Genomic DNA, 51,102 nt, shown 5'->3' on the forward strand with positions numbered 1-51,102 from the left:
CAGAAGCCATACTAAGGATGCTTAATAGAACAACGATCTCTGGAGCAACCGTAAGTAAAACGGGAAGTGCAAAAGTTGGAACAACACTTGTTCTTACGAAAAAGATGGTATCTTATGTTCCAGGTGAAGTTTCAAAATTAAATGTAGCAATTGTAACTGGATACAGCAATTATGAAAAACAGCTCTCAACATCAACGAATAGGATAAATTCCAATTCTGATCTAAATATCGTAGCTTCGTACTATACGACTTTAACGTTATCTGAGGACATTGATCTCAGTCAGATGGATATTATCTATATAGTAATGCTTACGCAGAGCGCAGAAACAGTTGAAAATACTGTACAATCTGCAATTGATAATGGAGCAGTAGTAATCGGTTCCAACACATATCTACCGGAAAGTAATTATTCAATTCCAGAAGAACATACGGATGTCGAAGCGTTTAAAAAATATCTTTCAGAATACTGGTCTGGAGGAGCTTCAGATGACGAAAATTTCGATAATTTAATTTTCTACCTGGCAAGCGAATATTACAACCGTACAGACCTTACGGTAAAAGAGCCTTCTGGTCTTCAACGGGCAATATACCATCCAAACATGACTACAACACCTACTGAATTTTTCACTGGCGATGCTGGGGAATATTTTGCATGGTATTCGAATAGAACTGAAGGTCATGCATTTGACGAAGATGCACCTACTGTGGGAATCGTATTTTATACATCCTACTATCCAAACGAAATGGATCCGATCGACAAATTAATAGCAGGATTTGAATTGAGGGGCGTAAATGTTATTGCATGTTATGGTGATGCAGATAACCAGTTAGATTATTACTTAAATTATAATAATGAAACGAAAGTAGATGCAGTAATTTCATTCCTCTATCGTGGAACGTACTTTGATTTAGAAGAACTCGGAGTACCTGTTATAGATGGAGTTTTAAATGGTTACATGAACACAAGCGAATGGATAGAAACGAGCAATCCACTACCTGTTACAAACATGCTTAGAATTTACAGACCCGAATCAGAGGGTCTTATTGACCCTATCATGATAGCTGCTACGGAGGAGGTCCTTGAAGATAATACCACCATATCAAAATATATTGGCCATGATACCCAGATAGAGTGGCTTATTAACAGGACAATCGCACAGTGCAACCTTGGAATCGAGTCTGAAAGTGAAAAAAAGGTTGCGATAATTTACTATAACCACGAAGGTGGGAAAAATAACATCGGAGCATCATATCTTGAAGTTGCACCAAGTATTGTAAACCTCTTGAATTCAATGGAATTGGACGGTTATGATATTAATGAATCTATGATCCCAAATAAAACAGAATTAGTAGATTTAATGCTCCTTCAGGGTAGAAATATAGGTAGCTGGGCTCCAGGGGAACTTGAAAGCCTTGTCGAAACAGGCGAAGTTGAACTTATCCCGGAAGAAACGTATATTTCATGGTTTAACGAGTTACCTGAAAAAAGAAGAAATGAAGTAGTAGAAACTTGGGGCGAAGCTCCGGGAGATTTAATGGTTTATGAAGATAATAACGGGTCAAAATATATCGTTATCCCTAAAATAAGCATGAGCGACAACGTAATTGTTTTACCACAACCTTCACGTGGTTGGATGGACAGTTACGATACGTTATACCACGATACAGAGTTACCACCAAATCACCAGTACATTGCATTTTATTTATGGCTCCAAAAAGAGTTTGATGCAGATGTTATGGTTAATATGGGAAGACATGGAACCGTAGAGTGGCTTCCTGGAAAAGAATTCTGCCTTTTAAGTGACGAATGGCCTGCTTTAATGGTTGGAGATATCCCTGTAGTTTATCCATATGTAATGGATGGAACAGGAGAAGGTATGCAAGCAAAAAGAAGAGGCAATGCAATTATAATTGACCACTTAATTCCCCCAGTAATTTCTGCGGGTCTTTATGGCAATTACAGTTTATTAAACAGTGAAATAGCTTCTTACTCGACATCAGTTACTGAATCAGAATCACTCAAGCAGGCCCAATTTGAAGAGATTTTAAACCTTACAATTGAATTAGGTCTTGAAAGTAGAGTAAATATGAGTCTTGCAGAAAATGAAAGTACAGTCGATGAATTTTTAGATGAATTAGATGAAGTTTTGAGGGAGTTGAGGACTCTTTCTATGCCTTACGGATTACACGTTCTTGGTGAAGCACCTGCAGGTGATGAACTTGTAGGTATGGTAAATTCAATGCTTGGTAGCAGTTATTCTGAAAAAGTAGCAATATATAATAGTTCAGACTCTGCAGCCACTGATTTGTTAACAAAAGTACTTTTAGAAAATATTTCAATAGATGATGCACAAATGCAAGTTTTAGGTAATACTTCAGAAGATATTGAATGTGATTTACAACTTGCCATTAACTATTCAGCACTGCTTTTAGAAGCAGACAATGAAATCGAACAGGTCTTAAAAGCAATGAATGGGGAATATATCGAGCCAGGTCTTGGTGGAGATCCAATCTTAAGGCCAGAAACGCTTCCATCAGGTAGTAATTTCTACGCATTTGATGAACAGCTTATTCCAACAAAACAAGCATGGGAAGAAGGTAAAGCGCTCGTAGATGAATGGCTCAGTGAATATTACGAAGAAAATGGAGAATATCCAACTAAAGTAGCATATATATTATGGGCTGGAGAATCCACACGTCACCAGGGTATAATGGAAGCGCAGATTCTTTACATGCTTGGTGTACAGCCAGTATGGAATGAAAATAACGGAAAAGTTACGGACGTTGAAATAATAAACAGTTCTGAACTTAATCGACCTCGTATCGATGTTGTCGTGCAAATATCTGGTCTTTACAGAGATTCATTCCCGATGAAAGTTCAATTGATAGATAAAGCAGTTAGACTCGCATACGAAGAAGACGAGCCTAACAATTACGTCAGAATAAATACCAATGAATTACAGAAGGCATTAAATGAAACCATACAAAATGAAACTCTTTCATTGGATATTGCACAGTTTAGAATATTTGGGCCGGCTGACGGAAATTACGGAACCGGTATGGCAAATGCAGTATCTTCAAGTGAAACATGGAATGATACAGATGCATTAGCAGAACTATACATAAGCAGAATGAGCTACATTTACGGCCAAAATATATGGGGTCAGACAATTTCTGAATATATCGAACTACAAACCGGTCAAAATGTAGAAATTGATAATGAAATCATATTTGAAAATAACATAAATGATGTAAGCGACATTTTCCACAGTAGAAGCTCAAATACTTACGGAGCGATAGATACAAACGATTTCTACCAGTATGTTGGAGGATTAATCAATGCAATAACATACGAATCAGGAGAATCTCCAGATGCTTATGTGGTAAATCTCCAGAATGCTGATGACCAAAAAGTAGTGTCATTGCAAACATATATTGAAAATGAACTCTATTCAAGATACTATAATCCTACATGGATAACCGGAATGCAGGAAAGTGGTTTTGAAGGAGCTACAGAAATGGAGAAATTCGTTGAAAATCTTTGGGGATGGGAAGCCCTCACTTCCGATATCATAACCGATGAAATGTGGAATAAAGTATACGATACATATGTGGCAAATTCAGAACTTAGTGGTTGGTTAAATGAGAACAATCCTTATGCATACCAATCAATGACAGCACGAATGATGGAAACATCACGTAAAGGATACTGGGATGCATCCGGTGAAACCCTAGAATTCCTTGCAAACGAATTCATCCAGTCAGTAATTGAATATGGCGTTACATGCTGTCACCACACCTGTGGAAACATCGAACTTAACGAATGGTCACTGGATCATTCATCACTGGATAAGGAAACATTAGAAGAATATGTAAAAATATTCGAAGAAGCTACACAAAAAGACTTGGATATTTCGGAAGATAGTACGGAAGTTCCTGAACAAAATGACGAAAGTTCAAGTTCTGAGCCAGATACATATTCAAAAGTGTATTCTGGAAATGAATCCGTAATCGAAGCAGTAAATGCAACAAATGATACAATAATCACAAACACTACTACGACTGAAGATGCAGCACTAAGTGCTGGTTCTGATGGAGGAAAAAGTAGTTCTGGAAGTTCAAGTTCAACTTCAAGTTCTGAATCCTCTTCGTCTTCAACGTCAAAAACTCAGAAAGCATACGAAGTTACAGTAGCAAATGAACCTGAACAGTCCGAAACTTCTGGAACAACAGTTATTGCAATTATTGGTGCAGTTGGAATGACGGGACTCGTTGGTGTTGGATACTTTAAACAGAACCCAGAAGTCTTTACAAATATTATAAATGCACTGAAACTTCTGAGAAGAAAATAAATATTTTCTTTTTTACATTTTTAACTGATTAAATAGAATTGAACTATTTTTAAATTTCAAAATTTCAATTTTTTTCGAAAATTCAATGCTTTAACCCTGATTAATCGTATAAAAAAGGTTTTGGGCCAGTTATCGCCCATATGACGTTATGAACAAGTTTTAGTTACATAATATACTAAAATCTATTAGAATAAATAAAAAAGGAATAGATAGGTTAAATCGCCTGAAAAAAGTTTCAAGAAAAATTTCAACATTAATTAAAAAATAACCCTATTTCAAAAGTTGGGGACGTAAATCTCTCCAAATATTAAATTGTATCGAAAATATTTAATTTCCCCAAATTAAATATATCCCCCTATAATATCCAACATTAAATCCTTCAAACAATGCCTATCTTAATAATTTGTTCAGGATCATGGAGAGAAACGTCCCCATAATATGTAGTATTGGTTGATACAATTGTCTTTCCCATTAGGATTTTAAATATAGGATGATCTGAAATCATAATACGTAATGAATGTGTAAAATAATTAATAACCCAGATATCGGACTAACCATTAATTTTTCAAGTTATATTTAAAAAGAGAAAATTATTTCAAAATTATTCATCAATCATGCATTTTGCATCAGTATACCATTTTGGAATTGTAGTATTGAAATAATCGTAATCAATAAGCGCTTTTGCAGCCTGTTCTGTCATGATATTAACTTGTTCTTCGCCAAATGGAATTGCCCAAGGTAGTGAAGAGATTGTATTAACGGATATGTAGAGGGCGAGTAACTGGAAAAACTTTTCAGGAATATTTCCATTAAAGTAACCATCTATTTTACCAACTGCAAATGCCTTACTTACTTCTACATCCCATATAATTCGGTTAAATTCTTCATATGGATCTCCAAAATCATAACGATTAAAGTCAATAATTGCAACATCGTCGTTATTTGTTAAAATCATATTTCCAATATGGTAATCCCCATGTTGCAGTGTTGATCTAATATCCTTTAATAAATGCCTATTGCGATTTATATATTCAATAAATACCTCCCCATTTTCATATTTTAATGGGCATTCTAAATATGCTTTAATTTTCATGCCTATCTTTTTATTAAATCTTTTTTCCCATGAATCCAGGTTTGAAGAGATATTTAACGAATGGATTTTTTTAAGTATTTTTCCAGATTTTATTCCAAGGTTGTACTGTTCCATTGCATTCTTTTTTAGAATGGCTGTTTCTAAGTCTTCGCCTTCAACCCAAGTAAGCAGCATGTATATCCCAGATTCACAAATTCCAAAATCAACTGGTTTTGACATTTCAAAGTCCATTTTGCTAAGTTCAAGTAGTATATCGTATTCTTTCTGTTTTCTTTCGTAGAATTTAATATCTGATATTCTAAGCAGGAGATGTTCTTTATTCTTCGTGATAATGTGGTATTTTTTATCTTCCGACCACCCCTTATTTACTTCTTCAATGATATCCCATGATTCGCTTCCATTAATCCCTTTAAACATATATTAACCCCATTTTAAGCTAGACGATTAAATCACATTTAAAATTAAGATAGTATTGTTGGCTATCGGATAAAAAATTTAAAAACTTTACCCCAAATTTACTCACAAAAACACTTTTTCTTTTTTAATTTTTAAAACAGAAAATCTTTTTCAGAAATTTAAACTAAATCATTTTAAAATTCCAAAAAATATTATTTTTTATTTAAATTAATTTTTTCAATCAATATTATTCCGAAATTGAAATATAGTTTTTTTAACATATTTTTATTAGAATCGGTTAGGGGGCGGTATTTTTGAGCGTTTACGATTTTGATATAAACCTTCAAAAAGTATTTTACAATTATTTTAAGGAATTTAAAAGCACCAATTGGAAAAACTGGTTAGATATATCCTCAATTGAAGAATACGAAGAAGCAATTTTTAAAAATTCGGGGCTTTCAAGAGATATCTTGGATGAAATTTATTTAAAAAAAACTGATCCAAAGGAGTTTTCACTAAATCCACAAGTTTTTTTAAAGGATAGTCTTGAAAAAGATGATATAATTGATTTATTTTCAAAGGACACTGCAATAATAACTCACACTTCTGGAACTTCTGGCGGAGATATTACAAAATTGAAGTGGTTTTTGATTTCTGATGATTTTTTAAAAAGAGTCTGGATTCCCGGAATGCAAGCAATATTTGAGTCGAGCGGTTTATCAAAAAATAAATCAGCGGTAATTTTTGTTCCAAGCAGGATCAAAGTTGACGGGCTTTCAAAAATCGATGATTTAAATCTTGTTCGCCTTTACACATCAGAATTTTCCCAAAGGGTAGTTTTATCACACATTAAACCTTCTTCATACTTAATTGATGAATACAAAAATGCGCTTAATATACTTACAATTTCAAAAATACTAACTCTTGATGATATTTCAGTAATTTCTGCGCCCGCTGCAACGATTATCAAATGGGCAGACATTGATAAATTAAAAGCAGGACTTGAAAAATCAATAAATTCTATTGACTGGGATTTGGTAAAAGATGAATATTTGGAAGCTTTCGAATTAAAAAAATTGTATGAAAAAATTGGGCTTGATAATTTTGCAACAGAAATTCAAAACAGGCTTTCAGAGGCACTTAAAGATTCTACGCTTATATTTAGCATAACGTCCCTCTCAAAAGACGAATGGATGAAAATTAGGAAATTTATGGGCTGGAATATTGGTGAAGAAAAGTTTACAAATCTTTATGTTGGGAGCGAAATCGGCCCATTTGCAGGCGGGATAAATAAAGAAGATAATTATCGAATGTATGTATTTCCTCTAACTTATCCTGTGATTGAAAGAAAAGGAAAAAAAGAATTTATTTCTAAAACTAAAGATAAATATGGAGTTTTACTTGTTTCGAGACCGGGATCAGATCCTTTAATAAATATTGATACTGGCGATGTAGTTACGATATTAAATCAGGATGGAATTCCAAAAATCTCAGGTGAAATTTTAAGATCTGGATTTAAATTAAAATTAGAAATGAAACTCGAAGGTTTTCCTGAAAACACCGAATTTTTTGCTGGAGATTACTTTGATATTGGTGGAATTGAAGTATTCAATCCTCGAAAGATGGTTTCTTGTATGGGACAAAGATTTGGATTGGAAAAAGATAATCCTGTGCTTTTGGTGTCCGGAGAATCTTACAAAATGGTTTTACCGCTTGAAAATAATAAAAATGTTCTCATTGATAAAATAAAAGATGAAATGCCAAACTGTTCTATTGGGCAGGATATTGAAGAAGCTTTGAAAAATGATAAAATTTCGCTTGAAATGGGAAATACAAATGTTAAAACTTCAATTGATCACGCAGAACTATTAGAAAAGGTTAAAAAGGGCGACCTTCCAAAAGGGGTTCTCAAAAAATGGCCGTTTTACATTTTAAACGTGCCTGAAAATTCAGAAATTTAAATAAATCATTTTTGTTTTAAATTTTAAACATGGAAAAGTATTTATAGAATAATCGCCCTTATTAAGTTGTTCGTGCGGAGATGGCCCAGCCTGGTACGGCGCGGGACTGCTAATCCCGTTACGCTCTGCGTAACCCGAGTTCAAATCTCGGTCTCCGCGTTTAACTTTTTTCTGAAAATATTAACTGATTTTGATTACATTTTACGCGTATTTTTTCGGTTTAACGACGGGACTAAAACCCGTATTTTTAACAGGACTCTGTCTTTACAAAATACGGGTTTAGTTTTTGGAAAAATCAAAGACATTTTTCTAAAGATTGACATTTCTAAATACAAGTTTTTAAAACTCGTGAGGTTTTCAAACACCTTCGACAATGATCCTGTAAAAAACATTATACTTTTTTGAGTAGTGAACATCGTTTCCAGACTTCAATTCATTTATGACATCTGACTCATTGATGATCCTGCCTGTTAATGATTGATTTAAATAAATTTTTTCAGAATTTAATACTTCATTTGTAGAACCTGTTAAATCTCCAATTGAGATTTTTTGAAACCTGTTAATTAAAATTTCATCATCTTCAGTACTTTCAATTTCGTCTGGTTTCTTTTCGATATTATCAGAACAAAATATTGTTCTAATCTGTCTTAATTCAGTCATTGCTTCAATTCCGCTTGCAATTCTTGCAGTTAAAACCATTTCGTATTTTTCTATTAAGTTTTTCTGTTTTTCGAGCGAATTGACGATTTTTTCTTCTAAGTCCTGCATGGTGGTTCACCTTGATAATAATTTAACTCGTGTTACTTTTTACAAACTAAAATATAATTATATTATTATTTAAAGTTATGTAAAAAATACAATCGTATTATATTTTACAATCGTATGTTAATATAATTCAAACCCAAAAATAGTAATTAAAAAAGAATGTGGGTTTAATCATGGTTTTAAAATTACTTTCAAAGAAACATGTGGAGAATATTTTAAAACTCTTAAACGAGAGTGGGGAATTGTACGTTCAGCAGATAAACGACGAAGTTAAAATTAATAAAAGTAATTTAAGCCAGCTTTTACAAGAATTGCAGGATAATGATTTTGTTTCAAAAAGAATTGATGAGGATACGGCTAAGAATTTGCCGAAAAGTTATTTTAAATTGACGGAAAAAGGTAAAAGAGCTTTAAAAATTTATGAAATGGCTGAAGAATTATAATTTGAGGGTGGGGAAATGGAAGATGTACCTGAAGAAGATAGAATTTATGCTTTTTTAAAATTTAGTGAGAAACCGTATATTGAAGAACTTTATAATGATGGAAAAATGCATTTCAGCCTTTTAAGTTCTTTTAATACAAAAGAAATGGGAACTCTTCAAGGAGATCCAAATGAATCTCTTTCCGAAATATATCCTGCGAAGGGTGATTTTAAAGTAATTATTGGAGGAGTGGACATATCTTCAAGTATAGTGGGAAGTCCGATCATTAGTGGCTACGACGATTCTGAAAATAATTTTATATGGTGTTCTTATGGAATTTTTGAAAAACAGTATGGATCATTAAAAAATAACGAAAAATTAGATTTTTCAAAAATGAAAGAACTCGGAAATTATTGTATTATTGTTTTAAACTTTAAAGAATTTAATAAACGATTAGAGGATGCATTCTATTTGGAATTTTCTAAAAATATATTGAAAAACTGGATAAATAAAACTTTTATTACGGGGGGTGCTGTAGAATACGTTCCTAACGACTATACCGGATATTTTGGCCCATTTAAAAAATATTTGGACTACGAAATTCAAAATGAATATCGTTATGTGTTAAATAGGATTATAGGCGTTCCAAATTGCGTGGAATGTACTAATGATAAAAAACTAGTGCAGATAGATGATGAAATATATTTAGCAATTAATCGAGATTTTTATGATATGTATTTAGGAAATCTTTCAGATATTTCGGTTATAGTGCCAGTGGATGAAGTGAATGATGCATTAATAATGTATTTTTCTGAAGGAAAAAGTATTTCAGAAATTCAAAAGAAATATCCAATTTAAAATAAAAAATAATCTTTTTTTAAAATTTTAAAGAAAAAAGGGCCATTTATGAAATGGTTGGGGAATTGATTTAATTTAATTAAACCCCAATTTCAAATTCTAATCTAATTTTATCATGAAATATTTTGAGAATTTCTTCTTTTTCAAAACCGATTTCTTCCATTATACAAAGTTCTAACAGTATTTCTAATTTTTTAGTTGCATGGTATATTTCAGAATGGTTTTCAGCCCGCAATGCTGCTTCATGTGATAATCCATTTCTATTATGTGCTACAAATTCAGAAAAATCATGTATTGTATTGTTTCCCCATTGCGGCAAATATTCTTTTAACAATTCTCTTAAACGGTCTGCCAAACTGGGTTCATTACCTCTAAGCTTACCATCTAACCAGCGTTTATATCTGCTATCTTTCATGCTAAATACATCTTTGATTTCTTCTACTCTTGTATTATATTCATCAATTGGTAATCTTTCGTTAATTCTAGTCTGACGATGATATGATTCAAGAGCATAACATAAACTAATGAAATTGTATGCTAAAGGCATGTTAAACTTTTTAGTTGAGAAATATAAGTTAAAAATAGGTTTTAATCGTTTTTCTATTTCAAACCATTTCGTAAATATTGATTCCATATTTTCATGGGAATTATTGAATAACATGTTATCGGAGTTTATTATCTTTTTAGGTGGTTTTTCGTGTAATTCTTCAAGATATATGTCAATATGGGCATCTTTTTCACCTTTTGGAATACTACCTATGATTTCATGAGGATAAACACGACTACCTATCGAAAAAGATAAAAATTTTTCAAAAGACTTAATAATGTCTAAATATTTTGAAAAATTTACAAGATCCCCATTTTCATGTTCAATAATTAATTTAAAATCTATATCTATTGAAAAAGAACAATTTTGAACAAATGATCCATCAAAATGCATGCCAATATAAAATTTAAAATCTTCAAACGTTCCTAAATATAATGGATCAGGTACCTCGCAACTTGCACCATACGTATTTTCAGCACGTATATACTCCAAGTACCCCACAATACAGGACCATTCCCGTAAATTGTAAAATTTTACCATGACTTTTTTAAAATTAAGTTCTTCGCGGTTAGGAAAATACTTCCCATAGTAAACTTTTGTTACATTAAATTTAGCTGTGTTATATCCTAAACCTCTATATTTTAGATTAAGGGGATAGCCTTCCACGGTTAAATATTTACCATCTTCAGTATGCCCTTTTATTAAAATAGGATCTATGATCTGTCCTGGTTGCATTATATTGCTAAAATTCCCCTCAACTTCTATTAAATCCAGAATTTTTTCTGATGAAGTATAGTTTAAAGTCCCATAAACTTCTTTTTTATCACCAGGAATAATCCATTTGCCCCTACATGTTAGTTCTTTCATAAACTCCCCTCGATAAATATAATTAAATTTAATTTAAGGCGGCTAAAATATAAAATTTCCGAAAGGGTTTTTTGTTGAAAATGTGAAAATAATTTTAAAATCTGAACTTTAATTATAAAATATCTTAGTTTTTAAGTCTGGTTGTGAATTTAAACGTCAATAACCGAACAATTCCAAAAAATATAAATACGAACTCTGCAAAGTCTATTAAGTCCTGTTTTTACATATATTGGATTTGTGTGGAAATTAAAGCTGAAAACATTTTAAAATCTATATTCAACCCCCCCTTTAAGCAGGACATGCTTTTTCAGCTTTTTATATTGCTATGTTTAAAAATTGTATTGGCGAGAAATTCGTCAATACCCCCTCATAATGCCTGAACGTAATGTGCCACGTTTGAAGACAAATATTTAGTTTTCTAAAAATTTCTTTTTTTCCATTTTTAACCCGATATATTGGTTTTGGTTACTCTAAATGTTTAAATAAAGTTAATTTCAAAAATTATATTTACCCAAGGTGGGAAAATCTTGGGAAATGGGGAGTTTCTTAGGTCGTAAAAACGGTTTCATACACCACTGAACAGTTCAATTTTTCGGGGGATTGTTGAATTGTTCTATATCCTTAACTTTTTTTAGATTTTTTTTCCAATTTATACGATTAAACGCATTATTGCGGTAAAATAGATTTTAAAAATAAAATTTGTTTATATTTTAATTTAAAAATGATAAAAAAATATCGTATAGTTTTGAAAAAACCCATGCAAATGGTTCCATAGGGGTTCCCACTAATAACGGAAGCATAGCTGATGAAATAGCACCAAGTATGACGATACAAAATATCAATACAATAACAAATTGAATTAGAGTTGTAAATGAAGTTTGGGATTCCATGCGACCACCTTCCCATGTATGTGTAATCTTTATTATTTTTTAATTTTAAGTAGTTTTTCCAATTTTATAACATACCATTTTCTAAATTTGTATGGCGTTTTTTGAAATTTGATGTCGTAACTATTAATCATTAAAACTGCTGTTGCGAACAAAAATATGCAGTAAATCCCTAAAATAGAATTAATTAATTCAGCAGGAATTTTGTCAAAATATTTCACTAAAACACCGAATAGTACCATAAGTACGCCAATACAGCCACTAAAGGCATAGTTTAGATATTCTACAAAAAGATTGTACTGTCCAACATAATTGAAATCAAAATTACTATAATTTTTTGTTTTAATTTTATCAATACATCTATTAAAATTACGCAATGTACACATTATCAGCCTTAAAAGCAAGATATTTAGGACCCAAAGGATAGTTAAAATAATGATTGCTACGTAAAAATATGACCATGTATCTGGATTAGTGCCCAAATAATAAAAATAAATTGTAATGGTACCCGTGTATATGAAAATCATGTATTTAAACTGATTTTCTATCTTTTTTTCAAAATATGTATATAAACCAAATAAACTTTCTCCTTTATTCAAAATTTCCCCTAAACCTACTTTCTTAAGATATTAAGCAGTGTTGAAATCATTCCCAAAATGATCGCCAGATATATGAGCGATGTAATTAATTGAACGAAACTATCGGTACTCATTACGTACATTCCTTCACCATGAGATTAAATGTTATATTAACTTAGACATAACAAAAATATAAAATTTCCTAAATTGATTTTTAAATAAAATCATACTTTAATCAAAACCCAGTAATAAATCATGTAACCAGACTTTCAAAAAACTGTAAAATTTACGTTAAATAACGAATAAATACAAATGTCATTACGACAGTGAAATTTCAAAAAATCTGAAAAAAAGTGGGGCTTATATGTACGGCATTAAGCTATATATCTAGCCTACATTCTTGTTTTTTGTAATTTTTTTAAAAAAATCACTAAAATATATTTAGTTCACTCTCTCTTACTTCAAAATTTGGTTACAAATTACACATTTAAAAAGGGGGAATTTAAGAGCGATAAAAGTAAAAATAGTTCCTTAAATTCCTTTAAATTTGTAACTTCTAAAAAGTTACAAGGTTACAAATTTTTGACCCTATAATAATACTAAGTATTACAAAATGTAAAAACATATACAAAAACTTTGAAAAAATAGAATTGATTTCTAAAAAAGAAATGTAACTTTGTAACTTTTAGTAATAGTTACAAAGTTACAGGGTTTATAGGGTTTATTTTGTAATTCAGGGATAATTAGCAATGTAACTTTGTAACCATGAAAAACACAATATTTTGCCTAATCAAATATTTTTTAAAAAATAAAAAAAAGATCCAGAAAAAAATCCCCTGGGAAAGTATTGAAAAATTGGTTACAAAATTAAAAAATATTTCAAAAAAGTTATTCCAGTTTTTCCTGGATTGGATATTCTATGAATTTATACATGTATTCTTTTGGTTTCACAACAATGTTTCCAACCATGTTTTCAAGTAACTCAATAGATTTTTCTGCAGGAATTCCATGAGTTAATTCTAATCTTAATGTAATATCTGATTCATGAGCTGCATCTTTTTCTTCAAGACATTCTTTCAATGTATCAACAATTAATTCCCCGATTCTTTGATCATCAGGATGTTCACTAAATTCTTCAGTTATTGGAATCCAAACAGCTTTTTGAGGTTTGTTGATTCCTGAAAATCTGGTTGTTTTTAATTCAAATCCATGTGCACCAAATTCTGCAAGGGTTTTTACTTTTATTTCATTCATTTCAATAAAATTCAATCCTTTTGCAGTTATTGCAACATAATGATTTTCAAGCCTGTCTTTTTTAATATATATCCCGTATTTTTCAAGCTGTTTTACTCCAAGAATATAATCTGCCCCTTCAGGTTCTGCAATGTAATCTAAAATGTTATGTTTTACACCAGATTCAACCCATTCTGATAATTTTAAAACTTCTTTGATTATTGTTTTCTTGATCATATCTTTTGACGTGTAAATATTGTTATTTCCGTAAACTACCTTTTTAGATGGTTCATATTCAAGTTCAAACTCTTTAAAAATAAATTTTGCAATCTCTCTTCCAATCATTATTACATTATCGTTTGCATTTTCCCTTGATGGATCAAAGTTTAAGGTGTTGACGTGTTCTTTTATTTTTTCAATATTTCTGTAAATATAAGCTCCTAATTTTGGCATTTCATCTAATAATTCATTTCCAATCTCTTCATTATTGATTAATTCATAATCATATGCACTTAACACAATAAATCTGTCAACCAATGCAGGATCAAATTCTTTAAAATGATTTGTAGACATTATAAACGGCCTTCTTAAAAGAAACGTGTAATCGTCTTTTTCCATGTCTTTATTTCCCCTTGTAATCACGGCTTCTTTCCCAGTTCCCATCTGTTTTAACATATCAACGAGTCTTTCTGGAAATTCTTTTAATTCATCAAACCACATTGGAAGATTAACATACTGTTCTTTTGCTATTTTTGAAATGCTACCTTTTAAATCATCATTTGAATACGTGTTTGTAGTATTTAGAAGTAATCTGTTGAATACGATGTTCATTCTCGCAGTTTTTCCAATTCCTTGCTTTCCAATGATTAAAAGATATGAAAATTTGTCAAGTCTTTTGGTATTCAAGAGATCATATCTAAAGAGTGATGCAAGTGAATATTCAAAAATTATTTTTGTAAAATCTTCTTTTCCAAGATAGTTCTTTAACTGCTCCAATATTGATCTAATTTCTTCTTTTTTGTATTTCATTGAAAGCATTTTTTTAAAATCTTTTGCCCTTAAACTTTCTCTTTGTGATTCCCAACCGTTTAATATTATTTTATCAGTTCCATAGTATCCAAAGGCAATTGTACGTTTAATAACCTTGTTTTTATCGTCATATCTCTTTAAAATGTAGTCAAATATTTCGCTGTATTCTTCCAGGTATTTTATGTAATTGAAATTTCCTGAAGGTTTGACTGCACCAATAAAATCATCAAAATAATTTATTTCATCTGTAAGATCCACTTCTTTATCTTTTATCAATAGTTTTTTCTGTGTTTCAAATTCTCTTCCATTAAAATATGTTACATTCTCAATTTTTGGCCTAGTGTATGCTGCAATAGGTTTTAAATCTTTTACAAATCCTGCTTCATCTTCTATTTTATAATTTATCGCATGGAGGTTTTTTATATCGCTAAATACTAAATTCCCGTCTTTACATAATTCTCTAAATATGGATTTTTCACTTATTTCAACACGTCCTGAAAGGCCCTTGAATTCAACTTTCACGCCCGGTATTTTTAGGGCCCTGTAAATTTTATCATATATTGTTGTAAGATCACTTCCTTCAGGGTAAAGTTCCAGGATCTCATCATTATCAAGTTCATATTTTTGTGAAAATTCATCTAAATCAAAGACAAATATATTGTTTTCAACCTGTTTTTCAGCAGCATACTTTTCGGAAAACTCCCATACTTTTTCTAAAAGTTCAATTCGTTTTGCCCTTCTTTCTTCCAGTTCCTGTTTTGCCTGAATTACTATCTCTTTTTTCTGAATTTCGCTTAAATCTCCCATTCCCCCACCCTATAAAATCTTTTTAATTTGTTTTAACATGTTTTCCTGTCTTTCCTTGGAGTGGGAATAGTATAGCGTAGTTTCTAAGGATTTATGTCCTAAATATTCTTTTACAATGTCAATTGGCATACCTTTATCCAGGAGATCAACTGCTCGACCATGTCTTAAAGAATGGATTACTACTCTTTTATTTTCTGGAATTCTCCCCTGGCTTTTTAGTTCTTTTACCGCATTTCTGAAAACATCGCTTACCCTGTTTCTCTGTAACGGCTCACCTTTATATGTTTGAAAAATCTTATCTTTAGGTTCTTTCCTTAGATTTGCTTTTAAACAGTAATTAACAAGTGTTAGTGTGTCATTTGAGCATGTAACAATCCTTTCTTCTTTTCCTTTGGTATTTCTTAACCTAAATTCTCCTTTTTCTAAATCAGAATCACCATATTCCAGTTTCAAAGCTTCTGAGATTCTCGCTCCGGTATCCCATAAAAACCGGATAATCATTGCATCTCTGATTTTTGTGGTGCTTCTTGTTTCCAGGATTTCAGTTAAAATCATGTTTAAAATTTCAGTGGATAATGAATCGTAGTGTTTTATTTCAAAGCTTGTGAATCTTTTTCTCTCTTCACTTTCATCTTTGAAGTCTTTGAAGTTTTCAAGTCTCATAAGCTTGTAAAACACTTTTAAATTATTGTAATACTTGTTTTGGGTATTTCTCGAAAGTTTCCTTTCTTTTTCAAGATAATTAAAGAATTTAATGAACTCTGCGTTTGTCATTTCTTCAGGATTTTTTTCAAGTCTGTTGAAAATGAAATTCAAAAACACTTTTAACCGGTTTACATCGCCCTGAATCGTAGTTTTTTTAATTCCATCAAATTCCCTTTCTGCAATGAACTTGTCAACCCATTTTTTAGATTTTGAAGTTTCTTTTATCTCTTCTTTTTTTGGTGTGAATAGTATCATATTTTTTAGATTTTGCATAATAAATCCCCGTTAGCTAATTTAAGAGTGTAGTGTTAATAATTTAGTAAGATAGCGACTGTCCCCCGTCACTATCTTCTAATACGATTAGTTTTAAATTACAAAAATTACAGATGATTTCATATTTTGCCCCGTAAGGCCACTTTTCAATTTCAGATCCTTCATGTTCTATTGGATTTCCACATTCTGGACACTTGATCATGTTACCACTTTTTATCCAATTAAACCTGCTTTTTCAAGCATTTTCCAAGCTGTATCCAATGCTTCAAGCATTTTGTGTAGTTTTATAGTATCTTCATCAAGTGAAGCATAAGCAACAATTACGGCATCTCTTATCCCTACTTCATAAATTTCTTCTGTAATGCCGTTATCTATCGTTATAAGGCCGTTATCATCTTTAACATAAAATCCGGCACCTTCTAAATGCTTGATAATGGATTTTTTCAATTCTTCAGGCATTTCTCCACCATTACAAAATTTTAAAACATCTTTCTTCTGGTTCGTAAATTTCCCCTTCTTCCAGTAATGATCTTAAAATCAAATCAAGGGTTACTTTATTTGTAATTTTTAATTCTGTGGCTATTTCTTCATAATTTGTTTCTTTGTCATATCCTTTGGATAGTATCAGATCTAATGTTTCTTTTTTCAGATCTCCAAAGTTCGAGCCATCTGCAAATCTTATGATACCCTTTTCTAATCCAGTTAAAATTATTGGATAATTTTCTTTTATTGTCTTGATTTCAAATGTGCATGTGATAGTTTCCATTTCATTCCACCACGTCTATTCCGTATTTTTCAAAAATTCCTTTTAATTCGCTTTTAAATCCATCAAAATCTTTTCCTTCAACTTTGAACTCTTGAATAACAATGCCCGATATTTCTGGAGTTCCTTCTTCAAAATTTTCAATTTTAGTCACATCAATCATGCTTTCACTTTCTCCAGGTCATCAGCAACAAACCAACACTGTCCTGCATCCCCAAATTCCACACAATACTGATATTCGCAGATTTGGCCTTTTGTATCGATTAGTTCACGTCTAGTTATCTTTCCTTTTCCCACTGTTTCACACAGTTTCCAGATACATCCTTCACAACATTCGCCTGATGTCACAACTACATTATCACCTATTTCTAATGATTTGGAGCTCATGCTTTCACTCCAATTACCTGTTTAAGAAGTTTTAACTCGTTGTTTCCCATATTCGTGATAACTTCATAGTTTCTAACATCAACAGACGAAAATCTTTCAGGTTTTAAATCAACGTCATTGAGTGCAATAAAATCCCCGTTTCTGAATTTTTTAAGGATTAAAAACAGCACTCCCAGATCACTTTTTAAAAAATCTCCTTCTTTCATGCTTTCACCCCACATTAAGCCGCCAAATCACATCGAACAGTTTTGAAAGTTCTTTCCCTTCTCCTGTTCGTTTTCATATCAATTTTTCTTTTAAATTTCAGAAAGTCAGGACGATTCAAAACTTTTAAACTGCATTCTTCATCCTTTACAAGTTCAGAAATTCTGATTAACTCTTTTTTACCGTTTGCAACTCCGTAACTTTCAGGAATTGTCCCCCTTTCGATAATGTAGTGAAATCTCATGTTCCCACCTCAAAATTTTAAAAAATCTCCCTCTTTCAATCCATCGATTAATTTTTTTCCAGTACTGCCCTTGTAAACGTTATTCCACCAGTTTGCAGGTTTTTTCATCAAAGAATATTCTTTTCCGCATTTTTCACAGACATAGCTTTTTCGATATTCTGAAATGATTAAATCGGATCCGCAGTCTTCACAAGTTAATCTGGCATCATTCACGAGATCTGTTGAAAGTTCAATGATTTCATATCTTTCAGGTCTTATTCTTGTGTGGAAGTTTGGATCATTTGCATATCTATGCTTATTAGCCCAGTCTGAAAGCCTTGCAGCTTCTCCGCTATTTTCACATATTGCAAGTGTGTTCCTGTCGATGTACTGTTTAGAGTTTAAAAACTCCTCTGTGCCGTCACAGTAGGTCAGCAATTCTTCTATTCCTTCCGCCCCCACGTGGCTTCTTAAAAAATCACGCATAGTGATTTCTTCGACAACTACCACTGAATAAGGCTGTAAATTCTTTAAAATCATTTTTTCCACCTCAAAATTTTAAATTTTTTTAATCAACTGGCTTAGTTTTCAACTGATTTTGAATTTGAATTGCGATTCTTTCAGGCTCTTCCTGGCAGTCTTCATCATAGATAATGACTTTAGCACGCTTTCCAATATGTTCTGGAAATGGATTTGGCCAGACCCTTCCACCGCCACCCTGCTTTTTTATCACTGCGTCGTAACATACGAGGATGTTTTTTTCTGATTTTTCGATAAGGATCACCTTTTTGAATTTTAAAGATTTTTGACGGTTTTTTAAATTACCCAGTTTACATATACTAATGAAAATAACGAAGTGGCTTGTATCATTCGAAATTCTTTGGTTGTCATATTGAGCTTTTCATGGCCTTTAATCGATAGGTAAATAAAAACAAAGGCTAAAAAACCCGTAAAAACTATTTTATGAATCTCTTTCAGCGTTAAACTTGATATTGTTTCAAGCAATGATTTCACCTCTTGAATTTTTTATAACTTGCATTTTTTGCAAGTTAATATAACTTTGTTATGATATTTATATTTTATGTAATTATTACAAGTTATAATTTTTGTAAATTGCAATAAATCCAAGATTGACTTAAAATAATAATGAAAACATATTTTGTTGCAACAAGCTCGATAATGTGAAAACAATGCTAATGAAATTGATTACTAAAAAAAATACGAAAGCAGTTCTTGATTTGATAATTGAAAACGGAGAAATGTATTTTAGCGAACTCCAGCGAGCATTGGATAATGTAAATCCTGGAACTCTTAATAGAATTTTAAAGGAATTATTAGAAGAGCATATCCTCAAAAAAAGAGTCGAAGATGAAGATAAAGCCATGCCTAAAGCGTATTACAGTTTGACGGAATATGGTTTAGAGGTAATAAAACTCTACGAAAAAGAGAAAAAAATTGAAAAAATGAAACCTAAGTTCTATAATGAAATTAAAGGGGATGTTGGACAGATTATCAACATAGAAAAAGCTGACGGGTTAGAAATTAACTTTAAAAAAGAGAAATAATTACTATTCTATAAAGTTCATATCTTTAAGTTTTAACTCATGAAGTTCATAAAGATCTATTTTTTTAGGGATTAAATATTCATTCGAATATGAAGCTAACTTTAACATTACTCTATCGTTTTTTTTGATCTGTTCTTCGACACTATCTAAATTTATTATTTTAACCCTATCATGAATATAATATAAATCTCCAAGACGAATTTCTTTTTCAAATATGCTCACAGGAGATAGTTGTATCTTATACTCAATAGCTCCCGCTGTTTTTTGAGTATTTAATATATTCCTGGCTTCATGATTATCAACTTCCATCGTTACAAAAGGAATTTCTATATTTTCTTTAATTATACCATAGATATCAAAAATAGTTCGTAAGTCTGCTTCAGAACGATATTCTGGAAGTATAAATGGTACATTAAACTCATGTTCAATCGTATAGAGTGCGTTTATTAATGGTTCATCGTTAATCTCAATCTTTTTATCAAAATTAATTCTACCTTTAACGATTTCGTTGTTTATTCTCAAAATTAATTCATCATGGTTCATTAATTCTTTTAAAAATAACATACAGGTCATTAATTCAGATACTTGTGCATTTTTTACATTTAATCTTAAGTTTAGTTTTTCATCATCGGGATGAATTATTTTTCCAGGTTTTGGTACATTAAGTAACATTTCTAATGCCCGATTATTACTTTCAATTGTTATGTAATCTTCATGAATATCTTTAATTTGAAACAACATGTTTTCCAGTGCATAATCTGTAGCATATATTTCCAATCTAACATTTAGTTTCGGATAACCCGGCCTTAAGATAACAGGATATTTTATTTTAGTATTTTCCTCTTCCAACATTTCCTTAAAAGTTTCAAAACTTTTAAATTCTTCTTCAGATATTTCGAGTGATTCATTTTTTAAGTACATATCGTCAATATATTTTTCAGGATCTATCGTGATATTCCGCATTTTTAAGACTTTAGATATTATTTTTACCGGATCTATCGTAAAAGCATGGTTTAATATGATGCCTTCATCACTTTCTTCGGCAATTTTATTTGCATGTTCAAATGCAAGTGTAATTTGTTTTTTTTTGGAACCAATAAGATATGGAATATATGTTTTAAACGCATCACTTATCGATTGGGGCATAAATTCCTTTATAGCATCTATCTTCTCAATCATGACTTTGTGCTGTTTCGAATTATCCTCAATTTTAGCTTCAATTCGTTCGATTCCTGCTAAAATTCTGGCATGGTCAGATTTTGCTTCATTCAAAAATTCTTTGAGTTCAGGATCTGTTTCGTTCTGATTTTCAATATAATCTAATATCTGTTTCAATTGGTCTCCTTTTTGGCTGTCAGAAGTTAGATCATCATAAATGTCCCATGATGTAACAATAATCTTTCCTAAAGGTGGAATATCTGCAAGTTCGAGTAATCCATCAACAATTCCTGCTACAGGATGTTTTATTGTTTTCAAAATGAAACCAATTTTTTCCAACTTACTTTTTAATTCATCGTCTTTTAAAGTACTATTCTTAGATTTTCGAAAAAGTTTTCTAAATTTTCCCATAGTGGCACCATGAATGATTTGAATAATATGCCCTGATTTTAAAGTTTAACCTTTAAATCGTAATATAATTATATTATTAAAATTAAAATAAAAGGTTACTGATACGAATTAATTTTAAAAAAGAGAAATAATCTTAAAGCTTTTTTAGAAGTTTCTTTTTGTGATTTTCAAATTCTTCTTCTGAAATTATGCCTTTATCTTTTAAATCTGCCATTTTTTCAAGTTTATTTAGTTCCGAAGTAGTATCCTTAGTCTTTCTATGTTTCTTTTTGAGTTTTCTCTCATCCATAGTTTCTTTTAAGAAATCTATTGCTTTTTCTACTTCATCAAAATTCCCGGATACTGAATAAGTTCGAGTTTTTTCTTTTGGTAATTTTATTGATAACTCCATTGAATTAGAAAAGAAACCGCGGTTTATATTGTAATAAAGTCGTTCAATTTGACTGTGATTTATAATCTCAATGTCTGAAAAAGTACCTTTTATAAAGCCAGGATCCATAATAAAGATTCTTTTACTGAGCAATATCCAATAAAGCCCTTTTGTTTTGAACATTGCTTTTATGGATTCATTATCATGCGTAATTTCGCTAAGTTTAGAAATCATGCCTTTTAAAATTCGATTATCAATATCATATTTACTTAATTCAATTTTTATTTTATCTTCTTCCAAATTATCCCCTAATTACCCATATTTTAAATAATAAAATTATTATAGGTTATTAAATAAAAAAGTTGTAGGTAACAACAAAAATTAAATCCTGTTCAACGCAGAAGTTTTTGGAATAATTCATTATTGACAATTATGGGGTGTAAGGGTGGGATATAATTTAACTAACTGTATTTTATCAGCTATCTTGGCCATACTAATTGTTATTTTCATATTAATTTCTCCAGGAATTGTTTTTGAAAAATTTGTTTTTTCAATATTCGTGGGTTTTGTGATTGCATTTTCATGCATAATATTATTTGTGAAAAAAACAAGCCCTTTTAATCCATTAAATAAAACCGATCTTAGAACTTCATTTGCATCTATAATATGGCTTTCATTAGTTTTCTGTCTGATTACGCCTCTTTTTTTGGCAGAAGGGGCAGGTCTTGATTGGACGCACTCTTTCATTTCTAAATTTTTAGAAACCATGAGTAGTATTGGAACATATATGGCTGCAATGTTTGCTGCAAGCGTTATACTTGGAATGGAAAAGCAGCAAAAAACCATGGATAATACATTAAGCGAAATGGAAACACAACGAAAAATATCCATAAAACCCGAACTTTTTCCGGTAAAAACGACTCTTTATTTGGCAAATTTAAATGATGAATTTCAAATATGGGTCGATACCCCTAAAAAAATTGATGAATATATATCCAAATATGGAGATTTAGTTAATAATAACCCCGATTTTAAGATTAATCGATCTTTTTTAATAGATTATATATGCCCGCATATAGACGTGTATAATTTTGGATTGGGTACTGCAAAAGGTATTTCTTCAGGAATATCGTCCGATTTTAAATTATTTCTTTCAAAAACATTTGATGATAGGGCTAATTATAATATAATTAATGAGGATAATGGATACAAAATTAAATTTAATAATGGAAAAGAAATTGACATTCCAAATATCAAGTTAATGTTGTTGGATAATGTACTTACTCCCCATTCAAAATTTTTTTCTGAACCCTTAAAAGTTGACTTTTGCCATTGGAGATCTTCCTTATACGGTGCTGTTATGGAATATTTCAACGAATCGGATAGTTTTTATGATGATGTTGAGTTGTTTCTATCGTATTTTTACCCCGACGGTACATCTGATGAAATAAAGTTTGAAATCACCATTAAATTCAACTTAAAAGTTAGCGATGCAGGAAACAAATACGCAGAAGTTAATATTGTGCCATATGTAATTAACCATGCCCATTGTAATAATTTCTTAAAATCAGAAAAAAATTGTTAGTATGGCCTGAATTTAAAAATAACCCCCTATAAGAATTTTTAAATATTTTTAAGTAAATAGATTCCGTTACTACTACAAGCTGAATAACTTGAAATTAACTTTAAAAAGGAAACACAGGTTAATTAATTGGATTTTATATTCATTTCAGAGAGAACTATATCTTCTATTTTCCGCCTTATTTCTCGCATATTATCCTCATGAATCAGATCTTTTAATTTAGTAATAATATTATCTTTATTAAAAGTTATTCCAAGCACATTTTCTAATTCTTCGATCAGTTCCACACTATATTTTTCGACATATCGGGATTTATCTTCTGCTTTCAAGGGATTAAAGAAATATTTCATATCAAATCTTGAACGCAGTGCTTCAGGTATAACTGTACTATAATTATTTTTATCAAGATTGGAAGTAAAAATAATAATATATCCATTTAAGTCATGTTCAATGCCTGCTCGATCAGTGAATTTCCCATCTTCCAACAATTCATAGAAAAAATTAAATACTGTTTCATCTGCTTTTTCAAATTCATCAATAAGAATTACTTTGGACTCGGATACTTTAATTTTATTAATTAATTCACCCCCTCTTTCACTTCCCCTATATCCCAAAGGTGATCCAATTAAACTATTCAAAACACCTTCTGTTGAATAATTTCCAAAATTTAATTTAATCTGTTCGCAATTTGGATACATTTTTTGTGATATGATTCTTGCAAATTCTGTTTTTCCGACCCCGGATTTTCCACAAAGAAATATGGATAAAATTTTTCTACGAGCAATTTTGTTTAAATATCTGAATTTTAATAAATTAAATCCAAAATCAGTTTTAAAATCTTCATGACCTTGTAAATTCTCATTTACATGATTAATTATTGAATATGCCTCTTTTTCAATGGTTTCACAACTAATATCTAAAGACGATGTTAATACGCTATCCTCATCAAATCCATTAAATTTTTGAGATTTATCAAAATTAAATGGGAAAAATTCAGTTAAAACGTCAAATAAATCTTCCCTAATTAAATATTTCACGTTATTCTTTTTTGATAGTTTATAAAATACCGATTCACATGAAAAAATTAGTTCTTTTCGGATTTTTAAAAGATCAATAAGTGATGTAAGATCAATATAATACTCCTCGTAATTACTCAGTTTATCAAAATCTATGTTGAATATTGATCCATTGGGGTCCTTAATTAGTTGTGTGAAATTGAATATATTATCAAAATTCTTAAATTTGGAAATGCCCTCCCGGTTGGGATAAGTGTAGACTGTATTAATATTGAAAAGTGTAGTTTTTAATTCTTCAACATCTGTTGTTTTTGTTTCATTGGTGGTTAAACATTCAAATATTTCGTCATGTTCAAACAAAAAGGGATAAACCTTCAAAAAATTATTTTTCTCATTTGAATCAATAGTATATACAATTTCTGGAAAATTATCGTTCAATTCGAGAATGTATCTTTCTAAAAGTGATTTCCCATACTTATTACTATAAAATGTATCATAAAAAACATTTGTAATATCCACTGCATTATTTTGGAGTTCAAGATCTTCTATATCCTCAATCATGGGGGCTTCCACAATTATTGAAGATAATGTAATGATTTTGTATTCATTAAGTTCTTTTTTCAGGGTTTCTAAACTATCGATGTCATAAACGTATAATTTATTCAATTGACTCACCATCCTGAATTTTAAGTTCTTGAATTATAGCAATCAAATCGATTAAGTGATATTCGCCCTCAAGTTTAGTATATTCAGGAAATTTCGTCTTTTGCACAGGTTCTGTTTTTGAACTATCTTTTAAGCCACAGTTATTTGACGTCCCAATTCGATCATCGTTGTTAGTGGACTTTGACAATAATTCAAAGAATTTTGATGAAATACTGTCCATTTCGGAGAAATTAACTTTTCCACGGTATATTCCTATTACACTAAGTTCGCCCATTTGTAAATCATTATGCGAATAACTGTTTTCAAAATATTCTCTCGAATTATACGGGATCCTAATTAAATACTCTGTATCCTCATTATCGATATTAAATGTGTAATCAATGGTAAAATCATCTAACATTCCAGTAATTACTTCTGAAATGTTGAATTCAAAGCCACTATCATTTTTAACCTGTTTTAGATTTCCATTTGCTAAAAAATTTAAAAACATAATCAAATTATCGGTATTTCGTTGAGATAATTCCACATTTTTAAATAATAATATCTCCCCTAAATTTTTACTTAAGGGCTGGTTTTTAAGTTTAGAATAGATTTCTCTGAGCATTATTGATTTAGTTGTTTTTACGTCAAAACTTTCATAAACACTCTTTTTACTACGGTTTTCATTTATTTGGTTTATAGTTGGTACACCTAGCTTATCTAGGTTTAAGGAAACATCCGATTTTGAAGTTTCCTCTTGACTGTGCTGTTTTTCTACGGTTTTCATTATTTTATTATCTAACAGCATTGCAATTTCATGAACTTTTGATATGTTTATATAAAAAAGATTAAATAGCTCGTTATTTTCTACATAATCGTGCGATTCATCGCTTTTAACATTATTTGTGGCAATTCTTAAAGTAATAAATGAAATAAGCGAAATTAATACTAAAATATGGCCTTGAAATGTGATCAAGTAGTCATTTATAACTTTTATCTGTGTCAATAGTGCCAACACTATTATTGAATAGATTACAACTATTGATAAATCATGTACTGACATATATTCCTTTTTAAATGTTTTTTGAAGTAGATAAACTATTAAAAATAAAATTGGGGGAAGCAATGCCCACCATATATTTAAAACTGCAAAATATCCTGAATGGTAAACCCCCAACGATATAAAACTTAGGACTAATGTTCCAAAGATGATGTCTGCTTTAAAATGTTCTTTCACGTAATCCCCTCATTATTAAATTGAATTATAATAACTCCGATTAAAATATTAAATTTTCGTTTTGGGTCGAAATGGGACGGTGTGTTTAAATAGTCGTCTTTTTTAATAATTTAATTATTACTTTTCAGAGGGGATAATATAATTGATATAAACTTGCTGGCACCATTGGCTATGACCGCTGTGGGGGTATTAAGTGAAAAGCACTATGTACCAAGACCTGTATTCTTTTTAAATGTTATTGCGTTGAATATTTTTACATATCAAACAGGCATACACAATTCCTTAGTGCAATTTTATTCATATATTGCAATTCCCATAGCAGTATTTTCAATAGTTTCGTACCGTAACAACGATAGTTTGTCTTCGCCGTTTTACAAAATATTCTCAGTTTATAGTTCTAAAATAGTCGGTACTTTAATTATCGGGCTTTATTTATATTATGGATTAAATTTACCGTTGCTTGTTGTAGTAATTCTCGATGCAATCATATTCGGAGTACTTTACAAAATACTGTCAAAAAAGAATAAGCGGAATAGATAATTTGGATTTGTAATAAAAAAGTAATTTATCGGTTTTAGTGTGAGACAATGTTTAAAAATACTCTAAACGGCGAGAATCAAATAATTCAAATTGAAAAAGTAGAAACTCTTGTTATAAACTACAATAACAAACAAGAAAACAGCTACCAAAAGCAGGAAAGCTATTGGGATAAGAAAAGACGATCTTTAAAAAAATCATCACTTTTTAAAACTTATGTTTGTGAAGAACTGTTTAAAAAGCCTTATTTTAAAATATTCGAGCGAGAATGTAAATTTAAAAATGAACCTGATTATAAAGTAATTTTAAAGGAAAATGGCGATTATTTTTATTTAAAATGTAAATTCAGGGGATATTTATATAATAATTTCTATGATTGGGCAAGGCCTGACCAGATAGATTCTTTTAAAGAATTTTCTGAAAAAGTAGAAAATCCTGTTTACTTTGCATTTGGTCTTGGAGGATGTCCAAATGATCCAGATAATTTATTTCTTTATCCTCTCGAAAAAATAAAGTGTAAATTAGAGTTAAAAGAACTTGAACCGTGGAGAATTCAGTGTTTAGATGATATTTCACGGATTATTCTTTAAATATGAAATGAGGGTGTTTTGGTGCAGTTGAGTTGTTTTGATTGGAAAATGGGATATAATATGGTAAAGGGGGTAAAAAAGCCAAGATTACAATTACCTCAATCGTATAATCACTGGATTGGTGAGTATGTATATATAAGTTCTACAGGCAATAAGATTATTTTAAGTAAATATAAATCAACCGAAAAAGAAATTAAAAGAAAAATAAGTTATTTTTCGAATGCAGAAGTTAAAAGACCAGTAATAGTCATCCCTGACGAGTATATTGACTGGGTAGACTGTTCAATAGACCTTAAAATACATCCTTTAGGGATAATTGAACTTACAAAAAAATAATCATTATCTTTTTTTCAAATAATTATAAAGTGTATATTTACTTATTCCAGTAGCTTTTAAAATCTGTTTTACTTCGTATTCTTTTGAATCATACATTTTTAAAGCTAATTCGACCTGGTTTATATCTGCTTTAGGTCTTCCACCCTGACGGCCTCTTGATCGAGCTGCTTTTAATCCTGATTTTACTCTTTCAGAAATTAAATCTCTTTCAAATTCTGCCAATCCTGCAAAAATAGTAAAAAGTAGTTTTCCATGTGCTGATGAAGTGTCAAGCCATGATTCTTTTAAACATTTAACAGAAACTCCCATTTCTTCTAATCTAGTCATTATTTCGATTAAATCTTTGGTACTTCTTGAAAGTCTTGTTAATTCACTAACAATCACCATGTCTCCAGGACGTAAAACTTCAAACATTCTATCAAATTCAGGTCTGTTCTTTTTAGTTCCTGAGATTTTCTCTAAAAATATCTTTTCACAACCTGCTTTCTTCAACTCATCAATCTGTCTTTCTAATTTCTGATCTTTCGTTGACACTCTTGCATAGCCTATTATCATGTTATCACGTTTGAGGTTTGAAAACTTAAAAAAAGTAGAAGTATTCTTACTTTGATTTTCTTACGGGTTTTATAACTCGAATATCTAAAAAAATTTACAAATTTTAACAGTTCAAAAAAAGTTAGAAAAACACCTGTTTTTCTTACTCGTAAATTTACTAACCATTCCCTTTTTTTCGAGCTTCTTCTTTTAATTCTTTACTTGATTTTGGAAAACAAATGAATAAAAATGCTACAATCGCCCCTAAAACTAACATATAACCTGCAATTTTAAAATAAATATTCATCTTATCCCCTTTCCTATTTTATCACTTCAACACTAACTGAAAGACCTTTATTGCCCGCATGAACTAATTTATCAACCAGTAAACTATCATCAATCCTTTCCAGAAGGTCCATTTCTTCAGAGTTTCCATCTGAATAATTCACCCTTACTTTTGAATACCATAATCCATGTTTTTTCCGGTATTTTCGCTCTTGATAATCCCCGTATATCCTAGATCCGATAACACCTACTCCAAAAATACCAATAGCGATATTTTCATTAAAATAAATTACTTTTAAAAGAGATAATACGCCATAGATCCCGATAATCATCAAAACATATTTTATACATTTAAAGAATACTCTTTTACTCATATTAAACTCAATATCTGTATTTTTAGATTCAAAATTCATTTTAAATCATCTCTTTCAAATTTTTGAGAATATATTTTTTCTAAAATTTCAATTTCACTTAAAGCTTCCAGGAGCTCACACTCCAATTCATGATTTTCAGGCCATCCTAAATCATGAAGTTTAACCTCAGCATCATCATAATCAGACTCAAAACTTTCCCTAAATGAATAGATATTCTTTTTTAAAGCTACAACTTTAGATTTGGCAACGGTGAGCCCCCATGCTTTATCTTTTTGTAGTTTACAAACCACAAAACCAAATTCTTCAGAAGTTTTAAAATCAAGTTTTTCTGCTGCTTCTTCAACAGTAAAGAATTCAACAGAATAACCTGCTTTTTCCAATCCGTTAATTAATCTATCACCATATTTCAAGATAAACACCCGAAAACTAAAGGTTATCATCTAAAATTTCCCTTAAATAAATAATATTTTCCCCTATCTTTTTTGAAGTTCTTTTAACGTCTTTTTGATAAGAAGAATTATGGATTTCTTTTAAATCTTCCAAAATATCAATAATTGTTTTATTCATTACCTTTTCGAGGTGGACCGACTTTTTTCTTCCTGCAGTTCTTCCAGGGTTTTCCCCATTTTCTTCATCAAAATTTTCAGGTGAAGCCCTGGATCTTCCAGTTGGTATGTCAAAACTGATGGGGCTTTCTGAAGGGGTTTTTTCTTCATGTTCTTCCTGTTTTATGGGGGCAAGGTCCGCTTCAATTTCTTCTTCAGGGGTTCCTTTTTCATGTTTTTCTTCTTTTTCAACAATTTTTTCTTCAGTATTTTCAGGTTCATCTGGTCCTTCAGTATTCTCTTCATCAAAATTTTCAGGCCCTACTTTTCCAGGATCTTCAACAATTTTTTCTTCAGGAGTTTTTTGCCCTGGAACTACAAAATCCCCTTCAATTTCTTCAGCCAAAAAATCACCCTCACATCATTTCATTTTTCATCTTGTTAATGGCATTATCAAATGAAAATTCCCCACCTTCAAAGCTTTTTTCTTTGGTGCTCTTTCTGCTGCTTTCCTTTTCACTTCCTTTGTACATTTTCATTGTAGGATTAATGTATAACGCAGCATCAACAAGGTTTGGAATATCTTCAGATAATAGATTTTCACACATCATTTCATAAGCCTCAGCACGTTTCCTTTCAACAATCCAAGCTACTCTCTGTCTTGGATCATCAGCTTCTAGGGGAACAGCATGTCTCACAAAATTTGCATATTTATCATCCCTGAAGTGATCAACAAAAAACATAATTATATCTTCAGAAATGTCAACACAGGATTTAGGAGCATAAACTATTGCATAATGGCGTTTATAACTAAAAAAAGTTGATTTGATAGTTATTATTAAATCTTCAAGCCAGTCTGTGGCCTTATTTTTATATAAAATTTTATAAGTTCCTTCATCAGGAATAACTGCATGAGGGTAACCAAAAACCTTCGCACCGGATCCATTATGCCAAATTAAGAGTTTTTGTTTGCATAAATATGGAGCAAGAGAATCATAGGCTTCTTTTTCAGCATTATTTTTTTCTTTTTTATTCTTCACTTTTTGTCCTGGAGTATATTCATCATCCAGTTCTTCAGTATTTTCTTCAACTTTTTCTTCAGGTCCTGCATGTCTGGGACCTGGATCACTTTTCTTTTTAAATCCAAGAATATTCCAAAAACCCAAAAAAATCACCTACAAGCTCTGTGGCTGCCTGTATTCAATATGTTCTGTGTAATCTTTATTATACGAAAAATAGCCCCTAAATCGAAGTTTTCTTTTTAAACTCTCATATTCTGAAAGACTTCCTGGTTCATCAAAGTCAACCACGTCTTTGAAGTCTGGAATTAATTTTTCAAGAGTTTTGGTATCTGTGTTTGATGCTAATTTTCCCATAATTCCAATATGGCTTGAGCCAATCAGAACGTCTTTAGGTAAATTATCTGTGTATTGTGTTGCACAGATTAAATTAATACACAAAGACCTTCCTTCTCTTAAAATCTTATCAATGGCCCATTTTCCTGCAGGATCCCTCATGAAATTTTGGACCTCATCTGCAACAAAAAACACAGGGATTCTGTATTTTATTGCAACGTTTATCGCATGTTGAACTACCAATTTAAAAATTAAACATTCTTCAAAGGAATCGAGCTCTGAATTCTGTGAAAAATCAAGGATATTTATTTTTTTGTTTGTGATCTGTTTTAAAAAAGAATGTTTTGAATCCCCTGAAAATAACGAATCAGACCTTAAACGGTTCATTGTTTCCTCAATCCTTAAATAAGTCTGAGAAGGTCCAGAATTAAACGTTTCATAACTTGCAGCTATATTCAAAACTTCTCCAGGTTCTCTAATTTTTTGAATATCCCAAATATTTTTTAAGATTGCAGAATATCTTGCAGTTTCTGAAAAATTATTCATATCTGCAATTATTTCAAAAGGAATGTCTGGATAAGCCAGTTTTGAATCAACTGTTTCTGTTAGTGGCCCATTATCAAAAGCAATATCTTTAATATTTCTTCGAGGTCTGAACACGAAACGCCTTGCAGGATATGCTGCAGGGCTTAAACCATGCCTTCCCAGAAGTGATTTGTATTCATCTGATTCCATTTTTGTGTATTTTCCGAGAATATTTGGAAAACCAATGGAAAAATCACCCATTAAGCCATATTTTAACTCTTTGTCATTTTCAAGTTCATTAACGTAATGTTCGATATAATTCCAGATTCCTTCACCGTATTTACGTGAAAGTTGTGCTGAACTTAGTTTTTCAGATTCCTCATGGTAAATTTCAATTACTTTTTTAGGTTTTGAAGTATCAACTTTCCTTTCAATCACAATAATTATGGGTGGAATTCCTGCATCTGAATAACTTGAATAAATTTCTTCTATCATTCCACGCATTATCGTGGTTTTTCCGTAACCGGATTTTCCTAAAAGAGTTATATGGTTTGCTTCATCGTTTTTAAGGTCTAAAGTTCTTTTTGTTCGTTCTCCATGTTTTTTCGTTGAATCTGCCCTTCCAATACCTAAATTTATTAATACCATTTTTAGACCTCCTATACCTTAAAATGCCAAAATCCCAGGGTTTGGGTACTGGTGGTACCGGTGTTACCGGCGGTACTGGTGGTACCAGACAATAAAAAAAACTAAAAAAATGGGTACCACACGTAAATTAAATTTCAAAATCGAATTGTTTTTTTCTCTTTCTGAGTATCAAAAATAACACTAAACATACTATTACTCCGACTAAAACACCAAGTTTAAAGTTATTTACAGTTTTTACAGCATTATTGTATGCCCCTGCATTGATGTCCTTAGTATCGTTGCTCTGGGTGTTAATCAGGTCTGTAATCATATCCTGATAGCCCTCATTTTGAGTTTTTAAAATTTCCTTTTCAGCTTCTATCAGTTTAATCTTTGAATTAAGCGTTGTAATGTTTTCTTTTAGTTCAACGTTCTCTTTTTTAGCCACGATATAACTTGAAAGCTGTTTATCTTTTTCACGAAGTTCTTCTTTTAATGTTGTAATGTTTTGTTTCAACTCATGGACCAGGGCATTCTGACCTGAAACCATATTGCCATCATACACGATCAACGTCGAATAGTTCAGATCATCGTAATCTGTCAAAACATAAACTGTTTCATTGTCACTATGTGCGAAAACTCCTGGAAGAAAACAAAACAACATAATTAAAAACAGTTTTTTCTGCATGGGTTATAACCCTATTAAATTAGTAAGGGCACCAAAATTCACAGATAAAAACCCAGTAATATATCCAAAAACCGCTAAAGTAGCACACAATATTAAAACCGTATAGAATCCTTTTGTAAACTGTTTCATTAAAATCACCTTTTAAAATAATCCTTCCATATCAACATAGCCCTTTTCACGATTCACAGTAATATAACCCATGAACCGACCTGTGGTGCCCGTGTCACCAAAATAAAATTTAAATTTCCAATATTTTTCAGACTCTTCAATTGATTTGGGTTCAACCCTGATCATCAAGCCCTTTGATTCTAATGAATTACCATATTCTTTGTCAATGTAATTCTGTGCAAGATAATATGCTTCTACCCCACCGATTTCATACATTTTTGGAGGTTTAGTTAATTCTGATTTTGAACCGTCTTTATAATACACGGTTTCATTTGAAATGATGTATCCTGATGAAGGATAACCAAATTTCAATAATTTTAACTGAATAATCTCTTCATCCGTTTTGGATGAGTTTGCTATTTGGAAAACAAGCAAAAAAATAATTAAAAATGTGAAGAAAATTATTTTCTTCATTTCAATCACCCTGTGATTCCAGGGATTGGGGGTAGTAAAGAAATGTTATGCCCATAGGTTGCGACAGTCGCACCGATCCACAAAAATAAAAATAATTCATCATCTCCAGTTTCTGGAGCCAGGATATATGCTGCACATATTCCTGCAGCAACAAGTGCAGGTGCTGAAATTGAACCTATTGAAAGATTAATAGTTCCAAGCGTAGCATAAAGAACCGCAACAAATGCGACAATGCCTGCGATAACTGTTTTAAGTAATCTGTTTGATGTGGTTTCAGGAAGTAGCCTTTTATGTAAATCATTAATATCTGCAAGTTTATCAAGGCCCTCTATTAACAGCACTACTGCAAAAGGAATGGAAGAAAGGGAAGTTGCAATTTCTGAAATTGTAACCACTTGTGTTCCAGTCCACCATAAGAGAGCAGCTGCTACAGCTGAAGCACCGACAGCTTTTGGAAGCCAGGCATCAAATGAAAAATTATCCATAAAATCACCCTTATCCTGCAATGGTGACATTAATCCATTCAGCACCTTCAGCAGGGAGTCTTGATGTGTTTTCATCACAGACAATTTCTAAGTAATAGTAAAGATCTGTTTCAGTACTGTTTGCAGTGAACTCGAAAGTTCCTGGAAGATCTAAAGCAGTTGAATTTACGGTATTTGTGAATGTTGTGTTGTCATATGAAGTGAATAATAAAACATCAGCAGTTTTATTGTCTTCTGATGCGGAAAGCGAGAATAAAACAATTCCGGTGGTGTTATCAAAGTCAGGTACTGCAGTAAACGATAATGCAGTTTCTTCAGTTTCTTCAGTAGTATTTTCAACAGTAATTTCTACAGTTTCATATGATCCTGCGTCTGTTGGCAATCTGTAAGTTTTATCGCTGTATGAAACAACAGCATAGTAATAAATGGTTTCTTCGCCTGCTTCAGGCGTTACTTCTATATCAATAGGGAATGATACATCTTCAAAAGTATTCGTTTTAGTAAACGTTAATTCATCGTATGAAATAAACAGTTCAAGTGAATCTGCAGTTATATTTTCTTTTGAAGCATTAAATGTAATTAAAACATCACCAGTTTCACTGTCAAATGCCGCATCTGAAGAAAATGTTGTTCCAGTTGGAATGATAATTCCTCCAGATTCCCCTTGATTTAGATAATAATAGGAAGCCCCTGCAACGAGGATCACTGCAATTGCAAGGCCAACCCATAAATTATTATTTTTAGCCATTATTTTCACCGTTTAGATTTTTTACCTTTATTTTTCTTCATTTCACTTCTACTCTTTTGAACTACGTTTCCCTTGCCGTCAACGTAACAAAAGGAGCCTTTTTTTCTTTTTACCTTACCAATAATTTCTGCCATTCGATACCTCCAATTATTGAAATAATCCTTTCGATTATCCCTGAAAAATCAAAGTTTGAAATGTCCAGGAATCCAAAATAAGATAATATAAAAACAACTGCGGTGGCAAGGAGTATTGCCTTAATATTTTTAATTAAAAGAGCTACGAGTACAATTATAACAATCTGAATCCAGTAGGATTGAATTATCGGAATTATTGATTCAAAGTTCACATAACCTCACCACCACTATTTTTTACCTGCATTGGCTGCAGTCACAACTATTGCACCAAGACAAACACCAAGCATGATCCTTGAACATTCAAGGAAAATCTGGGAAACATCCTGGTAATAATACAGCAAAATAAGTACAATTAAAACAAAAGAAGCGAGTAAATCGCCAAAATTCCACTTTTCAGAACCTATTTTCCATACACATATTAACACAATAAGTGTTGGAACGATCCAAGAAAAAAGGCCAGGCAATCCAAGGACTTGGCCAACAACTTCTACCTGTGGTTTAAGAACCATAGATAGCACAAAAGACATGATAACTAAAATAAATTGATTAATCATAATTTACACCTACATTTTAAACCACCTAAAGCCCAAAGCCTGTGAAACTTGGAATTATCGTTAAGTATGAACCCCATGTTGCAATTGTTGCACCAATCCACATGTATAAAAGAAGTTTTTCTTTCCCAGTGCTTGGAGCAAGCAGATACAGTGCAAATATTGATGCAACTACTACGCTTGAAGCACCTGCTGAACCAATTGAAAATGTAATTGAACCAGACAGAGCCCAGAGGGTCACAAAGAACATACATACTACAGTTAATATAGTTAAACCAACAGCCACGTATCCATCATACTTTTTAAAGATTTTGGTGTAAACATCTGTATTCATATCAACTATGGTGTCGATGAGTTCAGCCATCAAATAAAAGACCAACGGAACTGCTGCAAGCCCCCTGACAACATCAGAGCCAATAACAGAATGATTCATTATATACCACATGATCCCTGCAAAACCAACTCCACAGCCAAGCATTTTCAAAATAAAAATAGTCCTGGAAGAAAATTTTGTAGGGCCAGTATCTTCTTTTTTATCCTTCGCCAAATAAAATCACCTTATTTTATCGTTTAGGGTAATCTACATTAAGAAATCCAGGTTTTCCTTCCATGACATTGATATTTTCATAGGGGCCTGTATGAATTGCAATTGCAGTATCATCATCGGGACGTACCTTGAAAAGTACTGCAGTACCTTCAACAGTGCAGCCTGTTTCTTTTTCAATCCGTTCTTCAAATTCATCCATTATAGAATCTATTTTTTTACATACTACTGCGTCATTGTCATCATTTGACAAAATAACCACCTTAAAAAAAGTTTTAAAAAAGTTATAATTTACTTAATGAATCTAGTAACCAGTATTGTACCACAGACAAGGACAACGATAACAATTACAAGCAGTGCTGCATCTGGAACGTCACCGATACCAAAACCAGACTTAAACTGAGTCCACCATTCAGAAACAGTGGATCCTGCAGTAAACCATAAACTGGGTTCATACTCAGCTGCCAAACTTTCAAGCTTTTCAGCATTACTTGCGAGTGCATCTCCTTGATCATCAAGTCCTAAATTGTATTTTGCTGCCGCTTCTTTCCAGTAGTCGCCAGCTGGCTCATAAACGTCCCCTGCAAGATATGTATAAACTTTTACTTCTTCAGGATCATCAGTATTTTTGGCCTTTTCGTAGTACGCTGCTGCTTTTTCATAGTCTTCTAAAGCGTTTGAAATTGCATTTTTAGCTTTATCGTTATCTTCATATTTTCCAGATTCTGATTCTGCAACATACTGTTTTTCTTTTAAGCTTTCTTCAGACATTTGGATTATTTCAGTGATTCTTTGAGAATCACTATCTGAAATTGAGCCATCACTCATTAATTCAAGGATTTCTTCTTTGAATTCCTCATTTAACGAATATTTCACGTTATCAATTACAGAAATACGCGGTTTAATAAGACACCAGACTGGAAGTGCTGAGTCAATTCCATCGTCAACATCTGCAACAACTAAAAAGTAGGTTTCAAAAGCTTCAGTACTGCTGTCTTTTAGATAATTAAGCGAAGTTGTAAGTCCAGTGTATGTAGACATATCGTGGAAGTTTCCAGGGGTATCTGAAGCAATTGATGCAACACCATCATCACGGAGTTTTAAAACTAAAGCTCTATAATCATCTTCAATAGTTACTGGAACAGGCTCTAAATTACCGGGCTGTCCGATAAGAACAAATCTGTACTGTGATGATGAATTATAGCAGTGTACGGGACTTGCCCAAACTCGACCAATCACGTTAGAAGTAGCCCCATTTGAATATGAAGAGTAAGCAATTGGTGTCACTTCATTTATGTATGATGTAGGAAGTGAAGCATCAGCCCCATCGATGTAGTAAGCACCGCTGTGGATTCTATCCCATGCTTCAAGAGTTGTGAGCTTTGTATCTAATGTAACTGAATCGTCATGTTCTTCTTTTGTGATATAATCTTGGAGTTCATCACTCCACTTAGTTATTTTCTTGTAATGTTCAACGTGTCCGTCAATTTCAACAACAAGTTCAAATCGTTTAACTTCAGCATTTATGAGCTCTTCAAGAATTTCCCTATTGGGTGCATTTGTAATTTGGGATTTTGCTTTTCCAATGTAGGGATCCGGTGCTTTCATTGTGAAGTTTATAATATATTCTTCGATTGCCTCAGGATGATCGTCATTATTTTTTTGAAGTTTAATATTATCCGTATACTCTTTTTCATTCCATTTTACGCCTTCGGAATCTACAAGGTAAATTTTAACGTTTTCTATCTCAACATAGGAACTCTCTGAACCTGTTAATATTTCATCAAACTTCAGCTGAACTGGAAACGCAGAAAACCCATATATTTTGTCAGGCCCTTTCATTGAAACATCAACATCAGATAACGTTCCTGTAACAGTAAACTTGTATATCCCAATTTCTGATTCTAATTTATCTTTAATTTCTGCAATATCTTCTGCTGCACTTTCTTCTGAATACTGGCGGTATCCTGCAAGAAGGTCGTATTTGTACGTTCCATTAATGTATTCTCCATCAGACACGTTAGTCTTTGCAGCTCCTGTGACTGCACCACCTTCATCTTCTGCATCTGCTCCAGTAATCCATCTGTAACCATAATTGACTGCTAATGCACCTCCCACGGCACATGCAGCAACTACTGCAATAGGGACCCATGCAGGAGCTGTAACGGCTGCACCTCCTGCTGCAATTGCTGAAGTAAGGCCACCTACAATATATACGCCGGCTCCGGCTCCTACAAGTGCACCTGCACCTGCTGTTACTCCATCGCCTAGGCCAATATCATGCCCTAAAACAGAAAAAGCACTCGCAGAGGGTAAAGAAGCAATTAAAAAAATGCAAAAAATAGAAAATAGTTTTGAATTTATCATTTTTTCAGCCTCAATGCTGCAAATGTTCCTGCAATTAAAAGAACTGCAGCAGCTAAAAGAATCAATGTTGTGTTACCTCCAGGAACTGAAGCCAGGAAAAGTGAACTTTCTGAAATAGTTAAAACAACATTTCCAGAATAAATCGCATCCGTTTTATCAGGATCAAATATTTCTAATGAAAGTTGGTAGTTTTCAAGTTCTAACTCTTCTGGAACTTCAAAAGAAATGTCAACTGTTTTGTCAACCGTTTCAGGGGCTATTGAAAACGTTTTAGCAATTGATTCGTTATAAAACGGACAGGTTAACTCAGCAGTATAATATTTTACATTTGAAGTAGGGTTTGAGATCTTAAACTGAACTGTTGCAACATTTCCTGAATTTGCAGTGATTTCTTCAGTAATCAAAGTTACTGGTTCAATTATTTCGATTGAATAATATGTTTTTACAGTTCCTGCTTTTGCAATTAATTCAATTGTATAGTCATCTGCATCATCAATTGGAACTTCAAACGTGTAATCACAGTATTCCAAAAGGCTGGTGCTTGAACTCCACTGTTCAACATCTTCAGAATCGTAAAGAACCAGTAAAACTGAATAAGCAGTTCCAGACATGTCAGTTACTGTAATATCATTTGTTCCGATTCCAAAAGTTTCAGGCATTTCGAGTAAAAATGGAAGTTCCAAAACTTCATAATTAATCGTTTCAAGGTTTGTGTAAGCTGTACCTTCGATATCTACGGCAGATAATTCAACAGTAAATGTTTTTTGACCCCATGATGAAGGAGTTTTAAACTCAATCTCGAGATTTTGTGTATTTGTGATATCCCCTAAAATGTAAGATCCATCAGCTGCTTTTGGGATCTCTTGAGTGTGGTAATAAACCTTGTTTACTTCAACCCCCGAAACCCTTAATTTTGTAGCATAAGCATCTTTAACAGGGGATACGTCCATCGAGAGAGTTCCAACAGAATTTGGGTATATTTCTTCAGAAAACTCTTTTGAAACTTGGAAAATAGCAGAATTTGGGGAAAGTGAAACAAATAACTCCGTTTCATTCTCAATATTTACGTTGATATATTCGTACGCGTCCCAGTACCCTTCTTTCACTAGTTTTAAATTATATTCTCCTATCGGGATATCTATTTCTAAAAGTCCGCCGTTATCGGTTGTACCTAGTAATATATCCCCGTCATAGACTGCTGTTTCTGGTTCAGTATTGATCGACACAGTCCCCTGGTCGGGAGGTTCTATTAATGTAGTAACTAATGTATCATCATAATCTACATAATCAAAGATTGTTACAGAATAAAACCCGTAACCTTGGTATCCGGCACAACAAACCCTATGGTCATAGGTTCCCGAAACCGCCCTTGAAGTAAATTGACCAGAAACTGCATTTTTCCCCTCAGTATGGGCTAAGGACTCAGAATTAAAATACACGTATGATTCGGACCCATAATAATCTCCACCAGTATAGGCCACTGCATAAATATACGCATATTGTGCGTTTTCAACATATCCGGTACGTGTCGTAGTTGATGTTGAATAATATGTTGTAACAGTCGCAGGTTGATCCCCGATATATGCTACATATTCCCCCGAAAACGGCAATACTTTATTATTATATGCTAAAACCGTACAAAATCTTGCCAAATCTTTTTCCGAAGAAAAATACACTTTATTATCTCCATACCCAACAACTACCGGGATATAATGACTCCATGAAGTGGTGTTTAATGCTGAGAGCAATAATTCATCAGTATACGGATTATTTAGTATTACATAATAGTCGCTCGTTTGATCACTAGACGATATAGTTGTTGTACCTGCGTTTACTGTTGAAACACACAACAAAAGTAATAAAAAAAGAATATAACGTTTAATCAAATTAACCACCCACCAAAACGGTGTTTAATGCACTCTGCAAAATAATGTAATCTTTCAGGTGGTTTTTATCTCGTTTTAACTTGATAATCGAATTAAAAAAGTCTTTCTTTTGAATTTCAGATAAATTCAAATCTTTTGAAATTTTTCCAGCATTCATTTTCAAACTCTGAATGTTTGAACATTTTGCCTGATCTTTAACAAAATTGGTCTGTAATATTGAACAGTTTTTGTTACTTGTATGAACATTGACAGCTTTAACTTCGGATTTGTGATAATCCTTTTCAAAATGTTCAACAGGATTTAAACAATACGGACAGATTTTAATCAAAATAATCACCTTAAAAAATAAGATATAAGAATATATGGCATTAGCTAACAGGTAATGTTTCAATCACAGATATTAATCTCCTGAAACATGAAAAAAATACACTACATGATTTAATGTGTTAAAAAGAGATATATAGTGTTTATTAATTTAATATAATGGAAATTATCCCGTATTATTTGATACAACAATTGTAAGTCCTCTGAATGCAGATGATCTAAAATTAATGATTACAAGACAACATATAAGGGTCTTTTAAAACAAAACTATTAAGCCGTTATTTTAAAAAAAGAAAGCATTTTAGAAATAAAAAATAAACCAAATTTTTTTAAGGTCTGCTAATCCCGTTACGCTCTGCGTAACCCGAGTTCAAATCTCGGTCTCCGCGTTTCTCTTTTTACAGCGTTTAAAGCTCTTTTATTTCGTATTTTACAAGACCCGTTATAACATTATAGTCTATTTTGATAAATCTCAATTTTACGCTAAAAGCCCCCATTTTGAGCAGTCAAAAGTCACGGGACTCGGATCCCGTTACTAGGAACTGACGTCAAATTATCGTTTTTCGGAGTCCCGTGTGTAGTTTTCGGAGTCCCGTGTACTTATATCAAAATTTTGGGACTAAAATATTATTCGCCACGAATAATTTTAATAATTTAAGCGGATAAAACTGTTAAAATGCTGTTTTACAGATTTATCCAATTTTAAATTTTGAAATAGATCTTTTTTAAAGAATTTAAAAAAAGTATATTTATTTTGCAACATCGATAATACTTCCTTCTGGAAAAATTTTTCTAAAAACAAAGCCCACAAGCGGCCCTGCAACGAATACGATTAAAGGATAAGCAAATATAAAGTTAATAACCAAGTTATGGCCCCAGGTTAGGGGTAACTCATTTGAAAATCCAACTGTTAAAATGGATCCATACAATGACATCAAAGAAGCCATTCCTGAAACAATAACTAACGCAGCTATCGCTCTTTTTTGAAACGCTGTGTGATGATCTTTATGTAATTTAAACACTAATTTCATGCCATGTCTTCCAACAACATAATATTCAAGCGTAAATGCAACTATGAACGTAAGTGGAAAACTTAACCAGCTCACTTTGAGAACTTCTGCAGAAAAGCCCCTGTGTAATGCCAAATTATACGTGGTCATTACAAATGCCATAAAACAAACGTAAAAAAAGGTATGAATTAAATTTTCGGTTTTATTGTGAATCATATGCTCACCCTGTGTTTTTTAAAATTGAATTCAGTTGCAAGAAAGTTTAACACAAGGCGTGTCTATATGTATCAAACAAAATTTGACATCTTCTTACCTGTATACATTGAAAATAATTAATTTATAAAGTTAACGTTGTTTTATCTTTAAACTATTAAAAACTGTTTTCAAAACACACGGTATCCAATCAAATTTGGGGGAAAATCAATATATCTTTACTCCATTTTCGGATATTCGATTAATTAATAGATTTTAATTTCTAATTTTTAAATAAATTAATATCAAACAGTTGATCCAACAAAATACCTAATGTTGGGTATTCTTTGCCACTTGATTGGGAAGTTGAGGTAACTAACGATATTTAATCTTTTTTTAAAATTTTCCATTTGAAATGAGTTAATAAACATTATTTCCGAAAAATAACTGTTTTTTAAAATAATATCGTGTTTTAATTCTTTATTTTAAAAACAGACGGTTTATTTTAGTAATAAAATCAAAGTAGAAAATAAGAACATATTGTTGTAATTATAATTACATGATTTACTCCATGATTTTTTTTAAAGGGTAATTTTACGTAATAACGGTTTTTAACGAAAAACTCTGCTATCAAAGTATCCAAAATAATAATTTTGGTTTAAAAATATTAAAAACTAATAAAAAATTATATATAATTTTATAAAGTAATACAATTTGAGATAAAAGTGTTACATAAATAACCTTTTAAATTCACTTAAACACTGTCCAGCATTAGATAACAAAGTGATAACTTATGACCGAAATTGCCAGTATAAAAAAGATTCTGAAAGCCCTTGGCTATGAAGACGTTGCAGGGTTTTCAGAATACAAAAAAATTCTAATCCTGGTTGTAATTTCTGGGCTTCTTTTTGCATCTGCACTCACTGCAGTAGCTATGGGGGCCTATGAAATCCCACTCCACACTGTATACACTACAATCTTAACACATATTACACTTGGAGATGTATCAACCATTGGAAAACTTCATAATACTATTATCTGGGACATTCGTGTTCCAAGAGTACTGCTTACGATATTTGTAGGTGGAGCACTTGCCATTGCGGGTGCTGTTTTTCAGGGAGTATTCAGAAATCCACTCGTTGAACCATATATCCTTGGTGTATCTTCGGGAGCGGCCTTTGGTGCTGCCATGGGAATTGTCTTTCCAACAATATTTTTCTCGATTCAGCTTTCCGCATTTGCATTTGGATCACTTGCAGTTGCAATGACGTATACGCTGGCCCGTGTTCGTGGGGAGACCCCAATTGTTACATTAATCCTGGCGGGTGTAATCATAGGATCTATCTTCTCGGCACTTGTATCTTTGTTGAAATATGTTTCAGATGATACTGCCTTAAGGGAGATTGTATTCTGGCTTATGGGCGGATTCTATTATGCAACATGGAATGATGTATGGATGATAGCCCCCCTCGTCACTGTAGGATTTTTTATCTTGTGGGCAATGGGCTGGAAACTTAACATCTTGTCAATGGGGGATGATGAAGCCAGAACTCTTGGAGTGAACCCCGAAAAATATAAATTCATAGTGGTATCTATTGCCACTGCAATTACTGCTTTTGCAGTGTCTCTTGTTGGAATTATTGCTTGGGTTGGCTTGATGATGCCTCATGCTTCAAGGATGATTCTCGGACCCGACAACAGGTATGTAATCCCTGCATCGATGATGATGGGTGGAATATACATGATCCTATGCGACACACTGGCAAGAACAATTACAAGCTCTGAAATTCCCGTTGGGATTATTGCATCGATTCTTGGAGCTCCCTATCTCTGTTACTTGCTGAGACACAAGGGGAAAGTAATATTCGGGTGATTGATCATGCTTCATGTAAAAGATATTCATTTCAATTACGGTGATTTCCCCGTATTATCGGGAATTTCATTTTCTGTAAACGAAGGAGAACTGTGCGGACTATTCGGGCCTAACGGATGTGGAAAAACAACCCTGTTCAAGTGTTGCCTTAAATTCCTGAAATCTGACCGGGGATCTGTCCACATGGCTGGAAAAGATACCTCAAAAAGATCTATCGAAGAGCTTGCAAAAGTTGTCTCCTATGTGCCACAAGAGCACAAACCTCCATTTCCATATCTCGTAAGAGAAGTAGTTTTGATGGGGAGAACCCCTCATCTTGGAGGTATTTTTGGAGTTAAGCGAAGAGATAAAGAGATTGCAATTGATGCGCTGGAACAGCTTGAAATAGGGGATCTTGCGGACAGGCCATACAACCAGTTATCTGGGGGACAGCGGCAGATGGTGCTGATGGCAAGGGCAATTGCTCAAGATACGCCTATGATGTTTCTCGACGAGCCCACATCTGCTCTTGATTTCCAGAACCAGATGAAGATTTGGGAGACTATGAAAGACATTGCAGCAGAAGGAAAGACGATCCTTGCCTGCAGTCACGATCCCAACCATGTGGCATGGTTCTGTGACAGGGTGATAGTGGTATCAAAAGACGGTATTGTCGCTGATGGTCCGCCCGATGTTACGATCAATGAAGAGGTATTGGATATGATTTATTCCGATACATGCTCGGTCAGAAGATCAGGAGATGTTCGGGTCGTAATGCCCAGAAGTATTGCAGGAGAGCCTGGGGCAAGGTCGTATCCTGCCACTGAAGATTCTTACAGCCAATATGAAAATATAGAAATAAAAGACTAAATGGGGGACAAATTAATGAACTACAATTCTATCGACTGGAATGAAGTATGGAAACAGCAATATGAAAAAAGTATTGAATTAAAAGGAAAAGGGGATTGTGCAACAGTATGGGATTCCAAAAAGAAAGCTCAGGAATTCCTTGAAAGGTCAAATAAAAATCCTGGACGTATACAAGAAATCATTGAACTCTTTAAGCCAGGGAAACATTCCACCATTCTTGATGTGGGTGCAGGTCCCGGAACGCTTGCCGTGCCTCTGGCCGGACTGGCAGCACATGTGACGGCAGTAGAGCCCGCCAACGGAATGGCTGAAGTAATGGGGGAGTATGCAGCTCAGGAAGGAATTTCCAATCTCGACATTGTCCCAAAAAAGTGGGAAGACCTTGATCCAAAAACAGACCTTAAGGATTCATATGATATCGTATTTGCCTCCCATTCACTTGGAATGCCCGATATTAAAGAATCCATTGAAAAGATGATCGCCGTTGCATCCGGGAAAATTTACCTATTCTGGTTCGGAGGAACCCCTGCATGGGAGCAGAGGATGATAGACCTATGGCCTGACCTTCACGGAAAGGAGTATTCATGCGGACCAAAGGCAGACGTCATCTTCAATCTTTTGTATTCTATGGGGATTTACCCAAATGTCGAATCGAGGAATTTCCCTAATCATTTTGAATATCCTGACTATAATGCCGCCTTCCAGGGATTAAAAGAGCAATATGGGATATCGACACCGAAACAGGAGTCAGTCCTTAAAGACTACCTGGATAACATGTTGGTTAATGAAAACGGACACATGGTACTCCCAGGAAAAAGTACAGGGATTCGGCTATGGTGGGAGGTGGACAAATGAAAATAAAGGCTAAGTTATTCAGTCAGGCACTGATTCTTATTCTTATATCCCTGATCGTCATCTTTGCAGGGTGTGTCTCTGAAGATACATCTGGAAAAGAACAAAAATCAGGCGTTGCAGGGTCAGATTATCGGACTGTCATCGATTCCCGTGGAGTTGCAGTTGAAATTCCGTCGGACGTCAAAAGAGTTGCTACAGTCTCTGATGGCCTGATCGAAGGGACAATGTACGCTCTCGGAGTTGAAGGTACTATTGTTGGCATAGGTTCATCGGCTTTACAGAGTGAATGGACATATTCCTACCCAACAGATGACGGAGGCGTCGTGAACGGCACTGGGGGGCACCATGTAATAAAGGAGCTAATTGAAAATATTGAAGACATCCCGCTTTTTGCACAATATGGATCTCCACTTAATTATGAAACGCTGTCTTCTTTAGAGCCCGATGTTGTTATAGTCAGACTTGGAACCAGTGCCTTCTGGGAAGATGCCGAAGCTGCTCAAAAGACGATTGATAGGATTGAGTCTTTGGGTATGCCAGTTGTTGTTCTGTACAGCCCCAATTGCTATGATGATGCATCTCTTACCAGGATCTCTGACGAAATCGAAATAATCGGGGACGTATTCGATAAGAAAGAAGATGCAGCAGAAATTGCAGCATATCTCGAATCTCAAATTGCACTTGTGGAGGAACGTACTTCAGACATTCCCGAAGATGAAAAACCCTCAGTGCTTATGTTTGGACTTTCTCCTACTCACCGGGCACAGGGGGGTGCTGGAGTCGCCCAGGGTCTCGGGACTGCAGAATCCTATATGATAGAGACTGTTGTTAATGCCAAAAACGCCTATCAGGTGGATATAGGTACATTCCAAATCGTCAATACAGAGCAGGTGCTTGCCCTTGATCCCGATGTAATTGTCCTTTGTACTGCATGGGGATACCATCCACCTGGGGAACTGACAGAGGCTACTTATTATGAATCACTCAGGGAGCTCAAGGCCGTCAAGAACGGGCGTATAATGTCCCTTCCATGGACCCCATGCAACTGTGCAAAGAGAATTGAGTACCCGATAGATGTGATGGTAATAGCAAAAGCTGCATACCCTGACAGATTTGAAGACATCGAACTTGACGAATGGCTTATAGAATTCTACATGAATACATATGGTGTCGACCAGACAACAGCGGAAAAGCTGCGGACAGCACAATGGATGGATTGGTGTGTTGGAGAGCAGTAATCCAGATTTCCAAAGGTGATTTTAATGAAAAACTATTACGGATTTGACTGGAACGAAATATGGAATGAGATAAACGAAGCAAATATCAAATGCGGAGCTTTTGGGGAGTGTGCCTCAATATGGGAGAGCAAAGAGGCGGCCAGAGCTTTTCTTAACAACTCTTTTGCCAATCCCGAACGTAAACAATTTATTATTGACAGTCTTCCCTTATCGCCGGATTCCAGGGTACTTGACATTGGTTCAGGTCCGGGAACAATCGCGGTGCCCGTCGCCGGCCGTGTGAAACATGTAACTGCAGTAGAACCATCTCACGGCATGGCAGATGTCATGGAGGAATATGCTGCAGAAAACGGAGTTTCCAATCTTGATATTGTCAGAAAACGTTGGGAGGAACTTGATCCTTCCTCTGACCTCCAGGGACCTTACGATATTGTTTTTGCATCATATTCTCTTGGAATGCAGGATTTAAGGGATACCATCAGGATGATGGAGGAAGTTTCCTCAAAATGGGTTTACATTTTCTGGATCTCCGGAATGCCGTCATGGGAAAAGGGATTTTTGGAACTCTGGCCACAAATCCATGGAAAAGAGTTCTGCCTCACTCCTCAGGCAGACATTATCTATAATGTACTTTACTCAATGGGGATTTACCCAAACATAAGGGTAGCTGAAATTGAGAGCAACAATCATTTCCCTGATCTCAATTCAGCGGTTTCAAAGTTAAGCTCTGTATACAACATTGAAACCAGCGAACAGGAGGAAATTCTCCGGAATTACCTCAGCACAGTTCTTGCCCGAGATGAAAAAGGGTTTGCAGTCAAAGAAAGCAACATGGGCACGGCCCTCTGGTGGGAGATGGGAAAGTGAAAATCAATTTATAGTACAGATCTGATGAAGATGAAGATTGTAATATGTGGAAAAAGGGGCAACAGAAAGAGTACAAGCAGCTCAAAAGGGAGGTTATCTTTAATGTTCCCTATTCCCTGAGAATTTACTCAATGTTGAGACAAGTTACATGAACACGTACGGAGGTTTACGGGCTTTCAGGCAACATTGACGAGTTTAATGAACAATACAAAATTGAAACCCCTGAACAGGAAAAAATACTCTCGGATTATCTAAAGTTCAGTTTGAAGGAAGATAATGGGGAGTATATACTTAACGAAAAGTCAAACACTATAAAAATCTGGTGGAAGGTAGAATAATGAAAAGAAAAAATACCGGGATTACACTGATCCTTAGTCTGTTCATGTCCATATTGCTCATACTATGCGCAGGATGTATATCAGACAACAGTGGAAGTTTACAGACAACAGACAATTCAGAACAGTCAACAGGCTATAAGACAGTCGTTGACATGAGGGGGGTGGAGGTTACCATCCCTGAAGATCCACAAAGGGTAGTTGCAATGAGTCGCTCCCTCATCGACACTACAATGTACATATTCGGAAAGAGCGACAAGATTGTTGGAGCAAGTATCTCAACAAAACCAACAGCGGCCGGAACCTACGTTTACAACGGAAATGATTACACAGTCAACAACTGGATAGGCCAGCTCCTCTATCCTGAAATCAAGAACCTGACGAATGTCGGAGGATTTGGAGGGCCATACGGATCACCGAATGCAGAAACTGTTGCCCAACTTGAACCGGACCTGTTTATTCTCAGGGATATGGGTGCAAGTTCTGAAGACACAAATAAATTCATCGAACAATTAGAGTCAATGGGAATACCGGTTGTAGTACTTCAGTATCCGTCATGCTACGACAATCCTAGTATAGATACCATTTATGAAGAAATAGCTCTTCTCGGAGAAGTCTTCGGAAACGAGGATGAAGCCGATCAGATCATAGACACAATGAAATCAAGAGTTGATTTCATTTCTGAAAGAACTGCTGGAATACCTGAGGATGAGAAAGTAGATGTCCTCTACTTCGGAGCTCCTACGTGGGCAAAAGAGAGATACGGCGGTGCAGGATATGCATTCGGAAGTGGAACAATAGAAATTGCCTTCATGGAAGATGTAATAAATGCAAACAATGTCTACACAGATAGTGGCACTAATCTGGTTTCAGCCGAACAGATGCTTGCACTTGACCCGGATAAGATCATCCTGTGTACATATAGCGGATACCACCCTCCAAGACAGCTGTATGATGAGGAGATGTATGGGGGCATACAGGAGATGACCGCTATCCAATCCGGTGAAGTATACTCTCTTTCCTCAACACCATGCAAATCAGAGAGGCTTGAACTTCCTATTAATCTAATGATTGCTGCAAAGGCTATCTATCCTGATAGATTCGAAGATATTGATCTTGAATCATGGACACGTGAATATATTATAGAATTATATGATACCGACGAAGAGGCCACTGATGAAATAATGGATGCACTTATGTTCGAATATCTTGGAATCTCCTGAGACATTCAGGAACAACTTTCTTTTTTTTAGCAATGCCAATTTAGTCCATTTATAAACATTTTCGTTATTTTTTCATTTATTTCTAATTTTCAAATAAATTAATATCCAAAATTTGATCATCCAAAATGGGGAAATTACTAGTTTAATTACCAGTCCTGAATATGGCCGAACAGGACGTTTCTTCCAACTAAAAAAGCTACTGGAAATGATTAAAATTGATATTTTTGTCTGAAAAACATTAAACAAATAAAAATTTATATATAATTTCTCCGCGTATAGTTTAATTTAAACAGGCGGCAAATAATTGCCCAAACTAAAGATAAATTTTTTATTACGCCATAGATACTAAACGGAGGCTAATTATGGATACAACATTCGAAAATATAACTTTGCAGCCAATTGGCATGGTCCGCAACAACATCAAGCAGCCATTCATCATCGCAAGTGAAAAGGGCCTTAAAATGCGAGAAGGCCATGCTCCGACCCACGAAATGATTCACAAAGCCAATGACACGGTTTCTGAGGTAGTCCTTAATAGTGATCTTGCTGAACACCTTGATGGAATTGAAGAATTTTCCCATATCACGATTTTATACTGGGCTCACGGCGTCCCCCGCGAAGCCTGTGCCCTGAAAAAAATCCGCCCGAGGGGTAATCCAAACAACCCTCCAGTGGGGCTCTTTTGCACCCGCAGCCCTGCCCGTCCGAATCCTATTCTCACCACAGTTGCCCGCCTCGTTGGACGGGAAGGTACAACTCTCAAAGTCACCGGTCTCGATGCCATCGATGGCAGTCCAGTCCTCGATATTAAACCGTGTATCAAGGAGTTTTATCCTACAGATAATGTGAAGATTCCGGTGTGGATGGAAAAGATTCGGGCAAGTTTTAGACATGAAAAAACGAATGATTGATTTTCTTCTTATCGGGAATTTAAAATTCAATTTCAAACGAAAACCCTGAAGAAAACAGAGGGGTTATTCAAATATTAAAAGTTCAGGATAACTCTGGAAAAGTAATTAAAAGCCATAAAATAGTATACATTGCAGGCTCAGATAGATTAGGAACACAAGCTGCATTGGAATACTTTAAAACTTTCGATGAATTTCATGAAGGACCAATAACTGTAAAATGGACTGAAAATGGACCAATCTTAGTTGAATAATTTAAAAACAAATATTTCTCTTTTTTTATGTTTTATCAATTCATTAATTTTTGATAATTTCAATATTTTAAAAAATATCCAATCCATAATTTGGTCGGAGTTTTAAAAAAGATTTTAAAATTAAGACGAAATAAATTTTTTAATGAAAAAATGTAAATTTAATTATTTTCGATATTTTCTGAGTTATAATGGTAATCCAAGCCAGGAAAATATGCCAATCATTTTTAAGCCCATATATGCCATTATGGCAATGAATAAAGTCATCAATGATTTTGCAGGGATTTTGTGTGCAAAGTGTGCACCAAACCTTGCCATGGGGATACTTGTGGCTGCCAACAATCCCCACTGGAGTATGTTGAAATAACCTATTGAGTAAGGTGGTAGTCCTGCCTGACCCAATCCAAGTAACATGTATGCTAAGCCTGCCCCTAACGAGGTAAACATTATCATTGCACTAGATGTACCAATTGCTTCGTGCATATTGAAATTTAAAAAAATCAGCATGATGGGGATTACTAAAACGCCCCCTCCAATGCCGATTAAACCTGTAACAAAACCGATTATAATACCCAAAAATATGTAAGTTAAAGTATTTTTATTAGGTTCACCTTCAACCCTAATTGGTTTTGCTGTAATCATTCTTAAAGCGCCAATTAACATTGTTAAACCAAACATTGTCTTAAGAATAGTTCCTGAAAGATAGGATGCAACATAAGCTCCCCCAAATCCTCCAATTGCCCCAATAACACCAAGGGTAATCGCTTGATTCCATAAAACAATCCCCTTTTTATGATGTTTGAGTACACCACTTAATATGGTTGGCAAAACGACCATGAGGTTTGTTCCAAATGCTACTCTTATTGCAATAGTCGGGTCTATGCCCATTGCTGTTAAAATCCAGTATTGGATCGGTATCATGATGAAACATCCTCCAATTCCTAAAAGGCCGGCAAAAAGTCCAACAAAAATACCTGTAACCAATAAAATTATCATAAATAGTGGTTCCATAGGTATACGTCTCCAATACTGTTCAAATAACTTTATCATTCAATTTTTTTATTTATTGCTGGGATTCTACTTTTTTTAGCATTTCCCCAACATCTCCCTCAATCATGATGTTATCAAGCCTGTTTCCTTTAAGATTTTC

Annotated in this window: 57 protein-coding genes and 1 tRNA gene; 16 read left to right on the plus strand and 42 right to left on the minus strand. The window is 33.4% G+C overall.

Annotation, left to right across the window (positions count from 1 at the left end; translation table 11 throughout):
* On the plus strand, positions 1–4,352 hold a 4,352-nt coding region (gene cobN, locus HNP90_RS08810), incomplete at its 5' end, for a cobaltochelatase subunit CobN (RefSeq protein WP_258558961.1).
* Positions 4,353–4,953: 601 nt separating this feature from the next.
* On the opposite strand, the gene HNP90_RS08815 is transcribed toward cobN, so the two are convergent.
* Positions 4,954–5,862: an aminoglycoside phosphotransferase family protein gene (locus HNP90_RS08815; RefSeq protein ID WP_012068039.1), complete on the minus strand. Its 909-nt coding sequence runs from the start codon at positions 5,860–5,862 to the stop codon at positions 4,954–4,956.
* A gap of 293 nt (positions 5,863–6,155) precedes the next feature.
* Here HNP90_RS08815 and HNP90_RS08820 point away from each other — a divergent pair, with 293 nt between their 5' ends.
* Positions 6,156–7,802 carry a hypothetical protein gene (locus HNP90_RS08820; RefSeq protein ID WP_012068038.1) on the plus strand — a complete coding sequence of 549 codons (1,647 nt, stop codon included), beginning with the start codon at positions 6,156–6,158 and terminating at the stop codon, positions 7,800–7,802.
* Between the two features lie 74 nt (positions 7,803–7,876).
* Positions 7,877–7,961 (plus strand) — tRNA-Ser (locus HNP90_RS08825).
* Between the two features lie 198 nt (positions 7,962–8,159).
* Here HNP90_RS08825 and HNP90_RS08830 read toward each other — a convergent pair.
* Positions 8,160–8,570: a hypothetical protein gene (locus tag HNP90_RS08830; RefSeq protein WP_012068037.1), complete on the minus strand. Its 411-nt coding sequence runs from the start codon at positions 8,568–8,570 to the stop codon at positions 8,160–8,162.
* A gap of 170 nt (positions 8,571–8,740) precedes the next feature.
* Here HNP90_RS08830 and HNP90_RS08835 point away from each other — a divergent pair, with 170 nt between their 5' ends.
* Both HNP90_RS08835 and HNP90_RS08840 read left to right on the plus strand, forming a co-directional pair.
* A complete protein-coding gene (locus HNP90_RS08835; RefSeq protein WP_012068036.1) occupies positions 8,741–9,010 on the plus strand; it encodes a helix-turn-helix transcriptional regulator in 270 nt (89 codons plus the stop codon).
* Positions 9,011–9,025: 15 nt separating this feature from the next.
* Complete coding sequence (locus tag HNP90_RS08840) at positions 9,026–9,847, plus strand: hypothetical protein (RefSeq protein ID WP_012068035.1); 822 nt, start codon at positions 9,026–9,028, stop codon at positions 9,845–9,847.
* A gap of 79 nt (positions 9,848–9,926) precedes the next feature.
* Here the strand turns inward: HNP90_RS08840 and HNP90_RS08845 are convergent, their stop codons facing one another.
* The 14 genes from HNP90_RS08845 to HNP90_RS08910 form a co-directional block, all read right to left on the minus strand.
* A complete protein-coding gene (locus tag HNP90_RS08845; RefSeq protein WP_012068034.1) occupies positions 9,927–11,261 on the minus strand; it encodes an ApeA N-terminal domain 1-containing protein in 1,335 nt (444 codons plus the stop codon).
* A 710-nt stretch (positions 11,262–11,971) separates the two neighbouring features.
* Positions 11,972–12,151, minus strand: a complete 180-nt coding sequence (locus tag HNP90_RS08850; RefSeq protein ID WP_048060466.1) for a hypothetical protein — start codon at positions 12,149–12,151, stop codon at positions 11,972–11,974.
* Positions 12,152–12,183: 32 nt separating this feature from the next.
* Positions 12,184–12,747, minus strand: coding sequence for a hypothetical protein (locus tag HNP90_RS08855; RefSeq protein ID WP_012068033.1), 564 nt, complete (start codon positions 12,745–12,747; stop codon positions 12,184–12,186).
* An 867-nt stretch (positions 12,748–13,614) separates the two neighbouring features.
* On the minus strand, positions 13,615–15,795 hold the full coding sequence (locus HNP90_RS08860) for a hypothetical protein (protein ID WP_012068032.1): 2,181 nt from the start codon (positions 15,793–15,795) through the stop codon (positions 13,615–13,617).
* A gap of 9 nt (positions 15,796–15,804) precedes the next feature.
* A complete protein-coding gene (locus HNP90_RS08865) occupies positions 15,805–16,773 on the minus strand; it encodes a tyrosine-type recombinase/integrase (protein WP_012068031.1) in 969 nt (322 codons plus the stop codon).
* 43 nt (positions 16,774–16,816) lie between these two features.
* On the minus strand, positions 16,817–16,975 hold the full coding sequence (locus HNP90_RS08870; protein ID WP_012068030.1) for a hypothetical protein: 159 nt from the start codon (positions 16,973–16,975) through the stop codon (positions 16,817–16,819).
* Positions 16,976–16,986: 11 nt separating this feature from the next.
* A complete protein-coding gene (locus HNP90_RS08875) occupies positions 16,987–17,232 on the minus strand; it encodes a hypothetical protein (RefSeq protein ID WP_012068029.1) in 246 nt (81 codons plus the stop codon).
* Between the two features lie 10 nt (positions 17,233–17,242).
* Positions 17,243–17,539 (minus strand): hypothetical protein, encoded by a 297-nt coding sequence (locus tag HNP90_RS08880; RefSeq protein WP_012068028.1) that lies wholly within the window; start codon positions 17,537–17,539, stop codon positions 17,243–17,245.
* 1 nt (position 17,540) lies between these two features.
* The gene (locus tag HNP90_RS08885) at positions 17,541–17,699 is read right to left on the minus strand and encodes a hypothetical protein (protein WP_012068027.1); all 159 of its coding nucleotides are present in this window, start codon (positions 17,697–17,699) and stop codon (positions 17,541–17,543) included.
* A complete protein-coding gene (locus HNP90_RS08890) occupies positions 17,696–17,923 on the minus strand; it encodes a hypothetical protein (protein WP_048060465.1) in 228 nt (75 codons plus the stop codon). The genes HNP90_RS08885 and HNP90_RS08890 overlap by 4 nt, the downstream gene beginning before the upstream one ends.
* Positions 17,920–18,129 carry a hypothetical protein gene (locus HNP90_RS08895; RefSeq protein WP_155810753.1) on the minus strand — a complete coding sequence of 70 codons (210 nt, stop codon included), beginning with the start codon at positions 18,127–18,129 and terminating at the stop codon, positions 17,920–17,922. Before HNP90_RS08895 ends, HNP90_RS08890 begins: the two co-directional genes overlap by 4 nt.
* Before the next feature lie 14 nt (positions 18,130–18,143).
* Positions 18,144–18,371: a hypothetical protein gene (locus HNP90_RS08900; RefSeq protein WP_012068025.1), complete on the minus strand. Its 228-nt coding sequence runs from the start codon at positions 18,369–18,371 to the stop codon at positions 18,144–18,146.
* Between the two features lie 9 nt (positions 18,372–18,380).
* Positions 18,381–18,890 carry a hypothetical protein gene (locus HNP90_RS08905; protein WP_012068024.1) on the minus strand — a complete coding sequence of 170 codons (510 nt, stop codon included), beginning with the start codon at positions 18,888–18,890 and terminating at the stop codon, positions 18,381–18,383.
* 28 nt (positions 18,891–18,918) lie between these two features.
* Positions 18,919–19,134 (minus strand): DUF2080 family transposase-associated protein, encoded by a 216-nt coding sequence (locus tag HNP90_RS08910; protein WP_012068023.1) that lies wholly within the window; start codon positions 19,132–19,134, stop codon positions 18,919–18,921.
* A gap of 406 nt (positions 19,135–19,540) precedes the next feature.
* Here HNP90_RS08910 and HNP90_RS08915 point away from each other — a divergent pair, with 406 nt between their 5' ends.
* Positions 19,541–19,915 carry a winged helix-turn-helix transcriptional regulator gene (locus HNP90_RS08915; RefSeq protein WP_012068022.1) on the plus strand — a complete coding sequence of 125 codons (375 nt, stop codon included), beginning with the start codon at positions 19,541–19,543 and terminating at the stop codon, positions 19,913–19,915.
* A 3-nt stretch (positions 19,916–19,918) separates the two neighbouring features.
* On the opposite strand, the gene HNP90_RS08920 is transcribed toward HNP90_RS08915, so the two are convergent.
* The gene (locus tag HNP90_RS08920) at positions 19,919–21,484 is read right to left on the minus strand and encodes a hypothetical protein (RefSeq protein ID WP_012068021.1); all 1,566 of its coding nucleotides are present in this window, start codon (positions 21,482–21,484) and stop codon (positions 19,919–19,921) included.
* A gap of 133 nt (positions 21,485–21,617) precedes the next feature.
* A complete protein-coding gene (locus HNP90_RS08925; protein ID WP_012068020.1) occupies positions 21,618–22,154 on the minus strand; it encodes an SHOCT domain-containing protein in 537 nt (178 codons plus the stop codon).
* A 145-nt stretch (positions 22,155–22,299) separates the two neighbouring features.
* On the opposite strand from HNP90_RS08925, the gene HNP90_RS08930 reads away from it, so the two are divergent.
* Positions 22,300–23,439 (plus strand): hypothetical protein, encoded by a 1,140-nt coding sequence (locus tag HNP90_RS08930; protein WP_012068019.1) that lies wholly within the window; start codon positions 22,300–22,302, stop codon positions 23,437–23,439.
* Between the two features lie 122 nt (positions 23,440–23,561).
* Here HNP90_RS08930 and HNP90_RS08935 read toward each other — a convergent pair whose 3' ends face one another.
* Positions 23,562–25,118 (minus strand): AAA family ATPase, encoded by a 1,557-nt coding sequence (locus HNP90_RS08935; RefSeq protein WP_012068018.1) that lies wholly within the window; start codon positions 25,116–25,118, stop codon positions 23,562–23,564.
* Entirely contained in the window at positions 25,111–26,334 is a 1,224-nt protein-coding gene (locus HNP90_RS08940) for a hypothetical protein (RefSeq protein WP_052288947.1), read from the minus strand. Before HNP90_RS08940 ends, HNP90_RS08935 begins: the two co-directional genes overlap by 8 nt.
* Before the next feature lie 587 nt (positions 26,335–26,921).
* Here HNP90_RS08940 and HNP90_RS08945 point away from each other — a divergent pair.
* Together HNP90_RS08945 and HNP90_RS08950 are read left to right on the plus strand one after the other, a co-directional pair.
* The gene (locus HNP90_RS08945; protein WP_012068016.1) at positions 26,922–27,461 is read left to right on the plus strand and encodes a hypothetical protein; all 540 of its coding nucleotides are present in this window, start codon (positions 26,922–26,924) and stop codon (positions 27,459–27,461) included.
* 21 nt (positions 27,462–27,482) lie between these two features.
* The gene (locus HNP90_RS08950) at positions 27,483–27,797 is read left to right on the plus strand and encodes a hypothetical protein (protein ID WP_012068015.1); all 315 of its coding nucleotides are present in this window, start codon (positions 27,483–27,485) and stop codon (positions 27,795–27,797) included.
* A gap of 3 nt (positions 27,798–27,800) precedes the next feature.
* On the opposite strand, the gene HNP90_RS08955 is transcribed toward HNP90_RS08950, so the two are convergent.
* The 21 genes from HNP90_RS08955 to HNP90_RS09040 form a co-directional block, all read right to left on the minus strand.
* Positions 27,801–28,352, minus strand: coding sequence for a recombinase family protein (locus HNP90_RS08955; RefSeq protein ID WP_012068014.1), 552 nt, complete (start codon positions 28,350–28,352; stop codon positions 27,801–27,803).
* A 157-nt stretch (positions 28,353–28,509) separates the two neighbouring features.
* Complete coding sequence (locus tag HNP90_RS09450) at positions 28,510–28,638, minus strand: hypothetical protein (protein ID WP_258558965.1); 129 nt, start codon at positions 28,636–28,638, stop codon at positions 28,510–28,512.
* A gap of 13 nt (positions 28,639–28,651) precedes the next feature.
* Positions 28,652–29,029, minus strand: a complete 378-nt coding sequence (locus HNP90_RS08960) for a hypothetical protein (RefSeq protein ID WP_012068013.1) — start codon at positions 29,027–29,029, stop codon at positions 28,652–28,654.
* Positions 29,026–29,400: a hypothetical protein gene (locus HNP90_RS08965; RefSeq protein ID WP_048060462.1), complete on the minus strand. Its 375-nt coding sequence runs from the start codon at positions 29,398–29,400 to the stop codon at positions 29,026–29,028. The genes HNP90_RS08960 and HNP90_RS08965 overlap by 4 nt, the downstream gene beginning before the upstream one ends.
* 16 nt (positions 29,401–29,416) lie before the next feature.
* The gene (locus HNP90_RS09360; protein WP_012068011.1) at positions 29,417–29,941 is read right to left on the minus strand and encodes a hypothetical protein; all 525 of its coding nucleotides are present in this window, start codon (positions 29,939–29,941) and stop codon (positions 29,417–29,419) included.
* Between the two features lie 10 nt (positions 29,942–29,951).
* Positions 29,952–30,701 (minus strand): hypothetical protein, encoded by a 750-nt coding sequence (locus HNP90_RS08975; RefSeq protein ID WP_012068010.1) that lies wholly within the window; start codon positions 30,699–30,701, stop codon positions 29,952–29,954.
* 9 nt (positions 30,702–30,710) lie between these two features.
* A complete protein-coding gene (locus tag HNP90_RS08980) occupies positions 30,711–32,063 on the minus strand; it encodes a helicase HerA domain-containing protein (protein ID WP_012068009.1) in 1,353 nt (450 codons plus the stop codon).
* Positions 32,064–32,190: 127 nt separating this feature from the next.
* The gene (locus HNP90_RS08985) at positions 32,191–32,730 is read right to left on the minus strand and encodes an SH3 domain-containing protein (RefSeq protein WP_012068008.1); all 540 of its coding nucleotides are present in this window, start codon (positions 32,728–32,730) and stop codon (positions 32,191–32,193) included.
* A gap of 3 nt (positions 32,731–32,733) precedes the next feature.
* The gene (locus HNP90_RS09455) at positions 32,734–32,859 is read right to left on the minus strand and encodes a hypothetical protein (protein ID WP_258558966.1); all 126 of its coding nucleotides are present in this window, start codon (positions 32,857–32,859) and stop codon (positions 32,734–32,736) included.
* A gap of 12 nt (positions 32,860–32,871) precedes the next feature.
* On the minus strand, positions 32,872–33,312 hold the full coding sequence (locus HNP90_RS08990; RefSeq protein ID WP_012068007.1) for a hypothetical protein: 441 nt from the start codon (positions 33,310–33,312) through the stop codon (positions 32,872–32,874).
* 5 nt (positions 33,313–33,317) lie between these two features.
* Positions 33,318–33,797 carry a hypothetical protein gene (locus HNP90_RS08995; RefSeq protein WP_048060461.1) on the minus strand — a complete coding sequence of 160 codons (480 nt, stop codon included), beginning with the start codon at positions 33,795–33,797 and terminating at the stop codon, positions 33,318–33,320.
* 10 nt (positions 33,798–33,807) lie between these two features.
* Positions 33,808–34,545 (minus strand): hypothetical protein, encoded by a 738-nt coding sequence (locus HNP90_RS09000; protein WP_012068005.1) that lies wholly within the window; start codon positions 34,543–34,545, stop codon positions 33,808–33,810.
* Between the two features lie 5 nt (positions 34,546–34,550).
* Positions 34,551–34,679 (minus strand): hypothetical protein, encoded by a 129-nt coding sequence (locus HNP90_RS09460; RefSeq protein WP_258558967.1) that lies wholly within the window; start codon positions 34,677–34,679, stop codon positions 34,551–34,553.
* Positions 34,655–34,891: a hypothetical protein gene (locus HNP90_RS09005; protein WP_013999188.1), complete on the minus strand. Its 237-nt coding sequence runs from the start codon at positions 34,889–34,891 to the stop codon at positions 34,655–34,657. The genes HNP90_RS09460 and HNP90_RS09005 overlap by 25 nt, the downstream gene beginning before the upstream one ends.
* A gap of 15 nt (positions 34,892–34,906) precedes the next feature.
* Positions 34,907–35,188 (minus strand): hypothetical protein, encoded by a 282-nt coding sequence (locus tag HNP90_RS09010; protein WP_258558968.1) that lies wholly within the window; start codon positions 35,186–35,188, stop codon positions 34,907–34,909.
* A 70-nt stretch (positions 35,189–35,258) separates the two neighbouring features.
* Positions 35,259–35,663: a hypothetical protein gene (locus tag HNP90_RS09015; RefSeq protein ID WP_258558969.1), complete on the minus strand. Its 405-nt coding sequence runs from the start codon at positions 35,661–35,663 to the stop codon at positions 35,259–35,261.
* 130 nt (positions 35,664–35,793) lie between these two features.
* Positions 35,794–36,027, minus strand: coding sequence for a hypothetical protein (locus HNP90_RS09020; protein WP_012068002.1), 234 nt, complete (start codon positions 36,025–36,027; stop codon positions 35,794–35,796).
* Positions 36,028–36,065: 38 nt separating this feature from the next.
* Positions 36,066–38,141, minus strand: coding sequence for a hypothetical protein (locus HNP90_RS09025; RefSeq protein ID WP_012068001.1), 2,076 nt, complete (start codon positions 38,139–38,141; stop codon positions 36,066–36,068).
* A complete protein-coding gene (locus tag HNP90_RS09030) occupies positions 38,138–40,027 on the minus strand; it encodes a peptidase associated/transthyretin-like domain-containing protein (RefSeq protein ID WP_012068000.1) in 1,890 nt (629 codons plus the stop codon). Before HNP90_RS09030 ends, HNP90_RS09025 begins: the two co-directional genes overlap by 4 nt.
* 1 nt (position 40,028) lies before the next feature.
* Positions 40,029–40,364 (minus strand): hypothetical protein, encoded by a 336-nt coding sequence (locus HNP90_RS09035; protein WP_081430747.1) that lies wholly within the window; start codon positions 40,362–40,364, stop codon positions 40,029–40,031.
* Between the two features lie 736 nt (positions 40,365–41,100).
* Complete coding sequence (locus HNP90_RS09040) at positions 41,101–41,577, minus strand: DUF2798 domain-containing protein (RefSeq protein ID WP_012067998.1); 477 nt, start codon at positions 41,575–41,577, stop codon at positions 41,101–41,103.
* Positions 41,578–42,346: 769 nt separating this feature from the next.
* Here HNP90_RS09040 and HNP90_RS09045 point away from each other — a divergent pair.
* The 7 genes from HNP90_RS09045 (at position 42,347) to tsaA (ending at position 49,704) form a co-directional block, all read left to right on the plus strand.
* Entirely contained in the window at positions 42,347–43,426 is a 1,080-nt protein-coding gene (locus HNP90_RS09045; protein ID WP_012067997.1) for a FecCD family ABC transporter permease, read from the plus strand.
* Positions 43,427–43,432: 6 nt separating this feature from the next.
* Complete coding sequence (locus HNP90_RS09050) at positions 43,433–44,275, plus strand: ABC transporter ATP-binding protein (protein ID WP_012067996.1); 843 nt, start codon at positions 43,433–43,435, stop codon at positions 44,273–44,275.
* Positions 44,276–44,290: 15 nt separating this feature from the next.
* The gene (locus HNP90_RS09055) at positions 44,291–45,130 is read left to right on the plus strand and encodes a class I SAM-dependent methyltransferase (protein WP_012067995.1); all 840 of its coding nucleotides are present in this window, start codon (positions 44,291–44,293) and stop codon (positions 45,128–45,130) included.
* Positions 45,127–46,368: an ABC transporter substrate-binding protein gene (locus HNP90_RS09060; RefSeq protein ID WP_155810750.1), complete on the plus strand. Its 1,242-nt coding sequence runs from the start codon at positions 45,127–45,129 to the stop codon at positions 46,366–46,368. Before HNP90_RS09055 ends, HNP90_RS09060 begins: the two co-directional genes overlap by 4 nt.
* A gap of 24 nt (positions 46,369–46,392) precedes the next feature.
* A complete protein-coding gene (locus HNP90_RS09065) occupies positions 46,393–47,235 on the plus strand; it encodes a class I SAM-dependent methyltransferase (RefSeq protein WP_012067993.1) in 843 nt (280 codons plus the stop codon).
* A 337-nt stretch (positions 47,236–47,572) separates the two neighbouring features.
* Positions 47,573–48,793, plus strand: coding sequence for an ABC transporter substrate-binding protein (locus tag HNP90_RS09070; protein WP_012067992.1), 1,221 nt, complete (start codon positions 47,573–47,575; stop codon positions 48,791–48,793).
* 362 nt (positions 48,794–49,155) lie between these two features.
* A complete protein-coding gene (gene tsaA, locus HNP90_RS09075; RefSeq protein ID WP_012067991.1) occupies positions 49,156–49,704 on the plus strand; it encodes a tRNA (N6-threonylcarbamoyladenosine(37)-N6)-methyltransferase TrmO in 549 nt (182 codons plus the stop codon).
* Between the two features lie 434 nt (positions 49,705–50,138).
* Here the strand turns inward: tsaA and HNP90_RS09085 are convergent, their stop codons facing one another.
* A complete protein-coding gene (locus HNP90_RS09085) occupies positions 50,139–50,963 on the minus strand; it encodes a sulfite exporter TauE/SafE family protein (protein ID WP_012067990.1) in 825 nt (274 codons plus the stop codon).
* Positions 50,964–51,102 lie beyond the last annotated feature (139 nt).

The organism is Methanococcus maripaludis, assembly GCF_013760955.1.
Taxonomy (GTDB): domain Archaea; phylum AGJL01; class Methanococci; order Methanococcales; family Methanococcaceae; genus Methanococcus; species Methanococcus maripaludis_A.

What these genes read in the sequence shown, in the direction of transcription:
- HNP90_RS08900 (WP_012068025.1), bottom strand. Translation starts at nt 18,371, where the DNA reads ATGAGATTTCACTACATTATCGAAAGGGGGACAATTCCTGAAAGTTAC.
- HNP90_RS08895 (WP_155810753.1), bottom strand. Translation starts at nt 18,129, where the DNA reads ATGAAAGAAGGAGATTTTTTAAAAAGTGATCTGGGAGTGCTGTTTTTA.
- HNP90_RS08885 (WP_012068027.1), bottom strand. Translation starts at nt 17,699, where the DNA reads ATGATTGATGTGACTAAAATTGAAAATTTTGAAGAAGGAACTCCAGAA.
- HNP90_RS08860 (WP_012068032.1), bottom strand. Translation starts at nt 15,795, where the DNA reads ATGGGAGATTTAAGCGAAATTCAGAAAAAAGAGATAGTAATTCAGGCA.
- HNP90_RS08815 (WP_012068039.1), bottom strand. Translation starts at nt 5,862, where the DNA reads ATGTTTAAAGGGATTAATGGAAGCGAATCATGGGATATCATTGAAGAA.
- HNP90_RS09040 (WP_012067998.1), bottom strand. Translation starts at nt 41,577, where the DNA reads ATGATTCACAATAAAACCGAAAATTTAATTCATACCTTTTTTTACGTT.
- HNP90_RS09015 (WP_258558969.1), bottom strand. Translation starts at nt 35,663, where the DNA reads ATGAATCATTCTGTTATTGGCTCTGATGTTGTCAGGGGGCTTGCAGCA.
- HNP90_RS08865 (WP_012068031.1), bottom strand. Translation starts at nt 16,773, where the DNA reads ATGCAAAATCTAAAAAATATGATACTATTCACACCAAAAAAAGAAGAG.
- HNP90_RS08995 (WP_048060461.1), bottom strand. Translation starts at nt 33,797, where the DNA reads ATGGATAATTTTTCATTTGATGCCTGGCTTCCAAAAGCTGTCGGTGCT.
- HNP90_RS08830 (WP_012068037.1), bottom strand. Translation starts at nt 8,570, where the DNA reads ATGCAGGACTTAGAAGAAAAAATCGTCAATTCGCTCGAAAAACAGAAA.
- HNP90_RS08845 (WP_012068034.1), bottom strand. Translation starts at nt 11,261, where the DNA reads ATGAAAGAACTAACATGTAGGGGCAAATGGATTATTCCTGGTGATAAA.
- HNP90_RS08905 (WP_012068024.1), bottom strand. Translation starts at nt 18,890, where the DNA reads ATGATTTTAAAGAATTTACAGCCTTATTCAGTGGTAGTTGTCGAAGAA.
- HNP90_RS09055 (WP_012067995.1), top strand. Translation starts at nt 44,291, where the DNA reads ATGAACTACAATTCTATCGACTGGAATGAAGTATGGAAACAGCAATAT.
- HNP90_RS09050 (WP_012067996.1), top strand. Translation starts at nt 43,433, where the DNA reads ATGCTTCATGTAAAAGATATTCATTTCAATTACGGTGATTTCCCCGTA.
- tsaA (WP_012067991.1), top strand. Translation starts at nt 49,156, where the DNA reads ATGGATACAACATTCGAAAATATAACTTTGCAGCCAATTGGCATGGTC.
- HNP90_RS08890 (WP_048060465.1), bottom strand. Translation starts at nt 17,923, where the DNA reads ATGAGCTCCAAATCATTAGAAATAGGTGATAATGTAGTTGTGACATCA.
- HNP90_RS09065 (WP_012067993.1), top strand. Translation starts at nt 46,393, where the DNA reads ATGAAAAACTATTACGGATTTGACTGGAACGAAATATGGAATGAGATA.
- HNP90_RS08840 (WP_012068035.1), top strand. Translation starts at nt 9,026, where the DNA reads ATGGAAGATGTACCTGAAGAAGATAGAATTTATGCTTTTTTAAAATTT.
- HNP90_RS08850 (WP_048060466.1), bottom strand. Translation starts at nt 12,151, where the DNA reads ATGGAATCCCAAACTTCATTTACAACTCTAATTCAATTTGTTATTGTA.
- HNP90_RS09000 (WP_012068005.1), bottom strand. Translation starts at nt 34,545, where the DNA reads ATGGCTAAAAATAATAATTTATGGGTTGGCCTTGCAATTGCAGTGATC.
- HNP90_RS09010 (WP_258558968.1), bottom strand. Translation starts at nt 35,188, where the DNA reads ATGGTTCTTAAACCACAGGTAGAAGTTGTTGGCCAAGTCCTTGGATTG.
- HNP90_RS09060 (WP_155810750.1), top strand. Translation starts at nt 45,127, where the DNA reads ATGAAAATAAAGGCTAAGTTATTCAGTCAGGCACTGATTCTTATTCTT.
- HNP90_RS09070 (WP_012067992.1), top strand. Translation starts at nt 47,573, where the DNA reads ATGAAAAGAAAAAATACCGGGATTACACTGATCCTTAGTCTGTTCATG.
- HNP90_RS08955 (WP_012068014.1), bottom strand. Translation starts at nt 28,352, where the DNA reads ATGATAATAGGCTATGCAAGAGTGTCAACGAAAGATCAGAAATTAGAA.
- HNP90_RS08960 (WP_012068013.1), bottom strand. Translation starts at nt 29,029, where the DNA reads ATGAATTTTGAATCTAAAAATACAGATATTGAGTTTAATATGAGTAAA.
- HNP90_RS09085 (WP_012067990.1), bottom strand. Translation starts at nt 50,963, where the DNA reads ATGGAACCACTATTTATGATAATTTTATTGGTTACAGGTATTTTTGTT.
- HNP90_RS09455 (WP_258558966.1), bottom strand. Translation starts at nt 32,859, where the DNA reads ATGAAACAGTTTACAAAAGGATTCTATACGGTTTTAATATTGTGTGCT.
- HNP90_RS09025 (WP_012068001.1), bottom strand. Translation starts at nt 38,141, where the DNA reads ATGATAAATTCAAAACTATTTTCTATTTTTTGCATTTTTTTAATTGCT.
- HNP90_RS08870 (WP_012068030.1), bottom strand. Translation starts at nt 16,975, where the DNA reads ATGATCAAGTGTCCAGAATGTGGAAATCCAATAGAACATGAAGGATCT.
- HNP90_RS08880 (WP_012068028.1), bottom strand. Translation starts at nt 17,539, where the DNA reads ATGGAAACTATCACATGCACATTTGAAATCAAGACAATAAAAGAAAAT.
- HNP90_RS08915 (WP_012068022.1), top strand. Translation starts at nt 19,541, where the DNA reads ATGCTAATGAAATTGATTACTAAAAAAAATACGAAAGCAGTTCTTGAT.
- HNP90_RS08990 (WP_012068007.1), bottom strand. Translation starts at nt 33,312, where the DNA reads ATGAAGAAAATAATTTTCTTCACATTTTTAATTATTTTTTTGCTTGTT.
- HNP90_RS08835 (WP_012068036.1), top strand. Translation starts at nt 8,741, where the DNA reads ATGGTTTTAAAATTACTTTCAAAGAAACATGTGGAGAATATTTTAAAA.
- HNP90_RS09045 (WP_012067997.1), top strand. Translation starts at nt 42,347, where the DNA reads ATGACCGAAATTGCCAGTATAAAAAAGATTCTGAAAGCCCTTGGCTAT.
- HNP90_RS08980 (WP_012068009.1), bottom strand. Translation starts at nt 32,063, where the DNA reads ATGGTATTAATAAATTTAGGTATTGGAAGGGCAGATTCAACGAAAAAA.
- HNP90_RS08945 (WP_012068016.1), top strand. Translation starts at nt 26,922, where the DNA reads ATGTTTAAAAATACTCTAAACGGCGAGAATCAAATAATTCAAATTGAA.
- HNP90_RS08985 (WP_012068008.1), bottom strand. Translation starts at nt 32,730, where the DNA reads ATGCAGAAAAAACTGTTTTTAATTATGTTGTTTTGTTTTCTTCCAGGA.
- HNP90_RS09450 (WP_258558965.1), bottom strand. Translation starts at nt 28,638, where the DNA reads ATGAATATTTATTTTAAAATTGCAGGTTATATGTTAGTTTTAGGGGCG.
- HNP90_RS09460 (WP_258558967.1), bottom strand. Translation starts at nt 34,679, where the DNA reads ATGGCAGAAATTATTGGTAAGGTAAAAAGAAAAAAAGGCTCCTTTTGT.
- HNP90_RS08920 (WP_012068021.1), bottom strand. Translation starts at nt 21,484, where the DNA reads ATGGGAAAATTTAGAAAACTTTTTCGAAAATCTAAGAATAGTACTTTA.
- HNP90_RS08875 (WP_012068029.1), bottom strand. Translation starts at nt 17,232, where the DNA reads ATGCCTGAAGAATTGAAAAAATCCATTATCAAGCATTTAGAAGGTGCC.